Origin of the sequence: Proteus faecis (genome assembly GCF_030286765.1) — a bacterium.
GTDB lineage: Bacteria > Pseudomonadota > Gammaproteobacteria > Enterobacterales > Enterobacteriaceae > Proteus > Proteus faecis.
The window spans coordinates 230685-288355 of sequence record NZ_JASVWV010000001.1; the positions used below are offsets into that span (position 1 = coordinate 230685).

A 57671-nucleotide genomic window follows, 5' to 3' on the forward strand; every position below is an offset into this window, starting at 1 on the left:
TTTCAGCGCGACATTATGAGAATAAAGGCACTCAGCGAGAAGTTTTACATCGCATGGGTGGGTTTGGAAAAAATGAAAGTAACCAAGTAGAACGTAAATCTGAACAAAAAAATTATTCAATCACTTATCATTATGAGCCAGAAACACACAATTTGGTTAATTTAACCAGCCATTTGTATTATTCACAATTCAATATCAATCAAATATTTTTAACGGATACCTCCCTTTCTGATTATCAACGCCGAAAAAACCAACAAGGGAAAATAGGTAGAAATGAAGATCGGACACAATTTACTCATGGATTAAAAATTGAGAATAACTCTCAACTTTCTTATTCAGATAAATTAAACCAAACAATTACTTTAGGTTCAGAAGCTTATCAACAAAAAATGGTTTCTAACCAAGCAGCTAAAAACTTTCCTCTCGCAAAAATGTTTTATGCCGCTGGCTGGATAGAAAGTCAGTTATCAACACCACATTTACCTTTAGCATTAACAACAGGTTTACGTTATCACTATTATAAAAATAAACCTCAGAGTGAATTAAATTCACTTTTAGCGGAATTTAAACAGCATAAACCCGATTTTCATCAAACAAGTGAAAGCAATATCAGTAAAAATATTGCGCTAACCTTTACACCAACACAATGGTTACAACTCTATACCTCATATTCAACCAATATGAGAGTACCAACACTCAATGAAATGTTTAACGATTCACTTCATTTTGAAATACCGGCTATTTGGGGTCGTACTGCAAAAGGATTTTGGATCCCAAACCCTAATCTTAGCCCAGAGAAAAATCGAACTTGGGAATATGGTGGAAAACTGACTTTTTCACACTTATTAACCTCTGATGATGAGTTTTCTCTGAATGCAGTTTATTTTGATACAAAAGCAATAGACTATATTACATATGACATTTGGGACGCCCGAGTATTAACGAAAAAGCTTCATTTGCAAGCTATTAATATTCCTATGGCGCTTATTGAAGGCGTAGATCTTAGCTTACGCTATGCACACCCATTAATTTCTATTGGGTTAGGCTATAACCGTACTCAAACTCTTGAATTAACTACCCATGAAACTATTTCACCGGTTCGCCCCGAAGTGCTCACAACCTTTATTCAACTTCCTATTGTTAAAACGCCTTTCTCATTAGGGTGGTCAGGCAAATTTGCCAGCGCAACAGAAAATAAAGGTACACATAAAGGGCGAGCACCTCACGTAAAAGGCCAAACAACAAATCGAATGCAAGAGCTTATTACTCAATATCCAGGCTATGGCATTCATGATTTTTCAATCACTTATCAATCTAAAAACAATAAAGATATTCAAGCCGCATTAGTGCTCGCAAATGCCTTTAATCGAGAATATTTCTCAGCATTAGGTGTTCCACAAGAAGGCAGAAATATCAAAATGTCCGTCAGTTATCGCTGGTAGATAAGGAGCAATGATTTATATACCAAAGGGCTGTTTACCAGCCCATTAAATACCGGAGATCTATCTACATGTCTCAGTCATCTTTATTAATTAAGTTTAGTTTGCTGACTATTGCGGTCTCTTCTGCCTGTGCGTCAGCACAAGAGAAAACACAAGCTGATGAGAGAAGAAAAACAGAGGTACTTACGGTTTATTCAACAGGTAATGAACGCGATAGCTTCACATTACCGATGATATCAACGGTTATAAAAAACAACAATGCGTTGTCAGCAACCGCAGGAAGTGCTTCTGAATTACTTCGTCATATACCTGGGATTTCTATTTCGGGAGCAGGCCGTACTAATGGTGAAACCATCAGTATGCGTGGATACAGTAAAAATGGAATACTAACACTTGTAGATGGCGTGCGCCAAGGAACAGATACTGGCCATATAGACAGTGTATTTATTGACCCTCTACTTATAAAACAAGTTGAAGTTATTCGTGGTCCTTCTGCACTTTTATATGGTAGTGGTGCTCTTGGTGGTGTAATCGCTTACGATACTGTTAATGCAAACGATCTACTTTTAAAAAACGAACAAGGTGGCGTACGTATTACTGGACTGGGTAATACCGCTCAACATAGCCAAGGTTTCGGTGTTACGGCTTTTGGTAGACATGATAATCTTGATGGACTCGTCGCATTATCTGCCCGCGATAAAGGTGATACCCGTTATGGTGGCGGTTATCGCGCACAAAATGACGAAACCATTATTAATCTCCTTTCTAAAGGACGCTGGTTAATTGATGATAGCAACACGTTAAGTGGGCAGTTCCGCTATTACCATAACAATACAAATCAGCCCAAAAACCCTCAAGTTCCCTCAAATCCCACATCTGCTAATGTCGAAACTGATCGTACCACGACACAAAAAGATATTCAGTTAACCTATCAATTTGCACCTTCAGATCAGCAGTGGATTAATTTGAAAACACAGGCTTATTACAGTGAAGTTGATATTAATGCTAAAACGATACAAAAAGGATTTGAGGGTCGAGAGCAAAAAACCTATGGTGTAAAACTCGAAAACCGCTCACAAATGGGCACATACAGTTTTGCATCACATGGATTAACTTATGGTGGCGAGGTTTATAAACAAAAACAATCGCCAAGCCAAAATACAGAAAGCTTCCCACAAGCCGATATCCGGTTTATGTCAGGTTGGGTGCAAGATGAGATCACTTTACGTGATTTACCTGTCTCTTTAATTTTAGGAACGCGTTTTGACAAATATAAAAGCCAAAACGATCGTTATGATGACATTACTGCGGATAAATGGTCATCAAAAGGAGCTATCAGTATCACACCGACGGATTGGTCAATGCTTTACACCTCTTACTCACAGGCATTTAGAGCACCAACTTTAGGTGAGATGTATAACGATGCAAAACATTTTGATTCACCGCTCCCCGGCGCACCAACAAACTATTGGCGTCCAAATCCTAATTTAAAACCCGAAACCAATTCAACAACTGAATATGGATTTGGTTTCCAATTCGACGACTTATTATCTAATAATGATAATCTGAAAATTAAAGCTGCCCATTTCAATACTCGCACAAAAGATTATATTGATGCAGATGTTGCTATTTTTCAGGGATATACACAATCAACTAATATTTCAAGAGCAACTATTTGGGGATGGGATGTTTCTATGAATTACCAATCGAAATTCTTTAATTGGGATTTAGCCTACAACCATACCAAAGGGAAAGATAATGCGACTAATGCCTCAATTACCTCAATTGAGCCAGATACATTAACCAGTCGCTTTGATGTACCTGTACCAAGTACCGATTTTTCTGTCGGCTGGGTTGGTCAATTTACCAAAAAAACGGATTTTACCAAACATAACCGTTTTAATCGCCCAATCAATCAACAACAAGCAGGTTACGGCGTTAATGATTTTTATCTTCGCTATGAAGGTCATGCCTCATTAAAGGGGCTAACAACCTCATTTGTACTAAGTAACGCATTTGATAAAACTTATTATTCTTCTGCTGGTATTCCTCAAGAAGGCCGAAATGCAAAAGTACTTGTGAGTTATCAATGGTAATCAACAATAAAATCAACGATATAATAGGAGTTTCTGTGAATAAACCTCTTTATGAGAGCTACCTGCAGGCTAAAGCGGATAAAAAAGCATCATATGCGCGTGATCTCGCTGCTTACTTAAATGTCAGTGAAGCTGAACTCACTTATGCCCGTGTAGGACATGATGCAAAACGTCTACGCAATGATGTACAAGAATTATTAAAAGCATTAAGCAAAGTTGGTGAAGTCAAAGCGATTACTCGAAATGATATTGCTGTTCATGAACACCTTGGTGAATATACCAATGCACGTTTTAACGATCATGCAGGTTTAATCTTGAATCCACGTGCAATGGATTTACGTTTTTTCTTCGCTTATTGGTCAAGCATTTTTGCACTTGCCGAAGAGACATCAAAAGGAACACGTTATAGCATTCAATTCTTTGATATGCATGGTGATGCATTACATAAAGTCTATGCGACAGAGAACACAAATATGGATGAATGGAATACGCTTATTCAATCATTTATATTGGAAGAAAATCCTGCTCTGGATATCACCCCTGTTGAACCATACTCAAACACGCCTGTTAGTGATGAATTAGCGACACAACTTGAACAACAATGGCGTTCAATGACTGATGTTCACCAGTTCTTCAAATTACTAAAAGAAAATAACTTAAGTCGCCAACAAGCCTTTAAAGCTGTTCCTGACGACCTTGCTTATCAGGTCGATAACAGCGCGTTGAAAACCTTATTAGAGCTCGCAAAAGAAGCACAAAACGAGATCATGATATTTGTCGGTAGCCGTGGTTGTGTACAAATCTTCACAGGCCAAATTGATCGCCTAGTACCTCATCAATTTGAAAATAGTGAGCAAGTTTGGATCAACGTTTTCAATCCTGCTTTTACGCTTCATTTAATTGAAAGCGAAATTGCCGAAAGTTGGGTAACACGTAAACCAACTCAAGATGGGTTTGTGACTAGCCTTGAAATCTTTGATAGCAAGGGACAACAAATTGCTCAACTTTATGGACAACGCACTGAGGGTACCCCAGAGCAACAACAGTGGCGCGAACAAGTGAATACCCTCACTAAAATAGCCTAATCGGAGAATGAATTAATGAAAAAATGGCTTCTTTTGATCCTGTGTAGTGTCATGTCGTTCATCACTTTGGCCAATGAACGTATCGTTACTATTGGTGGTGATATTACAGAAATTGTTTTCGCATTAGGTGCAGGTGAGCAGGTTATTGCAAGAGACAGTACTAGCTTAGTTCCTGAACGCGTGAAAGCACTTCCTGATGTGGGGTATATGCGAATGCTAAACCCTGAAGGGATCTTATCTGTCAAACCAACGTTGATCATTACCAGCGAATTAGCTCGCCCTTCTTTAGCATTACGTCGTATTAAAGAGGCTGGAGTCGCAGTTAAAACGATTACAGGTACACATTCATTAGAAGCCATTAATGAAAAAATAGACACTATTGCGACCGTTTTAAATAAGGAACAAGAAGGAAACCAACTAAAAGAGAAACTAGCCCTCTCTTTCAAGCAAATTTCAACCACACCTATCGATAAAAAAATCATATATATCATGAGCCATGGTGGCGTTGTTCCTATGGCCGCAGGTCAAGATACAGCAGCCGATACCATTATTTCATTAGTTGGTGGTAAAAATGCCATGCAAGGGTTTACAAGTTATCGTCCACTTTCTCAAGAAGGTGTTATTGCAAGCCAACCTGATATTTTGTTAGTCACCAAAGAAGGTATTAAAGGCATTGGTGGAATTGAAAAACTGTGGAATTTACCTGGCATAAAATACACACCAGCGGGTAAAAACAAACATTATGTTGTTGTTGATGATATGGGATTATTAGGCTTTACACTCTCAACACCAGAAGTCATGCATCAAATTCGTCAAGCATTGGAGCAATAATGTCTCGTTTTCGTTCACCGTGGATGAGTATTTTTGTTTTACTCTTTTTACTCACCACTGTTACATTAATTTCTGTGAATAGCGGTGCATTAGCCCTTTCGTTTCATACATTATGGAATAGTTCTTTTGATGATATCGAATGGCAAGTTTGGTTAGATATCCGTCTACCTCGCGTTTTATTAGCGATTCTTGTTGGCGGTGCTTTAGCAATATCGGGTGCGATAATGCAGGGGTTATTTAGAAACTCATTAGCTGATCCTGGTTTACTTGGTATTAGTAGCGGTGCAGCACTAATGGTCGCTATTGTCATTATTCTACCCTTCTCTTTTTCACCCATCTTTGCATTCTACAGTCATATTGTTGCCGCCTTTATTGGCGGTTTAATTGTGGCTATGATTATTTTCTCATTACATCAATTGAGTGATGGTAATTTAGCACGGTTATTACTTGCTGGTATTGCTATCAATGCACTATGTATGTCTTTTATTGGTGTATTAAGTTACATCAGTACTGACCAACAATTACGGCAATTCTCACTATGGATGATGGGATCATTAAGCCAGATTGACTGGAAAACCCTATCTATTGCAACCCTAGTGATCATTCCTGTCAGTACCTTAGCATGTTGGCAAAGCCATAAATTAAACCTATTACAACTTGGTGATGAAGAAGCACATTATTTAGGACTAAATGTAAGAAGAACCAAATTTATCTTGTTACTTCTTAGCGCTACCTTAATTGGCTGTGCTGTCGCACTAAGTGGTGTTATTGGATTTATTGGACTTGTCGTTCCCCACCTTATTCGTATGCGTATTGGCAGTAATCATATATGGCTGTTACCTGCCACTATTTTAGGTGGTTCAACACTATTACTCGCTGCTGACACATTATCACGAACACTGGTATCTCCAGCAGAAATCCCTGTGGGGCTTATTACAGGATTAATTGGTGGCCCTTATTTCCTTTGGCTTATCTTACGACAACCCGCAGGAAGAATGTCATGATTGAAAAACAAAAAGCATCATTACTCAATGGAAAGAATTTAACTTACCGAATTGACAATAAGACCATTATTGATGATGTATCACTTTCACTTAATGCTGGAGAGTTAATTAGCATTATCGGCCCTAATGGTGCAGGAAAATCATCACTATTACGTTTATTAACTGGTTATACAACTCCAACACAAGGCCAGTGTTATTTTAAACAAAAAGACTATTCACAATGGAATAGTCAACAATTAGCGCAAAACCGCGCCGTTATGCGACAAAATAGTCAACTCTCATTCTCATTTTCAGTCGAGGAAGTGGTTGCCATGGGAAGAACACCTCATGGACAGCAACATAAAAAAATTGCAATCGAAACCGCACTACTCCAAACAGATTGTTTAAAGTTTAAGGATAGAGACTATCGTCAATTATCGGGTGGAGAACAACAACGGGTACAACTGGCTAGAGTATTAGCGCAATTATGGCACCCTACACCACAAGAAGCGCTATTGTTCCTTGATGAACCAACCTCCGCACTTGATCTTTACCACCAGCAACACAGCTTACGTTTATTAAAACAATTGGCAAAAACACAAAATCTTATGGTGTGTTGTGTTTTACATGATCTTAATTTAGCGTCTCTTTATGCTGATAGAATTTTATTACTGCATCAAGGAAAGTTAGTTTGTGAAGGTACACCACACAGCGTACTCACAACAGAGAATATTCAAAAATGGTATGGTGCAGATGTGAGTGTTAATACTCATCCAGAACATTTATATCCTCAAGTATTTCTACGCCCGTGACTGCTCCCCGCCCTGTCGGGCGAGGCTTCCCACTTCTTAGACCGCAACCGTCTGTGTGACGGATTTACGCTGGCCTCCATGGGCAGAAACGACGAGTCCCGCCGCTAAAAAGGACACTGTCTAAATTTTTGTTATCAAGCCACCTTTTAACATGATTTTCTAAAGGGTGGCTTAGTAAATATATTCTCAATAAGCTTATCTATTGAAAATAAAACAGCGAAGGTAACACTCCAAAATTAATTAATAAATCTTATTTTAATTTTTTTGGTACTTAGTCAAATAAATTGACTTCAAAATGCACCTTAATCAATGATTAGAGTGTATTTCGCACAAAAAAACATAACAGTGATAAAAATAAAAGGCATAACAGAACGATTAAGATAAAAAATAAATCAATAAATTCAATAAAATAAAAGTCATACAAAATAACATTTTTAATCAGAAAGATTCAGTAATCTAAACCTTATTTGAACTCTATAAATCAAACCTATCACTATGATAATGATTATCAATCACGAAAAGCACTTTTTGCCTACCAGTTATTCTCCCCATGCTTAAAATAGATTACAAATAACATACGTTACTATTCTATTTACTTGGGCATTGTGTCCCCACCATTTTTGTGGGAGGTTTTATGGCTGAAAATGTCGTTAATGATATTCTGAAATGGTTAGAAACCCAGTTACAACGTAACGAAGGTATAAAAATCGATACGATTGCAAATAAAAGCGGCTACTCAAAGTGGCACTTGCAACGTATTTTTAAAGATTTCAAAGGTTGTACATTAGGCGAATATGTTCGCAAACGTCGCTTATTAGAAGCTGCTAAATCATTACAAGAAAAAGACATGTCTATTTTAGACATTGCTTTAATGTATGGTTTTAGCTCTCAAGCAACATTTACACGTATATTTAAAAAGCATTTCAATACTACACCCGCTAAATTTAGAGAGAATGGCAAAATGCCAGACACTCATTGCTTTATGTCATGTGAAAATCACTAATCAATTTCGCATCACATTATTCTTGATGAAAAAACCAGCCTTTGAGCTGGTTTTTTGTTTTTTATTATTTTCTAACATTGCTAAAAATTACGCTATCGCTGTTACAAGCCATTCTTGCAGCTCATTAAGCTCTATTTTATTATTAGGATAACGCTGAATAAGTTGCCCAATAAGCCCTTTCAGAGACTCAGGTGTATAACGTTGCCCTACCAACATCTCGGATAATGTTTCTAATGGTGCAGGATCTAAACTGTCTGTATATATTTGACTTATAATAACATTGCCACGCTCAATATCAAAATGTAGCTCAACCCCACCCCATTTAAAACGATTGTCTAAAAGATGTGAAAATGCAGGTGCTTGCCCAAAATTCCATTCCCAACTACTTTGTTTAGTGAATGTTTCTTCAAAGCCGGGTAAATCAGGTAATTTTTGCGGTGAAATAATCTCAGCCTCTACTCGCTCGCCATAATATTCAAAAAAGCTTTCAGTAATTGCTTCACAAAGTTTTTCATGAGTGATATCAGGCTTGAGTTCAACCAAGTTAGCCACTCGAGAGCGTACAGATGTGATACCTTTGGCTTGAAGTTTTTTCGGATCTGGATTGAGGTAATTAGCTAATCTAGATAAATTAGCATTTATTAATAATGTACCATGATGAAAACCGCGATCTTTAGTCTCTTTATAGGCTGATCCAGAAACCTTTCTTTCACCATCATCTTGAGGAACCACTAAATCGTTACGTCCTGATGCCGTCGCATTAATACCCGCTTTTAATAATCCATCAAGAATAATTTGAGTTGAAATCGTTTTATTATATTCTGGCTTTCCTGCCATAAAGGTAAAACAAGTATTGCCAAGATCATGGAAAACAGCACCACCACCACTCGAACGACGAGCTAATTTCACACCATCTTCATCCATTTTACGAGTATTACACTCTTTCCATGGATTTTGTGCTCGACCAATAACGACCGTATTATCGTTACGCCAAAGAAAAAGTACGCGTTGATCTGCAGGCATTTGTCTAAAAATACACTCTTCAACAGCAAGGTTAAACCAAGGATCATAAGACTCAGAAATTAACAGACGCAATCTGCCAGACATAAGGAATACCTATATGAAGAAAATAAGGTATAAGATACCATAACTCTCAATATATTAGGCTGTTAAATGGCACGAAACTACAATCGACGAGCTTGCCAGAATGTCTTTTTCCAATAGACATTATCAAGAGATGAACGAGTTACCCCTTTGCTAGTTGATGCATGGATAAATGTATTATCAGTATCATAAATACCGACATGAAGCCCATTCTCACCACCACCAGTTTTGAAAAAAACCAAATCCCCAGGCATTAAATCACTTTTACTGATTTGTGTACCATATTTGGTTTGATCAATAGTCATTCGAGGAAGTTTTATATCAAAACGATCACTATAAGTTTTGTACACAAAGCCTGAACAATCAATACCAGAAGGTGTCATTCCACCATAGCTATATGGCGTACCATACCATTGCTCAAGTTGCGATTTTAATTGCACTATCACCATGATAGGGTCGGAAAGTTGTGTTTTTAAAGGAGGCGCAGGTGGAATACGCTTAGACGGACTAGATGAACACCCAGCCAGCAGAATAATACAGAGCAAGAAAGGATAAAAAATAGACTTTCTCATTGCATCCACCATTATTGTTACCATAGATGTTAAAATCTATCTGCTTTTTTAAGCAAAAACAAGTTATTGAAGATGCCTGAGTGATAATTGGTAGTATAAATCGCACAATTAACAACAATGATCAGAAAATAAATTCTACAATCACTCAGTTAGTGTGATTCCACTTCTTTCGTTTTTTGGCTTATTAACCACACTCCAACCATGATAAATGCTACACCCAATGTTTTTGTCCATGATGGGGTTTCTTGAAACCAAGGTAATATCACTGCAAGAATATAAACAAACACATAACTTAAGCTGATCAGCGGATAGGCTTTATTTAAAGGAATAGTACGCAAAGTAAATAGCCAGCAAACCATAGAAAGGACATAACCGACAAGGCCAGCAAACACAATAGCGAGTGGCGTTACATTAGCCCATAACCATGAGAAATCTAGCCACTGTTTTTCCAGCTGTAAATCTGGTAGTTCAGACATACCAAACTTTAACAACAATTGAGCTATCGTCACTAATAGCGCGCTTCCAATTGCCCATAGATAGCCTTTCATGCTTGCATACTCATCAATACAATACCAATCATAATTGACGCGATGCCAATCCAATGTTTTATATTAACTGGCTCTTTATAAATAAACTGGCCAATTAATGTCACCACTATAAAATTAATACTTAACATCGGATAAGCAATACTTAGAGGAAGGATTTGTAATAACCGTAACCAAAATAACATCCCCAAACCAAGCATTGCAATGGCAATAAAAAGCCAGAAAATCGTTTTTCTGGCTTTTGTTAATGAGTCACTTTGCCAGCTAACCACCGCTTGTTTTTGACATACTTGTCCTATGCAGGTCAAAAAGCTCACGATTAGCAATAAAACAAATGACATTAATCACGCTTCTCATAAGTTAAAATTGCAACTCGATGGTTGGTCACCAACTCTTCAGGTCTTGGCAATTGTGCTAACTTCTTAGGATCTTTAAAAGCAATAACAACTGAAACATTCCCTTCTTTTCTTGCTTCTTCTAACCATTGAGCAAAATCATCAGGTTTAATTAATTTATGATAAGAATCTGGATACTCTTCAATACCATAAGTCAATTCGCCTGTTCTTTCATAAAGATAGATATCACTACGCTGTAATTCCCACGCTAATCCCGCACCAACACCAACACTATTACTCACAATGTATTTGCTAGCGTTTAATGTCTCTATATTTTGGCGAATAAATTCTTGAGGTAATTTTCCATCCACGCTGCTATTGGGTATAGCCTGACCGATACATAAGCTTACACCTAATGAACAAGACGCCGCCCACAACCAGTGTTTGCCATTAAGCGTAGAACAAAGGTAGCCAATAATGCCCCATAATGAAAATGCCACTATAGCTAATACCCATTTAGACCATTCATATGGCATATAAATAGGTTTTGAAGAGACAAGTTGGATAACTAAAATAGCGATAACAGCAGCAACACCAATAAAAATATTGATATAGCCGTTAATACGTAGCGCTTTCATTCTAAATTTGCGTGCACAATCTACGCCATATTTCGCCATTAGCATTGCTAGTGGTGCCATAAATGGCAACATATAAGTCGGTAACTTACCTTTTGCAATACTAAAAAATAAGAATGGAATAACAAACCAACAGAATAAAAAGAATAATTCAGGACGTTTACGTCTTTTTTTCCAAGCGCCAATTAATGCGCCAGGAAGTAATCCAAGCCAAGGGATCACACCTAATAAGACAATTGGGATATAGTACCAAAATGGAGAACTATGTTGAGCATCTTCACCCGAAAAACGTTGGATATGTTCAACCCAAAAGAAGTAGTGCCAATAATCAGGTTCTGCTTTTGCAATAGCCAATGCCCACGGCAAACTAATTAATGCAGCACTAAATACAGCAAGTAAGCCATAGAGCAACATTTGCGTAAATTGTTTTTGATGCAACGTTATAGGTATCATAACAATGACCGGAATAGCTAACGCTAAAAATCCTTTGGTCATAAATGCCATACCACATGCAAGCCCTAAAGTTATCCACGCTAATATTCGTGTTTTTACTGTGGTAGCTTTAAGCGCCCAAAAACAGCAAACCATACTCGCGGTAATCCAAAGCGCCAACATAGGATCTAATACACTGTAAGTGCCTACGCTAAACACTAAGAACATAGATAAATAGATTAAACTAGAGACAAAAGCGACTTGACGATTACGCCACATCATTCTTGCCAATAAATAGACAAGTAATGTGCTTAAAAGAATGGAAATAACTGAGCCAAAACGCACAGCAAAATTGGTGTGACCAAAAATTAATTGGCTAACATTATTGATCCAATAACCGGCTATGGGCTTCTCAAAATAGCGAATGTCGAGCATATGAGGAACAATCCAGTTCCCGCTCACTACCATTTCTCGGCTAATTTCCGCATAACGAGTTTCATCTGGTTGCCATAATAACCGGCTGTTCAATGGAAATAAGTAGGTAAGAACAAAAAAAAGAGCCAAGAGGATGGCCCCGATTTTACTCGCCCGGTTATTCAACATAGTTTCGTTAAACCTCTTGTTGGCACCCTAACCAGCCTTCTCGACCTGGAAAGTCAGATCGAACAACTTTACCCATCGGAAGCGTTTCTTTATCTTGTGGTAATAAATCGCTTAACGGACAGAATTCGATGCCTTCATTTGCAATCATTGCCAGTAGCTGCTCAAATTGAGCGGCTTTTGACATTCCTTCAACTTCAGTGTGGATAGTATAAACAGGTATTCCACTATCTTTTTTGATTTCATCAATAATAAATCGATTAAAATCTTCATCCTTTACTTTTGTACCAACAACTTCATCATAAGTTGGTAATGTTACTGGAATTTGCACCGTACCGATAGAACCATTTTCTAAAATAGGCCTAAAAGGATGCGTTCCTCGACAATCGCTATTGTAATCGAATTGAAAATTTTCTTTAACTGTTAATACGCGTTCATCTGCGCGCCACCCAGCAACTGCCGAACATTTTACAGGGTTTTCAAGTACTTTTTCCAGTGCTTCAACACCTAAACGAACTTGTTGCATTAATTCTTCTGTTGACCAGCGCCCGACTTTTGCTTGCCAACTTTGATGATCCCATGAGTGCAAGCCAACTTCATGCCCCGCATCTTGGGTTTCTTTCATCAAATAACCTAAATTTTTAGCTATTTTTTTGCCCGGCCATGCAGTTCCTGCTAATAAAATATCTAAGCCATACAGCGATGCAGCATTAGATCTCAGCATTTTCCATAAAAATTTAGGCTTTAAAAGGCGCCATAAATGGCGCCCCATATTATCTGGTCCTACACTAAAGAAGAAGCTGGCATGAATGTTATGTCTGGCAAATACATCCAGCAGTTGTGGAATACCTTGTTTCGTTCCTTGATAAGTATCCACATCAACTCTCAAACCAACTTTCTTCATTATTTATTCCTATTTAGTGCCTAATTCTTCAACTGCGCCACGTAAGAAGAAATCTAATGTTTCTTCTACTGTTTGGCGAGTCTCAATACTTGGTTTCCAATCCAATAAACGCTCTGCGTTTTTGATACTTGGCTTACGGTGTTCAACATCTTGGTAGCCTTTACCATAATAACTGCTACTTTCGATCTTTTTGAAGCCTGCAAATGGAGGGAAATGACCACGCAACTCATGTTTTTCAAAGCAATCTAACAGCATTTCTGCTAATTCACGAATACTTGCTTCGTTAGTTGGGTTACCAATATTGATAATTTGACCATCACATTTGTTATCACGGTTTTCAATAATACGGAATAAAGCCTCAATACCGTCATTAATATCAGTGAAACAACGTTTTTGCTCGCCACCATCAACCAGTTTAATTGGTGAACCTTCAACTAAATTCAGAATTAATTGTGTGATTGCACGAGAACTACCGATACGCGCTGAGTTTAAGTTATCTAAACGAGGTCCCATCCAGTTAAATGGACGGAATAACGTAAATTTCAGACCTTCTTTGGCGCCATAAGCCCATATAACGCGGTCTAATAACTGTTTAGATACAGAATAAATCCAACGTTGTTTATTGATTGGACCAACAATCAAACGAGAGTTGTCTTCGTCAAATTCTTTATCATCACACATACCATAAACTTCTGATGTGGATGGGAAAATAATACGTTTATTATACTTAACGCAATAACGTACAATTTTTAAGTTTTCTTCAAAGTCTAATTCAAATACACGTAATGGATTACGGGTATATTCAATTGGTGTTGCAATAGCCACTAATGGCAGAATAACGTCACATTTTTTAATGTGGTATTCAATCCATTCAGTATGAATGCTCACGTCACCTTCAATAAAGTGGAAACGTGGATTACCGATAAAGCGTTCAATTGCAGAAGAACCAATATCCATACCATAGATATCATAGTTATCATCTTTCAATAGACGCTCGGTCAAATGGTTACCAATAAAACCATTTACACCTAAAATAAGAACACGTTTACGACGTTTAACTTGTGCCGTTGCTTTTGGTCCAACACGAACATCCGTCACGATGCCCATTTCAGTCGCTAAACGACTTCCTTGAACATAAAGGCCATTTTCACTTTGACCAGTAACGACTTCGATTGCACCTTTCGCACACGCAATGACTAAAGGTTCTGTTGAGATAACAGTACCAGGACGTTTGCCTTGATTATCAGCAACAGCGCGTGAACGCCAGATAATCATTTTACGTTCACCTAAGAAAGTGAATGCACCTGGGTATGGTTCTGTAACAGCACGCACTAAGTTGTGAACTGTTTTAGCATCTGCATTCCAGTCGATTAAACCATCATCAGCACAACGGCGACCAAAATAAGTTGCTTGGCTTTCATCTTGTGCAGTTGTTGAATAATTGCCTGAAGCAATATGTGGTAATGCACCAGAAAGTAACTTATTAGCGGCTTCTCTTACTTTTTCATGTAAAATCAGAGAAGTATCATTATCTGCAATGGTGACTTTTTCTTGAGCAACGATATCACCCGCATCAGCTTTCGCGGTCATTTTATGCAGAGTAACACCCGTTTCTGTTTCACCATTCACAATCGCCCAGTTAATTGGTGCACGACCACGATATTTTGGTAATAAAGAACCATGTAAATTAAATGCGCCTTTAGGTGCCAAATTCAGGATTTCATCACTTAACATGTGACGATAATAGAAAGAAAAAATGACATCAGGTTTCATTTCACGAATGCGTTCAATCCACAATGGGTGATTGACATTTTCTGGTGCAAATACAGTCAATCCCATTTCTGCACTCACACGAGCAACAGATGAGAAGAAATGATTTTCATTAGGATCGTCAGTGTGGGTAAATACAGCCTGAATATCATAACCAGCTTTTTCAAGTGCTTTTAAACCGACACAGCCAATATCGTGATAGGCAAATACTATTGCTTTCATTAGTCTTTTTCCTGATCTTCGTTGGGTTTATTAACGCCAACCACTTTTTGGATAAAATACCGAGGACGCGCTCTTACATCATTATAAATTCGGCCTATATATTCACCTAATAAGCCCATTGCAACGAACTGCGCTCCGATAAACATAAATAAGATTGCGAAAAGTGTAAATACACCTTCAGCGGCCCACATTGCACCGAAAATGATACGTAAAATAATCAACAGTAAGGCTAAAACAAAACCTGATACAGCGATCACACTGCCGACGATGCTTAATAAACGTAATGGTGCCGTAGTAAGACAAGTTAATAGGTCGTACATTAAATTAATAAGCTTTAAAAAGCTGTATTTTGAATCGCCATATTCACGCTCCGCGTGTGCGACATCAATTTCAATAGTACGACGAGCGAATGTGTTCGCAAGAATAGGGATAAATGTACTTCTTTCGTGACACTGTAACATTGCGTCAACAATGTGGCGACGATAAGCACGCAACATACAGCCATAGTCTCCCATAGAGCGGCCTGTTGCTTTAGTGATCATTGAGTTGATCATTTTTGAAGCGGTTTTGCGAAACCATGAATCCTGACGGTTACGACGACGAGTTCCAACAACGTCATAACCCTCTTCAGCCGTCGTAACAAGTCTTGGGATCTCTTCTGGTGGGTTTTGTAAATCAGCATCCAATGTAATAACTAAATCACCATCAGCCTGATTAAAACCAGCCATAATTGCGGAATGTTGACCGTAATTACGGTTTAAAATAATTGCAATAACGTGATTTTCTTCAATTGCAGCCGCTTCTTCTAACATCTTAGCTGAATTGTCACTACTACCATCATCAACAAGGATCAGTTCATATTCTTGTTCTAATTGTTTACAGCTTTTAATTGTACGTTCTAAAAGCTGAGGAAGGCTCTCTTCCTCGTTATAAACGGGAATGACAACCGATACTTTCTTGATTTCATCAAATGTTGACACTTAAATATGCTCCGAAAGAATTTCATTGATCGCATCTACAACACGAATAACATCTTCATTACTCATATCAGGAAACAGCGGCAGCGAGCATAACGTTGCAGAGTTCCATTCTGATTGAGGAAGGGATAAAGAGGGATAGCGCTCACGATAATATTTTTGTGTGTGCGCTGCACGGAAATGTAACCCTGTACCGATATCTTTCTGCTTTAATTTCTCCATAAAAGCATCACGATCAATACCACAGGTATTTTTATCAACTCTCACCATAAATAGGTGATTTGCATGTAAATGTGAATATTCAGGGACACTCAACATTTTTAATGGAGAATCTTTAAGTTTTTCACGATACAGAGCAACTAACTCGGCTCGTTTAGCATTCATTTCATCTAAACGTCTTAATTGCACCACCGCAATTGCCGCATGAATATCAGATAAATTGTATTTGTAGCCAGGTTCAACAACTTCGGCTTGAGGTTTACGACCTTGAATTTGTCTATCAAAGGCATCTACTCCTAAACCGTGGAATTTTAAGCAACGCACTCTATTGGCCAACTCGTCATTATCAGTGACAACCAATCCACCTTCTGCACAAGTTACATTCTTAATTGCGTGAAAAGAAAAAATGGCAGTGCCTTTTTCACCAATCCATTCATTTTTATAGCGAGTCCCTATAGCATGCGCGGCATCTTCAATAAGAGGAATTCCTGCATCTTGTGCAACTTTTCTTAATGCATCAAGATCACAAGGTGCACCAGCATAATGAACCGGAATAATCGCTTTCGTTCTAGGCGTGATTGCTTTTTTGACATCTTCTGCACTTACCATCAAGGTATCACGATCAACATCAATCATCACTGGCTCCGCACCAAGTAACGTAATGATATTCATCGTTGAAACCCAAGTTTGTGATGGTGTGATAACTTCATCACCAGCGCCAATTCCCATCGCCATTAAAACAACATGCATACCTGCAGTGGCAGAGCAAATTGCAATAGCATGTTTGCTACCAAATTTTTCACAAAAATCTTGCTCTAATTGGTGATTTTGAGGGCCTGTTGTAATCCAACCTGAACGCAGTACATCTTCAACGGCTTTGATTTCTTCATCGCCAATCGCAGGGCGAGAGAAAGGAAGGAAGTGACTCATAAAAAATGTAGCCTAATTAATGAATGAATAAAAAACAATTATATACAAACTATTGTTCACCGGCATCAGTCTTATTAAGAAAACATTAAAAAAACCTTAATAATTACTCAGGGATAAGCTTAACAATAGCCATATTATTGTAAAACTAGCCAATCAATATGATCAACATCATTGATGCACTTGATATTTGTATTAAATGTAGTTGATAATAAAATTTCGTCCAATAAAAGTGCAGATGCGCCAGAATTAACCAAGTATCCATTTTTTATAAGCAAAACTCGGTCTGCTTTTTGATAGGAATGATTCAAATTATGTGTACTCATAATAACAGCACCGCCTTGTTGGCAAAATTTATCAACCCACTTATCCAAAATAGCCAACTGTACGACATCTAAATTATTCGTTGGTTCATCAAGTAACATTAATTTTCCTTTTAAATCATCACTCGACCATAATTGGATAAATGCGCCAACAATTCTAACCCTCTGCCATTCACCTCCAGATAAATGATGAATGTTTTTTGACAATAATTTGTCAATTTTAAAATCATTTAACAGCATATTTAATTGCTGAGCATCCATTTTCGACAATTGATGGTATAACGAGAGATAATGAAAAACGGGCATAAATGACAAAGCTTCCAATTGTTGTATAACAATGCTCTGCATTCTAGAAAGATCATCATATTTATAATGTCTTATTGAAGTTTCGTTTAGAATAATTTCTCCACTAAACGGAAGCTCTCCCGCGATCGCCATTAAAAGTGTGCTTTTTCCCGCACCATTAGCGCCAATTAAGTGGACACGCTCGCCATAGTTTACTTGCTCTGTAAATGAGCGAAGTCGGTCATTTACACTTAAATTATTAAGTTTAAGTAACGCCATATTACAAACGCCCCATCTCTTTTGTTGCCAATAACCAAATAAATAAAGGCGCACCAAGAGTTGCTGTAATCACCCCTATCGGAACTTCTGCACCATTTAAAATCAATCGAGATAGTGAATCAGCAAGCAATAGCAATCCGCCTCCAGCAAGCGCACACGCTGGTAGTAAGGTTTTATAATGCGTTAATCCACATAGTCTCAATAAATGTGGTACAACAAGCCCTACAAAGCTTATAGCGCCCGCTAAAGCAACACTGAGCCCTATCAATAACCCAACGGCTAAAATAAACCAATTTCGCCATTGATTAACGGATATACCTAATTGCTTTGCTCTAAATGAACCTAGAGATAAATAATTAAGAATATCGGCTTGTAGAATAAGAATTAAAACAATGGGTATAAGAGCCCAAAATAAGATTTGATGACGCCAATCAATACCGCTAAAACTTCCCATCAACCAATACATTAATTGTCTTAAATCTAAAGCTGAACTGAAATAAACCAACCAAGTCATTATCGCGCTTGCCATAACGCCTAATGCCACACCAATTAATAGTAACTGAGCATTAGATAACTTTTTTATTCGAGTAAAAAACATTAATAAGAGAGTAATACCTAATGCACCGAATATCGCTACACTACTTATTAACCAAGGACTTAAATTAATTTGCAAAACAATAAGCAATACAACACACACACCAGCACCACTGCTTACGCCTAATAGTCCCGGCTCTGCAAGTGGATTTTGGAATAAAGCCTGCATAATAGCACCTGCAATGGCTAAGCTGGCTCCAACTGTCACTACTGCAAGTATTCTGGGTAACCGGATCTGCCAAACAAATAAATGGGCTTCATCCGTTAACCATTGATCTGGAAATAACGAAATCTCACCAACAGAAAGGGAAAAAATAAACAAGAAACATAATACTAACACCATTAGAAACAGCTTTTTTCTGTCGTCAATGCGTTGTTTTTTAGTAAATTTAATCAAAGGATTAATGTCTTTATTCATTTTATTTCCTATCCATGCAGCAATGGCTCTTACTGTTTTTTATTTATAATATAATTTTTTAGCAACATAACATGTTCTCATTCAATGATGAAAAACTAAATTTAGAACATGTAAGATGGTCTCTAACAATGAAGAAAAAAATTAGGATTAACTATCACAATGTTGATACAGATAAGTGATAAAAAGAAAGAGTCAAAATAAGAATAGAAAGAAAATAAAAAGATCCCATCCAAATAGAAATATCCATTCAGACTATATTGATAAATATAAACATCCACGTGCGTTTATTATCAATATTAAATACAGATAATCACGATAAAAAAACGGCTTTCAAAGAAAGCCGTTTTGGATGTTTTTTAAAACTTATTCTTTTGGTGTTGCGCTCTCAACCCGGCTTTTTAACTTTTGTCCTGGGCGGAAAGTAACAACACGGCGAGCTGTAATAGGAATGTCTTCCCCAGTTTTCGGATTACGACCTGGGCGCTGATTTTTATCACGTAGGTCAAAGTTTCCGAATCCAGACAGCTTCACCTGTTCCCCGTTTTCAAGAGAACGACGCACTTCCTCAAAAAAGGATTCTACAAGGTCTTTTGCATCGCGTTTGCTAACACCAAGTTTTTCAAACAGATTTTCTGCCATTTCAGCTTTTGTAAGCGCCATAGGTCTAGTCCCTCAAGGATGCTTGGAATCGCTGTTTCAATGCTGCTACACAGTTACTCACTGTTGCAGCAATCTCATCTTCTTCCAGTGTATGCTCGATATCCTGCAAGATTATGCTAATAGCGAGGCTTTTATAGCCCTCTGCTACTCCCTTACCACAATACACGTCAAATAAGTTTATGCCAACTATTTGATTTCCGCCAACTTTCTTACATTCAGCTAAAATATCTTCTGCAGCAACATCATTCGGAACAACTACAGCGATATCTCTACGATTCGAAGGGTAACGAGAAATTGCTTTTGCTTGTGGTAAACTGCGATTTGCAATTGCATTCCAACGTATTTCGAATACTACCGTACGGCCGTTTAAGTCAAGTTTACGTTCAAGCTCTGGATGAACAACGCCAATACAGCCAATATATTCATTTCTCAGATAAATCCCAGCACTTTGTCCCGGATGAAGTGCTGAATGATTAGCTGGTTTAAATGTAATTTCATCTAGCTGGCCTGTCAATTCCAGAATTGATTCAATATTACCTTTCAAATCAAAGAAATCAACAGTTTGCTTCTCTAAACTCCAATGTTCTTCATAACGGTTGCCCGCGATCACACCAGCTAACATAAGTTCTTGGCGTATTCCATATTCTGCTTGATTATCAGGAACAAAACGCAGACCTGCTTCAAATAACCTAACTCTAGACTGTTGACGGTTCTGATTATAAACAGTAGTCGTCAATAATCCGGTTAATAGAGACAGTCTCATTGCTGACATATCTGCTGAAATCGGATTAGGCAGAATTAATGCCTCTTCATTTGGATGTAATAAAGATTGGATCTTAGGATCAACAAAACTATAAGTAATTGCTTCTTGGAAGCCATTATCTACTAGCATTGTTTTAACGCGTTTTAATGATAAGTTCGCTTCACGATGATTGGTCATCACCAAATCAGCTCGTAATGGGACATCTGGAATATTGTTGTAACCATAAATACGAGCAACCTCTTCAATCAGGTCTTCTTCGATTCGAACATCGAAACGCCATGAAGGAACTATTGCTAACCAGCCATCGCTTTCAACAGAAACTTTGAACCCTAAACGAGTCAACGAATCCAGAACTTGTGCATCATCAATCACATGACCTAATAAACGGTCTAATTTTTTACGTGTTAATTTGACCGGTGCAATATTTGGTAAATGTGCTTTATTGGTGACATCAATTACTTCACCAACTTCACCACCGCAAATTTTTAATAGTAACTTAGTTGCACGCTCAATTGCGTTATATTGCAGCTCAGAATCAACGCCACGTTCAAAGCGATGAGAAGCATCGGTATGCAAGCCATAACGACGTGCACGGCCTGTAATAGATAATGGAGAGAAAAATGCACACTCTAAGAAGACATTTTTCGTTTCTTCATTAACACCTGATGATTCACCACCGAAAATGCCAGCCATACCTAATGCCTGTTTTTCGTCAGCAATAACTAATACATCTTCTTTTAATGTAATTTCATTGCCATCAAGTAAAGTCAGTTTTTCACCTTCTTTACCCATACGAACAACAACAGCACCTTCAACGCGATCAAGATCGAACGCATGTAGTGGTTGCCCCATTTCAAGTAGAATTAAGTTGGTAATATCAACAATTGGGTCAATAGAACGAATGCCACCACGGCGTAACTTTTCTTGTATCCATAAAGGTGTTTTTGCTTTCACATTCATATTAGTGAAAACACGGCCTAAATAACGGGGACACGCTTCTGGCGCTTCAACACGTACAGGGAATGTTGCTGAAGATGTTGCCACAACAGGCGACATATCAGGGACTTGGCATTCCATTTTATTGATAACCGCGATATCACGAGCAACACCTAAAATACCTAAACAATCTGCACGATTTGGTGTAACACTAATTTCGATCGTATTATCATTTAATTTTAAGTATTCACGAATATCCATACCAATAGGTGCATCGGCAGGTAATTCAATAATACCTTCATGGTTTTCTGAAATAGCTAATTCAGAAAATGAGCACAGCATACCTTCAGAGGGTTCACCACGTAGTTTTGCCGCTTTAATTTTAAAATCGCCTGGTAATACAGCCCCGACTGTTGCAACCGCAACTTTTAGGCCTTGACGGCAGTTAGGTGCACCACAAACGATATCGAGTAATCTGTCACCACCTACGTTAACTTTTGTTACACGTAATTTATCGGCATTAGGGTGTTGTCCACATTCAACAACTTCACCTACAAACACACCATGAAAATCACCGGCAACTGCTTCAACGCCATCAACTTCAAGCCCAGCCATTGTTAATTGTTCAGAAAGTGCTTCGCTACTAATCGCTGGGTTTACCCACTCACGTAACCAAAGTTCACTGAATTTCATGAGATAATCCCACCTTATTTAAACTGTTTGAGGAAACGAAGATCGTTTTCGAAGAATGAACGCAGATCGGTGACACCGTAACGTAACATAGTTAAGCGTTCCATACCCATACCGAACGCAAAACCTGAATACACTTCAGGATCGATACCTACATTACGTAATACATTTGGGTGAACCATACCGCAACCCAACACTTCTAACCATTTTCCATTCTTACCCATTACATCGACTTCTGCAGAAGGCTCTGTGAATGGGAAATAAGAAGGACGGAAACGAATTTCCATATCTTCTTCAAAAAAGTTTTTAAGGAAATCGTGTAGTGTTCCTTTTAAATTGGTAAAGCTAATGTCTTTATCAACAATTAAGCCTTCAATTTGGTGAAACATTGGTGTGTGAGTCTGATCGTAATCATTACGATATACGCGACCTGGTGCGATGATACGAATAGGTGGCTGTTTATCTTGCATAGTACGAATTTGTACACCTGACGTTTGTGTACGTAGTAAACGTTTTGCATCAAACCAGAAAGTGTCGTGGTCAGCTCTTGCTGGGTGATGTGCAGGAATATTCAACGCATCAAAGTTATGATAATCATCTTCGATTTCAGGGCCAGATTCTACAGAAAACCCTAATTCGCCAAAGAAAGTTTCAATACGTTCAATTGTACGAGTTACTGGGTGTAGACCACCGTTTTCAATACGGCGACCAGGCAAAGATACATCGATTTTCTCAGCAGACAAGCGTTCGTTTAATAATGCTGATTCAAGATAATCTTTACGACTATTCAGCGCTTGCTGAACATCTTGTTTAGCCTGATTAATGACAGCCCCTGCAGCTGGACGATCTTCCGCGGGTAAGTCGCGCAGCGTGGACATCTGAAGCGTTAAATGACCTTTTTTCCCCAAGTATTCAACACGAACCGAATCCAGCGCAGCAACATCCTGTGCCTCTTCGATAGCTGCTTTAGCTTGAGCAACGAGTTCAGCGAGATGTGGCATCGTTTCCTCTTCCTTTGACCTGTGAGGTCTATTAGTTGTTATCAATGATGACGAATAAAATTGCCCTTTTTGGTTTCTAACCCAGTATAGGGATCTGAAAACAAAAAAGCCTCCATATTGGAGGCTCAGGCGCTACTTTTCGTTTCTTTTCTTACGCGCAAAAGCCCCCTTGAATTAGGCGCTAAAGTAAAAAAAGAAACGGAAAAAAGCGATATTTAACATTGGTAATGTCTCTTAAAATATTAACTTATTGAATTTATATCATTAAGCCACAAATTTAGACAAAATAAAAGAGGGAGAAAACTCCCTCTTCCATTGCTTAATAAATAATTAAGCCAGAGCACCTTTCGCTTTTTCAACTAAAGCAGCGAATGCTACTTTGTCGAATACAGCGATGTCAGCCAGAATCTTACGGTCGATTTCAATGGATGCTTTTTTCAGACCATTGATGAAACGGCTATAAGACATACCGTTCTGACGAGCTGCTGCGTTGATACGCGCGATCCACAGCTGACGGAACTGACGTTTTTTCTGACGACGGTCACGGTACGCATATTGACCAGCTTTGATTACAGCCTGGAAAGCTACACGATATACACGTGAACGTGCACCGTAATAACCTTTAGCTTGCTTTAAAATTTTCTTGTGACGAGCACGGGCGATAACACCACGTTTAGCACGAGCCATATTAAACTCCTAAATGTCTATATTCTGTTAAAAAAGTGATACTTATGCGTATGGTAAGCAAGCTACGACCAGACCTAAATCTCCTTTAGAGACCATGCCTTTTGGACGTAAATGACGTTTACGCTTAGTTGATTTTTTAGTCAGAATGTGACGGAGGTTAGCATGTTTGCGCTTGAAGCCACCACCAGCAGTTTTTTTAAAGCGCTTAGCTGCGCCGCGTACTGTTTTAATCTTTGGCATTTCTATAATCCACTTCGCATTGTTAATAACATAAAATAATAAGGCGAATAGCAATCAGCCTTTAAAGGCTGACGCTATTACTTGAATTGCCCGACTATTTCTTCTTCGGCGCTAACACCATGATCATCTGACGCCCTTCAATCTTATTAGGGAAAGATTCAACAGCAGCCAGTTCATCTAAATCTTCACGGATGCGGTTAAGCATCTCCATGCCGATTTGTTGGTGTGCCATTTCACGACCACGGAAACGCAGTGTGACTTTAGCTTTATCGCCATCTTCAAGAAAACGAATCAGGTTGCGTAGTTTGACCTGATAGTCGCCTTCATCTGTACCAGGACGGAATTTAACTTCCTTAACCTGAATAACTTTTTGTTTCTTTTTCTGTTCTTTGAGAGTCTTACTTTTCTCATAGAGGAATTTGCCGTAGTCCATAATACGACAAACTGGCGGCTCGGCATTAGGACTAATTTCAACTAAATCAGCACCTGCTTCCTCGGCTTTCTCAAGAGCCTCTTTCAGACTAACAACTCCAATCTGTTCGCCATCTAAACCTGTTAAACGAACTTCATGAGCGCGAATCTCACCATTGATGCGATTCTGACGCGTTGATTGAATTCTTTTTCCGCCTTTAATACCTTATTCCTCCAACTGATGAAGACTTCTGCTTCTAATTTCTTGCAGAAGCTTTTCTTTAAATTCGTTAACGTCGATACTGCCAAGGTCTTTTCCTCGACGAGTACGAACCGCCACTTTGCCTGATTCAACTTCTTTATCTCCACAGACAAGCATGTACGGAACACGACGTAAAGTATGTTCACGAATTTTAAAGCCAATCTTCTCATTTCTCAAGTCTGCTTTTGCACGAATTCCGGCATCTTGCAATTCTTTGACGAGTTTTTGTACATAATCAGCCTGTCCATCCGTGATATTCATCACGACAACCTGCTGTGGTGCTAACCAAGTTGGGAAGAATCCTGCGTATTCTTCTGTCAGAATACCAATAAAACGTTCTAAGGATCCTAGCACTGCTCGGTGTAACATAACAGGTACTTTACGCTCGTTGTTTTCAGCAACATAAGATGCGCCTAAACGACCTGGTAGTGAGAAGTCTAACTGTACTGTACCACACTGCCATGCACGATCTAAACAATCGTAAAGTGTAAATTCAATTTTAGGGCCATAAAACGCCCCTTCGCCTGGCTGATATTCAAATTCAATATTGTTATCAGTTAAGGCTTTGGCTAAGTCTGCTTCAGCAACATCCCATAATGCATCTTCACCGATACGTTTTTCTGGGCGAGTAGACAGCTTAACAACGATTTTTTCAAATCCGAAAGTAGAATATACATCATAAATCAATTTGATGCAGTCATTTACTTCACTTAAAATTTGTTCTTCTGTACAGAAGATATGCGCATCGTCTTGTGTAAAGCCACGAACACGCATTAAACCATGTAATGCACCTGATGGCTCATTACGATGGCAACTACCAAATTCAGCCATACGTAATGGCAAATCACGGTAAGAACGTAGACCTTGTTTGAAGATCTGTACGTGACCTGGGCAGTTCATTGGTTTAATACAATATTCACGATTCTCTGATGATGTTGTGAACATGTTTTCTTTGTAGTTTTCCCAGTGACCTGTTTTTTCCCAAAGAACACGATCCATCATAAATGGACCTTTTACCTCTTGGTAATCATATTCTTTTAATTTACAACGTACAAATGTTTCTAACTCACGGAAAATAGTCCAGCCATCATTATGCCAGAAAGCCATACCTGGCGCTTCTTCTTGCATATGATATAAGTCAAGCTGTTTACCAATTTTGCGGTGGTCACGTTTAGCGGCTTCTTCTAAGCGATCTAAGTAAGCTTTTAACTGTTTCTTATCAGCCCAAGCTGTACCATAAATACGCTGTAACATTTTATTATCGCTGTTACCACGCCAATATGCACCTGCGATTTTCTGCAATTTAAAATTATGACAGAAACGCATATTTGGAACATGTGGCCCACGGCACATATCAATATATTCTTGATGATGATAAAGACCTGGTTGAGAATCTTGGCTAATATTTTCGTCAAGAATAGCTACTTTATAGTCTTCACCACGAGAAACAAAAGTTTCACGAGCTTCAGCCCAGCTTACGCGTTTTTTAATAACGTCATAATCTGTTTTCGCCAACTCTAGCATACGCTTTTCTAGAGTATCTAAATCTTCCTGTGTTAGAGAATGGTCTAAATCCACATCGTAGTAGAATCCATTTTCAATAACAGGACCAATCGCCATTTTGGTGTGTGGCCATAATTGTTTAATAGCATGTCCCAATAAGTGGGCACAAGAGTGACGAATAATTTCAAGACCTTCATCATCTTTTGCGGTGATAATCGCTAGATTTGCATCATGTTCGATTAATTCACAAGCATCCACCAGCTCACCATTAACACGGCCTGCAATACATGCTTTCGCAAGTCCAGGCCCGATATCTGCAGCGACATCCATGACAGAAACTGCATTTTCAAATTGACGTTGGCTTCCGTCAGGAAGAGTAATAATTGGCATTTAAAATCCTTATTTACAGTGGTGACCCATACGCAAGATCACTTGTAAGCTTTTTATTTCGTATATATTCAGTACGTTACGACAATTTTCTCACTTTACCTCGCGAGGTTTGCACACAGAGATGAACACTTACTTATCAAGTAATTATCTATAATATCGCTGAGCCTTATCGTAACTCGGAGGGAATTTTATCACAGACAGCAAAGATTTATAGCTTTATCTCATAGGTAATTTTAACGTTTATTTTTAATACACAGAGAGATAGAAATTTTTATTTAATTTGTCTACCATAATAAACAAGCGGAAACCGTGGCTTTAAAAAACTTATTCTGGGGCGGTCCAGATTTTTATTATAAAAGGTATATACATGTTTTATCTAAAACCCCGCCCTCGTAAATTAGTTTATGCTATTACTTTTGAAACTCTCGCTATTTTATTAAGCACTGTTTTACTTGCAATATTAAGTCAAAGCCAATCACATAATTCACTACCTGTTGCAATCGCTGTCTCTGTTATTGCCTTGATTTGGAATTATATTTTTAATTCTTTCTTTGAATTAATTGAGTCAAAACTAACAATAAAAAAACGGACTGTCATAGTACGACTAACTCATGCAATAAGTTTTGAATTAGGTCTGTTTTTCTTTACCATTCCACTTTATATGTGGTGGTATAACGTAGGTTTTATCAAAGCTATAAGTATGGAAATAACTATATTAGTCTTCTTCTTTATCTATACTTATTTATTCACGCTTGCCTTCGATAAATTATGTCCCCGAGTTTATTCAGCAGAAATAAAGTAGTGTAGTGACTTAATCCTGCCGATACTCAGTAGGACTTTTATTAAAGCATTGGCGAAATGCCTGACTAAATGCAGAATGAGAGTCATATCCCACTGCTAAAGCAATATTTTCAATATTTAGTGGTGTGTATTTTAATAATTCAGCCGCTTTGCTAAGTCGTTGTTGAGTAACATATTGCATCACAGACATCCCCACCTCTGCTTTCATTTTTCGTTGTAACGTACTCGCTGATGTATTAAAGGCGAAAGCAATATCATGTGTTGTTAATGGCGTATGTAATTTATTCGCTAACCAAACATCCAAACTATCGCGCCAACCTTTTTGTATTTTCATTTGAGCAAGTAATAGGCGTGTTATCGTTGAATATTGATCTGGGAGTTGGGGATATTGATGCAACCACTCTAATAAACCAATAACTGCTGGTGATAATGCAAATTGCCCACCTTTCTCACTTATTTGCCACTGTGAGGTTGCAGGGAGTTCTAGAATAAGATTTTTATTATCTATATTTCCTGAAAAGGCATGATGAATAGTTGGAGGAATGATCAAGCAGTTTTGATTAGAAATCAAAAAATCTTCTCGATTGAAATTAACTTCCATTGACCCCGAAAGCCCGAAAATAATCTGCCATAAATTATCATGCTGATGAGATACCGTCTCTTGTGTATAACATCGAAAATGCAATTGAGGTAATAACAAAAGACACTCCTTTATCCCCATCCTGCTATTAAATAATAACTATATCAAAATTTAGCAGAACATCACTATTTAAGAGTGTCTTATCAAGATACTTATTTATGCTAAACGTGAACCATTTGGTAAAGGCAAGTTAAATTCAGCCAATACAATTGCTCCCGTTTCATCTGGTGCCCCCGTAATTAAGACTTCAGATTTTATACCTGCAATGCGCTTAACTGGGAAATTACATACACATAAGATACGGCGTCCAACAAGCTCTTCATGCGTATAGTTTACCGTAATTTGAGCACTTGAACGTTTTATGCCTAATTCGCCCAAATCAACTTCCATAACATAAGCAGGTTTATTAGCTTTCTTATTTACTTCTGCACTAATAATCGTTCCCACTCTCATTTCTACACGTAAAAAATCATCCCATTCAATTAAATCTGTCATCTTTTTACCAATCTATTGTGTTTACAGTTTATTACTGAATGTTAGATTAACATGCATTATTCTGGCTCACCTATGGTGAGGCAGTCATTCTCTGTTGAGAAAGAATCACTCACACTCTTTTTTCTCTGATCCTCATTATTCTGAATTTTGCCTATTTTTAATAACATTTAAAATAATCATATCAATTCATAATTTTGTTATGTATAAAAAAAATTCCTATTGATAACCCCAGAGAATATTTATTATGAAAAAAATAACAGAATGGGCAACTTTGGAAGGAAAACTTGTGCGTTTAGTTCCTCTCAGTATGGAGCACTATTCAGAACTTCATGAACTCATTGAAAAAGATAAACTTGATGAGCTTTGGTATACCAGCGTTCCTTCTGTAACAGAGTTACAACGTGATATTGAGCATAAACTTCAATTGCAACAAAAAGGGTTAATGTTGCCTTTTTCCATTATTTCTAAAGCTAATAACCGTGTCGTTGGCATAACAACCTTTATGAATATTGATAGCCAAACACCAAGATTAGAAATTGGTTCAACCTGGTATACAAAAGAAGTACAAAGAACAGGAATAAACACAGAAACTAAATATCTCTTACTTAAATATGCCTTAGAAGACTTGCAATGTATTGCTGTTGAATTTCGTACTCACATATTAAATCAAACTAGCCGTAGAGCAATTGAACGACTGGGTGCAAAACTAGATGGCATTTTGCGTAATCATAGATTAACAACGACGGGGCAAAAAAGGGATACTTGCGTTTATAGCATTACTGATTATGACTGGGGATCGGTGAAACTACATTTAGAATGGCTTATGAAAAAATACTAATACACTTTAAGATTATTATGATGAAAATGACTTTTTATCTCGTTTAATTTGTTATCATAATTACTCCTTAATTACCTGTTATCGGGAGCCGTTATATTCCATGCATTCTGTTTACCAGTTTTTTCAGGCTATCGGTCTTGGTCTTATTTTGCTTTTACCTTTAACCAATCCATTAACGACTGTTGCTCTTTGGCTTGGCCTTTCAGGCAATATGACCAAAGAACAACGTAATCAACAATCCTTAATGGCGTGTGTGTATATTTTCCTCATTATGACCATCGCGTTCTATGCGGGACGGATCATAATGACAACCTTTGGTATTTCTATCCCCGGTCTTCGTATTGCAGGTGGAATGATAGTTGCCTTTATTGGCTTTAGCATGTTGTTTCCAAACACACCTAATGTCGATGATCCTATTTCAGACGATAACAACCCACACCATAATCCCAAAGAGCCTAATATTGCTTTTGTTCCTTTAGCAATGCCAAGTACAGCAGGCCCCGGGACGATCGCAATGATAATCAGTACAGCCGCTTCAATCCCCTCACGCACTGATATCGCACAATGGGTATTGTATGTTGCTCCTGTAACAAGTTTCTTTTTAATTAGCGTTATTGTTTGGGTTTCACTTCGCGGTTCTACCCGCATTATGAAATATTTAGGCCACAGTGGTATTGATGCTATTTCTCGCGTAATGGGATTTTTATTAATCTGTATGGGCGTTCAATTTATGATCAATGGCGTTCTTGAAATTATTGCTGATTTGCCTGCTTTATTAAAACAGGCTCAAGCAGCCGCTAATTTGCCTGATTAATTATCTGCTGCGTGGTAAGCAGCTCTCACTTTTGCCAAATAACGTGGCGCTTGAGAAGCCGGATGATTTTTTTCGACATAACGATAAAAATCATCCGCACTCATTGAATTAATTTTAGCAATAGCATTATCTCTATTTTTATCAAATGTTCTTAAAAGAGCGCCAGCGCCATTCACATAAGCAAGAATAGTCGCGTAATAAAGAGTTTCAGGATCGGCAATACCCACAAGGTGGCGCTCTCTTAATAATTGAATATAAGCTGTGCCCAAATCAATATTAATGGCAGGATCTTTTAGTTGAGCCGTCGTTGGCTGTCCTGCCTTACCTCTATTTTGGTAGACATCTCTTCCCGCAGTTGACGCTTTAATTTGCATTAATCCAACTGCATTTGATTTACTAATAACTTCAGGTCTAAAGTTTGATTCAACTTGGATAATCGCTTTAATTAATGTTTCATCAACATCGTAACGGCTTGATGCTTGCTGTATATGGGTATCAAAAGGTGTTGATTTCCATTGTGCCGTTGAAATTGAAGCATTATTAATTCGATTCTCTACTGGTTTTTGACTTAAGAAGCGCGATGTTTCTTTTTGAACAGGTTGACGAGCATTATCAGCACAACCAGCAAGAAGCAAAATTGCCAAAGAAAAGATGATTTTTACTTTCACGTTTTATCCTTCTGCATACAGGGTTGTACAAAGACATATTTATACATCAATAAGTTATAGATGGTTATTCTATTTTCACTCAAAAATGCATGCTAAAATATGGCAAAACGTGAAAAATAAATCAATCTATTACTACTTCTAGTGTGTGTTTTATCTCAAATCTATCCCATTCACTATGATTGCCCCCCCCAAATGTATTAATCAGAATAGAATCTGCCATAACAAGTTTATATCGTGTTATTACTTATTTTTGAATAAATGGTATGCATTAGTGCAATGTAAAAAAGAGATTGAGAGATCGCGATAAAATCGTAGCGGCATAACCGACGTTGAATTAATAAGGGAGAAAGTGCATTTTTATGCGTAATAAAAATCATCTCTTACACAAATAGTTACGAACTATTGTTAATTTTTGTGACAAAACTCGACAATCTACTTAACATTTATTGGAATACATGTTGTTATCTTATTTATGGCAGTTATCAAATGAAGCTTTTACACAGAGATAACTTGACTTTTTTGAAATGATATTGATAATCATTATCAGTTAAGAAAACAACTCTGCAACTATAAGGCAATAATAATATGGATATATTTCGCTCTGCAAACAAACTTTCACTTACAGCTTTATGCCTTATGGCATCTGTATTTTTAACAGCACCTACACAAGCAAAAGATAAACTAAAAGTCGTCACTACGTTTACTATTATTCAAGATATCGCTCAAAATGTAGCTGGAGATGCTGCAATTGTTGAATCAATCACAAAACCCGGTGCTGAAATTCACGATTATCAACCTACACCTAAAGATATTGTAAAAGCTCAAAAAGCTGATCTTATATTATGGAATGGCTTAAACCTTGAACGTTGGTTTGAACGCTTTTTTAATGAATTGCGTAACGTACCCGCTGTTGTTGTCACTGAAGGCATCACACCAATGCCAATTAGTGAAGGTGCTTACAAAAACAACCCTAACCCACATGCATGGATGTCACCGAATAATGCATTAATTTATATTGAAAATATTCGCAAGGCACTTGTTGAACATGATCCAGATAATGCCGCTATTTATAATCAAAATGCAGCACGCTACGCAGAAAAAATTAAACAACTTGATGCCCCATTAAGAGAAAGATTATCTCGTATCCCACAAGAAGAGCGTTGGTTAGTGACCAGTGAAGGTGCATTCAGCTATTTAACTCATGACTATGGGTTTAAAGAAGTTTATCTATGGCCAATTAATGCAGAAGAGCAAGGTACACCGCAACAGGTTAAATATGTGATTGATACCGTTAGAGAACATAAGATCCCTGTTGTCTTTAGTGAAAGTACCATTTCAGATAAACCCGCTAAACAAGTCAGCAAAGAAACTGGCGCAAAATACGGTGGTGTTCTTTATGTTGACTCACTTTCTACCGAAGGTGGCGAAGTTCCTACTTATATTGATTTAATTACGATTACAGTAGATACAATTGCGAAAGGATTTGGGCAATGAGCAATATAAAAGCGAATCCTACATTGACCGTTGATAATGCTACAGTTACTTACAATAACGGTCATACGGCTATTTTCGATGCAAGTTTCTCTATCACTGGTGGCACTATTTGTGCCCTAGTGGGGATCAATGGCAGTGGCAAATCCACACTATTTAAGACCATTATGGGGCTTGTAAAACCCTCTAAAGGTAAAGTTACATTAAACGACAACCCTATCCAATTGGCGTTAAAACAAAATATGATCGCCTATGTTCCACAAACAGAAGAGGTTGACTGGAACTTTCCCGTTCTCGTTTCTGATGTGGTGATGATGGGGCGTTATGGAAAAATGGGCTTTTTTCGTATTCCTTCAAAACGCGATCATGAAGTAGTTGAAGCATCATTAGAACGCGTTGGCTTATCAGGTTTAGGACACCGCCAAATTGGTGAGCTATCTGGTGGTCAGAAAAAACGTGTTTTCTTAGCACGAGCAATGGCTCAAGAAGGTACTGTTTTATTACTTGATGAACCTTTTACAGGTGTCGATGTTAAAACAGAAAATGCCATTATTGAACTTTTACGCAATTTACGTGAAGAAGGCCATTTAGTTTTAGTTTCAACGCATAACTTAGGAAGTGTACCTGAATTTTGTGACCACGTTATTTTAATCAATAGAACAGTGTTAGACAGTGGTCCAACCGAAACAACATTTACACAAAAGAATTTAGAACACGCATTTGGTGGCGTGTTACGTCACATAAGCTTATCAGGTTCTGATCTCCATGATGATGACGATCCACGTTCACTCACTGTTATTACTGATGATGAACGTGCCGCCGTCTTCTATGGTCATCAAAAAGAACACACTCCAGCGCACCAAAGCCAGCGCAAACAAGGAGAGTAGCAATGCTAGATTTACTCCTACAACCTTTTGAATATAACTATATGGTGAAAGCAATTTGGGTCAGTGCCTTAGTCGGTGCTGTCTGCGCTTTTCTTTCATCCTATCTTATTTTAAAAGGCTGGTCGTTAATGGGAGATGCCCTTTCCCACTCAGTTGTTCCCGGTGTTGCTGGGGCTTATATATTAGGTTTACCTTATGCAGTCGGTGCTTTTTTTACGGGTTTGCTCGCTGCATTATCAATGACATTTATTCGTCATATCACACGCCTTCGTGAAGATGCTGTGATTGGTTTTATTTTTTCCACCTTTTTTGCCTTTGGCCTGTTGCTGGTTTCTCTTAAACCAACAGCCGTCAACGTTCAAACCATCATTCTGGGAAATATTTTAGGTATTGCTGATGAAGATGTATGGCAAGTAGTTATTATTACTGCTGTTTCTTTCTTAGTCTTATTTTGTATTTGGAAAGACTTGCTGGTGGTTTTCTTTGATGAAGTTCACGCAAAATCAATCGGCTTATCACCACTAAAATTAAAAATTATCTTCTTTACTCTTTTGAGCGCATGTACTGTTGCGGCTCTTCAAACTGTTGGGGCCATTCTTGTCATTGCAATGGTAGTGACCCCTGGCGCAACTGCCTATTTACTGACAGACCAATTTAAACGACTGGCAATTATCGCTATCTGTATCGGCACAATCACAAGTGCTGTAGGCGCTTATCTTAGCTACTTCTTTAATGGTGCAACGGGTGGCGTAATTGTCACAATGCAAACATCACTCTTTCTGTTGGCTTTCTTATTTGCCCCTAAACACGGTATGTTAGCCGCTCGTCGCCGTGCTCGTTACAGTTCACAGCAGTTGATCACGCAATCTCATCAGCATAAAGGATCAACAAAATCAGAAGAGGTGAAACTATGAATGAGTTGATGGAATTTTTCATTGAGCCTTTTCAATATCCGTTTATGCAACGCGCTATTGTTGCAGCCATTATTATAGGTATCGCCTGTGCTATTTTATCTTGTTATATGGTATTAAAAGGGTGGTCTTTAATGGGAGATGCAATCTCTCACGCCGTTTTACCTGGCGTTGTTCTTGCTTATGTCACCGCAATCCCGTTAACGGTAGGCGCCTTTCTTTCTGGACTATTTTGTTCTTTTGCCACAGGTTATTTAAAAGATCACAGTCGCATTAAAGAAGATACCGTGATGGGGATTGTATTCTCAGGTATGTTTGCGGTGGGTTTGGTTATTTTTGCCAGTGTCGATACAGATCAACATTTAATGCATATTTTATTTGGTAATATTTTAGGTATTACTCCTGATGTATTAACTCAAATTAGTATTATCTGTGTCATCACCATCACGATTATGCTTATTAAGCAAAAAGATTTTATGCTTTATTGCTTCGACCCTAACCAAGCCAGAATTGTTGGTTTACCCGTCACATTATTGCACTATGGCTTACTGTCTATTTTGGCATTAACCATTGTTGCCTCAATGCAGGCTGTTGGGATTATTTTAGTTGTTGCCATGCTTATTTCACCGGGGATAACTGCATATTTATTAACACGCAGTTTTTCACGCATGATTATGTTAGCAATTGTATTTTCTGTCGTATCTAGCGTTATAGGAACATTTATTAGTTTCCATATTGATGGAGCAACAGGCCCATGTATTGTGCTAACGCAAGCGGTGTTCTTTATTATTGCGCTACTCTGTAATCAGATTAAATTGGCAAAAATAAAGCGACAAACAAAACCCGCTAACGCCTGATAATATTCTTTATCTTAGCAAAAACGGGATAATCATCCCGTTTTTTAGTTTTATACTTTATTGATTTAATGAAAGTGTTATTGTCATAGTATAAACATCGCTCGTTATTATTTTATTTGGGTCTACTAAGTAAACAACTTTGCGAGGTGTAAGTATGTGGCAGAATATAGGTCGTTTACTGGAATCAAACTTAGGATTTTCAGCAAAGATAAACGAAAAAATTCACCTTTCTAGCGGTGATATTCATCATACATGGAAAATTTATTATGGTGATACGCCTATTTTTGTGAAATCTAACTTGCGCGAATTTCTGCCTAATTTTAAAAATGAGGCAGAACAACTCGAAATGTTAGCAAAAAGCCAAACAATTCGAACTCCTCGAATTCTTGGTATCGGTAATAGTAAAGATGCCAGCTTTCTACTCCTTGAATTTTTGCCTGTTCAACCATTTACACCTCATAGCGCCTACTGTTTTGGACAACAATTAGCAAGACTACATCAGTGGGAAGAACAACCTAGTTATGGCTTTGATTTCGATACCCAAATCGATACAACACCTCAACTCAATAGCTGGGAAAAACGCTGGAATCACTTTTATTCTGAAAAACGTATTGGTTTTCAGCTACAACTAGCTTCTGAAAAGGGTATGGTTTTTGGAGATATCGACGAGATCACTCAAATTATCACTCATCGCCTCGCTGATCATAATCCACAACCCTCTTTGCTTCACGGCAATCTATGGCCTAAAAACTGTGCTGCGATTGGTCAATCAGAAGGTACCGTGTTTGATCCTGCTTGTTATTGGGGGGATCGAGAGTGTGATATCGCGATGTTACCGCTTTGCACTGCAGTACCTGCAAATATTTTCGATGGCTATCAAAGTGTTTGGCCACTATCAGATAAGTTTTTATCTCGTCAACCGATTTACCAACTCTATTTCTTCCTTAACCGTTGTAATTTATTTGGGGGTGAAGAAAATTATTTAGAAGTCAGAAAAATCATTGATGATCTATTAGCAACCCCTTAATAGGAATAAAGCGAAATAGTATAGAGATAATAAAAAACTTAAAAATATAACCTCGCCAGATTCAGTGATGCGAGGTTTATTTTTCCTTTCAGTTAATATAAATAAGTAAACACTCCTCGTTCACTTTAAAGCAGTGTTACCACCCTAAAAATTTCATTAAGAAATAGCCTATTGCAATGACAATCAGAGGTGATAAATAAAGCACCATAATTTGAGTAAAGATAGTATGTCGCGGTAATTTGATATTTTGTTGCAATTCTTCAGCCGTTACACCACTTTTCATTGCTCGTTCGATAATAAGCTGATCTTGTATATTTTCTTTCAAATATTTCACTTGACGATAAATTCGTAATCCTGATGCGCTGAATGCTAAGCCTATAAACATAAAAAGAAAGATAACAAAAAAAGTGATATTTTCTTGGCTAAATCCCATTTGTGTATTGGGAATAGGTGAATTTCGCCAGAAAAAATCTAAAAAAGGTGTGTTAAATTGCACCATTTCCGCTAATACACGAAAAAAATCATTAATTACGGCATTTACACCATCACCACTTGGACGTTGAATTGCAGCCAATCCTATCAATGATACAGCTGTCGAAATAAAGGCAGGAATAAAAATAAGCCAGCCAAGTACACGCTTTAAAATGGCATATAATCCTGCATATTGATAACTCATCACATCCTCACTAGTTGAATTCGTCAATATTTATCTGTTTATCGTAGTCTAATTAACGGCGAATACGACAATAAATTAATAGTAGCTATTCTCTCTATTTATTTTACAAAATAAATAAGAAACTGATTAAAAAGATTTTCCCTGTAACTCTTGCTACAATCGCCACTCGACAACATAGACCTTATTTATGGAGAGTAACATGTCTTTTAAATTCCCTATTGAAGCTGCAATATTTGATATGGATGGTTTATTAATCGACTCTGAACCATTTTGGCAGCAAGCAGAACATGAGGTCTTTGCTGAATTAGGCGTCGATTTATCTCTAGCATCGGCAATGCCCGATATGGTTGGATTAAGAATAAACGAAGTTATTGATTTATGGTATAGAGCATCACCTTGGCAAGGCGTTTCAAAACAAGAAGCAAAACAAAAAATGGTTTCTCGTGTTGTCAAATTAGTTGAAGAAACAAAGCCTCTATTACCAGGTGTTGAACATGCCTTAGAGCTTTGCAAATCATCAGGGTTAAAAATTGCACTAGCATCAGCATCTCCTGATTTTATGCTTGAGCGTGTCCTTGAATTGTTTAATATTCGTCATTACTTCTCAGCTGTTGTGTCTGCAGATGAACTACCACACAGTAAACCACACCCTGAAGTTTATCTAAATGCAGCTAAAGCGCTTAATCTTGACCCTATCCACTGTGTTTCATTAGAAGATTCTCGCAATGGTATGATTGCTTGTAAAGGCGCAAGAATGCGATCTATCGTTGTCCCTGCAATAGAACAATTTAATGATAAACAATGGGGATTAGCTGATGTAAAAATTGCGTCACTCAATGAACTAACTCAACTACATTTATTAGGCTAATTTCCATAAATAAAAAGGATATCCTACTGTGTAAGATATCCTTTTTGTTCGGTTTTTAATGAGCATAACCCCACCGACCTCTTTTCTATTTTTAAGTATTCCTCTTGTATATTCCTTTTATTTCCTCTCGCCGTGATCTTACTTTTTGGTTTCTTATCCTAAATTCGATCATTTTTAAATCAATCAAATAAAATATTCCTGTTATTCCTTAATATTTAAGACAATTTTTATCTTTTTTGTCTGTTAGTTATCATCAAAACCTTTTATACTTTATTACTGTATAAATGAACAGCAAATAAACAGACATGGAATGACAGCAGAAGGACATCTACTTTTTTCTGTAGCAACACTTGTATTAGCGCAGAAACTTGAAATAACGCCAGCTCTTGCTCATGGTGATTGGTTTCACATGATCCCTGCTGTCTTATTAGGCTCACTCCTACCTGACTTAGACCACCCTGGCTCTATTCTCGGGCGGTTATTCCGTATTATCTCTCTGCCTCTATCAAAACTCTGTGGTCATAGAGGTTTTACGCATAGTCTACTTGCGTTTTGTGGTTTAGCTATTTTATGGGAAACCCAAGTTTCACCACGGTGGGATATTTCTGCCGATATCTTTCATGCCCTTTTGTTAGGTTATCTTAGTCACCTTATTGCAGATATGTTAACTCCCGCTGGCGTTCCTTTCCTATGGCCTTTAAAAATGCGTTTTGCATTACCTATTTTAGGCAAAAAGAATAATAAAAAAGGTGAAAGATTTATCTCTGTTTTGATCCTTGTTGGCGCACTTTTTTTACCCCCACACCTTACCCTTACGCTACCTTTACAAGTTAACGACTGGCTACAGATGTACCACAACAAACGTACTAATTTTTAACACACTCAGACAAAACTCTACTCTTCTCTATTTATTTATAAATTCTTACTTCTTTTTATGCCAACTTTCCTTGTTTTTATAACCAAATGATTATATAAAATAATAATTAATTATAAAAAGTTATTAACAATTCTGTTACCCTATATCGAATTGGTGCTGTTATATCCTTTCTTATTGCCTAAGAACTCATATCGCATACAATCGTCGAAATGATATAAATAAAGATCTCGTTGGAGAGTTAAGATGAATTTTCCGTTAATCATTAACGTACTCGTCTTTGTTGTGCTATTACTCATCTTGGCTAAATTAAGTCAACGTCAGTGGAGCCTTTCAAAGAAAGTTCTTGTTGGTTTAGTTTTTGGTGTTGCTTTTGGACTAGCATTACACGCATTCTATGACTCACACGATCCTATTATTAAAGAATCTATTCTTTGGTTTAATATCGTGGGTAATGGCTATGTACAACTGTTACAAATGATTATTATGCCATTAGTATTTGCCTCTATTCTTAGTGCTGTAGCTCGTTTGCATCAAGCTTCATCCCTAGGAAAAATTAGTGGTCTCACTATTGGCACACTATTATTCACCACTGCCATTTCTGCCTTAATAGGTATTGTTATTGCTAATTTATTTGGCTTAACAGCAGAAGGCCTAGTACAAGGTGAACAAGAAGCACAGCGCTTAATTGCACTTGAACAAAATTACATGGGCAAAGTTTCTGATTTAACGATGCCACAACTTATTTTGTCATTTATTCCTAAAAATCCATTTGCTGATTTAACAGGTGCAAGCTCAACATCAATTATTAGCGTAGTAATTTTTGCTACTTTCTTAGGTATGGCTGCACTGAAGCTACTTAAAGAAGACCAACCCCGAGGCGAGAAAGTTTTAGTTGCGATTGATTGCTTGCAATCATGGATCATGAAACTGGTTCGCATCGTTATGATGTTAACGCCTTATGGTGTAATGGCTCTGATGACTAAGGTTGTTGCAAGCTCAAATATGCACGACATTATTCAATTAGGAAGCTTTGTTGTCGCCTCTTATGTTGCTATTGGCTTAATGTTTGTGGTTCATGGATTACTGGTCAGCTTTACGGGGTTAAATCCTATTAAATTCTTCAAAAAAGCGGGACCTTTATTAGCATTTGCATTTACAAGTCGTTCAAGCGCTGCAAGTATTCCGTTAAATATTGAAACACAAATTAAGCGTGTGGGTGTACCAGAATCTATCGCAAGCTTCTCATCATCTTTTGGTACAACGATTGGTCAAAATGGTTGTGCGGGTATTTACCCTGCGATGTTAGCCGTTATGGTTGCACCTACAGTGGGTATTAACCCATTAGATCCAATGTGGATTGCAACTTTAGTTGCTATCGTGACTATTAGCTCGGCCGGTGTTGCTGGTGTTGGTGGCGGTGCAACATTTGCAGCCCTTATCGTTTTACCTGCAATGGGCTTACCCGTAACATTAGTTGCTCTGTTAATCTCAGTAGAGCCATTAATTGATATGGGACGTACGGCATTAAACGTGAGTGGCTCAATGACAGCGGGTACGATCACCAGCCAAATTATGGGACAAACGGACAAAGCTGTATTCAATCAAGATGAAGAAACTGAACTTACAGTAAAATAAACTTTATCTACGTCTATTGATAAAGCCAGTTCAATTTGAGCTGGCTTTTTTTTGTATCTATATTAAGTTACCTATTTTCTATTTATGTTATCCCCAAAATTAATTAAAACCCTATAAAACTAACAAGGTAAAACCGTGCAAAAAATTATGCGAGTTTTGCGTAAACTCTATAAATATGAAAACAGTCAATATGATCCAGAACGGCAAGTGTCACTATATCATCTTGATATTCTTTCAGAAAAAGAACGGGGCTTGTTATCCGAAGTCAATTGGCAACCTAATGTTATTGAAAAATTTGCTGATCACTCTGATGTTATTTCGAAATTAAATAGCTTAAAAAACAATCCATTACTCACACAAAAGCGTTGCTTAGATGCATTTATTGCTGGTATTGGAGGCAGTTATCTTAGAGGTCGATCTGTTTTAGGTGCTTTTCATAAATTACAAAATTTGCCATTACATAATTATAAAGAAAAGCCTCAATATGCCTGTTGTTGGATTTGTAGTGATGGGGATCAGCAAAAACATATTAATGACAGCTATTTTCAATATTGCCTCTATTACGGTAATTCTTATACAAGCAATCCCACTTATGCTTACTTGAATTTAAAACATCTACTGACTGTTGCACCTGTCAGTCCAACCCCCGCAGATAAAGAGAGCTTTAAGCAACTACTCCACTTATTACGCCATGCTCCTGAAGATGAAACTCCAGGTAAATTTGAAAAACGATTAAATGAGGCTAAGTTAATTTCAGGTGATAGATATACCAAACGCGGTATTTTACATTCACTTGCCTTAGTGGGTGTTATTCCTAATGCCTATATTCCATTATCTTTAGATCATTGGGCTAATTTCGGCGATATTACCATTGCAGAAAATCAACTTAATAACACCAAAGGTCGCTCTGATATGGAAATGCCATGGGCAGGCTGGAAAGGCAATCTTAAAATTGATGAGGAAAAAGTGGCAATATACTTTGGCGAATATTTAGATTAAACACCCTATTCTTCATACATAGAAAGCGCTCAATACTTTCATATTGAGTGCTTTTATTTGAGTATTCGCGATTAGACTCTCAACTTTATTTCAGATACTCACCATTGCGCAGTGCTTCAATACGCTTATCTAATGGCGGGTGAGATAAAAATAACTCGCTGAATGACTTATTACGACCATTAATACAAAAAGCCATCATGCTACTTTCTTCTTGTGGCTCATAACTCGTTTTCAAACGTTGTAATGCAGCTATCATTTTCTCTCGACCAACAAGCTTTGCAGAACCTGCATCCGCATGGAATTCACGATAACGTGAAAACCACATTGTTATAATGCTGGCAAGAATACCGAATAAAATTTCCAGAACCATTGAGACCCCCATATAGACCCATGGGTTTCCATTACTATTTTCACTCTCTTCATCATTAGAGACAAAATTAGCAACAAATTGAGCGATGATACGAGAAATAAAGATAACAAAGGTATTCACAACACCTTGCAGTAAAGTCATGGTTACCATATCACCATTAGCAACATGGCTAATCTCATGGGCAATAACTGCTTCTGCTTCATCACGGCTCATACTCGCTAACAAACCAGTACTTACAGCCACCAGCGAAGCATCACGACGAGCACCTGTTGCAAACGCATTAATATCAGGCGCATCATAAATTGCGACTTGTGGCATTTTAATACCGACTTGTTCAGACTGGCGTCTTACCGTATCTAATAACCAACGCTCTACTTCTGAAGTTGGGTTTTCAATAACTTGGCCACCCACTGAGCGTAATGCCATCCATTTGGACATTAATAGTGAAATAAATGCACCACCAAAGCCAAATAAGCCCGCCATGATCATCAAGCCTTGAACACTACGACCTTGAATGCCTGTTAAAGATAAGATGATCCCAAAAACAAACATGACGGCTAAGTTTGTTAACAGGAATAAAGCAATTCTCATCATATTGATACTGTTCCTATTTTATCTAATTATCACATTGCTAAAACTGTCTTATAAATAAGGCTTTTTTAGATTTTATCAAGCCTTTTAACTTATTTAATATTAAAAACGATATAACTTTACATTTTGATAGAAAATAGTTAGTCAACGCCTAATATTAGGTATCATTTAGAACTTAAGTATAAAGTAAGATTGATAATAGATGATATGAATTTTCTATTTTTTCAAACGGAAGGAAATTATTTAGGAAAGACTGGTATCGTTTAATATTGCAACAACAAGTTTATCATAAAAAGCACCGTAACATGTAGACACCACCATCTACCATGCTCGATAGAGCAACTATCTCTAGTTTTATGCACGACTCACAACATATGTAAGCCGTGCATTTTATACCAGCAATAATGGACTCAATTACCGCTATAAATTACATCTTGAAGCGATATGTTGTTGTCATCGAGCCAGATAATGAATGAGCTCGTTGTGAGTGACCATCATAAAGTTTTGGTGTGGTATAGTCGTTTTCTTGCTGGTGGTGCCAGCCGATACCACCGCTTAAAGAGACAGAAAGATTTGCGGTTGGTTTCCAGTAGCTAAATAAACCAAACTGTCCTTGTTTTAATCTTTCACCAGAATAGCTGAATTCACTATAGTTGGTACGCGCACCAACAGACAGTTCTTTACTAACTTTGTATTCAGCTTCCAATGCTCCCATGACCTCACCATCACGAACATAGTCGATATCTGCGTAAGCTGGTGAGTTAAAGCGCCCACGGGTATTACCAATTGGGTTACGAGCAAATTGCCCAACACCATTGGCTTTTTCAGCATCGGTATACGTCACACCTGTGCGTATTGTCCATGGTGACTCTGGAATACGCCATTCCAGGGTACCTGCAACGTGCCATGCGTCATGATCAAAGTTACGCTTACCCTTATTGGCATCACTTAACGTACGTTTGCCATCACTACCATAATCATGATAATAAACAACACCACCCACAGTCACATCTGAAGTTAATTTATATTTTGCTTCTAAGCCATGCTGACGAAATACATCATCCGCTTGACCATAGAAATAAAATACTTTTAACGGTTTAGTGTTGTAGTTAATACCGCCGGTAAGAACATGATCGATATTATGTCTAACGCCATTACCATCGCTGAAATACATTCTGTCGATATTTGGGCTATCACGACGCATCACTTTACCGTCAAGGAACAATAAATCTAAGCTCCAATCACCCATCGCTGTATTAGTTGCATAACCATTATAACTGTTTAATGATAAGCGCTGTGAGTTCGTAAAAATACCGGTATTTTTTAATGTAAACCAACCTGCCTTACCATTAATTAACACAGGATCTAAATCAAATTTCACTTTTGCGAAACGTTGACCAATTTTGTTATAGCCTTTTGCTTCACCATCATCATTGTATAAAATTGCACGAGAAGCGAAGTCTTTACTTGCGCCTAATTTGATACCACCATAATAAGAAACATCAAACCCTAGAATGCCACCTAAATAACCTGATTTGAAATCAGCTTGGAAGTTTTGCCCCCAAGCATTAGCAACTTGCTTTCTGTAACGTTGCTCTTCTTTATCAAAACGGTTTTCAGTTTTCAAATACTTCCACATATTAATTGTAGAAAGCTCAAGTTCTGAATCTGAAATAAATGCACTTTCTTTAATTGAATTTTCCCAATTCGCAGCATTAGCAGCGCTTACAGCTAAGAAACAAGGAGACAGCATAAACAATACTAATTTTGTTACTTTCATCTTAATGCAACCTGGTTAATAAATATTTAAATTATGCTGATTTATACTCAGCAAGTTTAATAAAGTACCCTTTCTTTATTTAGCTAAAAAATAACCTTTGATTAAATTTATAGTTGCACTAACTTCAAGCAACAGAGTCATTTTTTGGCGCAAAAAATCGAATATGAATATCTCATCATATTTATATTTACTTATTTTTCGTAATAAAATCCGATAAGCAAATTATAAATTATTTGCCTTTAACCATTATCCCTTACGTAGAGAACCCTAATCTAAAAATATAATATTTTAGCTATGATTATTTTTCTAAAAATACATTTGGGACCCATAGAGTAAAAATGATTCATTATTTAGGTAATGATTTTAGCTAATCTGTCAATATTCCAAAATTACGCAAGAATTTCATGAACTGTATACTATAGTAATCTTATGTCAATTTAAGAGATCGTTGTCACAATATGTTACATTTATTACAATTCACATGCCATTAAAAGAGATCTTAATCACAATTAGCAACTGCTTTATCTTTTTATTCAACTTATCAAATAAAAAACTCACTTCGTATCTAAAAATTAGACAAATATTCTCTTTTATAGCTAACAAAACTTACTCAAGATATATTTCGAATTAAAAACAAAGTAACATAAGTTAAATTCAAATATCCTTATTATTAATAAAAATTTATATTACTGGTAACTTAATATAGCGAATAACTAAAAATATGAATACTCCTATCCCAAAAGATACTATTGGTTTTCTTAAACAATTTTTAATAGAAAACCTAATAAATATTGATTGGCAATAATAATTTTATATTTTGATTCAGATAAATATAAAAAACCCCAATAATTGGTTATCCAACTATTGGGGTGACTTTAAGTACCTGTTGTTATAACTGATAACTTAATTTAATAATTTTTTAGGCTTAAGCACTTTTGAAAGATCAACTGCAATTTTAGCCGTCTCATCTAAATAAGGATCCGGACCTTCATAATCCTTAGGTAAATCATCGAGTGACTTCAATGCTGGTTTGCCTTCTAATTTAAAACGCTCATTAATACGATTTAATTTTATGGCTTCTAGCTCTTTGTTTTCTTTCTCTCTTTCAGCGAAGTTTAAAACAACAAATTTATCTTCACCTTTTGCTTTAGCATCGTTATAACGTTGAATATCAGCAAAGATGTATGAAAATTCTCTGTCATTTGCAATACGCTTAGTATGTTGTTCAGTTAATGGTACTAACGCCGCTTTCAATTTGTCTGAATATTCAGATAATTGATAGTTTGCTGGAGAGATACTATCCCAAGGCAACGCGTTATCTTCAAAACTCTCCCCCATTTCAGCACTATCAAAGCTTGGTAACAACAAATCAGGTGTTACACCTTTAAGCTGAGTACTACCACCATTAATTCGATAGAATTTTTGAATAGTGTATTGCACTGAACCTAAACCCGGCCAATCAGGGCTTAGCATTTGATCGTAAACTCGGGTTAATGGGCGATATTGTTGTACCGTTCCTTTACCGAACGTTTGCTCACCAACAATTAACGCTCGCCCGTAGTCTTGCATTGCGGCCGCAAAAATTTCAGAAGCAGAAGCACTAAAGCGATTTACGATAACAACTAGTGGCCCTTTATAATACACGACATCATCTTTATCAAAATCTTGTCGAACACGACCATTGTTATCTCTGACTTGCACAACGGGACCACTTGGAATAAATAATCCCGATAGTGAAATCGCCTCTGTTAAAGCACCACCACCATTACCGCGCAAATCAATGACTAAAGATGAAACATTATCTTTCGCCACTTTTTGTAACTGTGTTTTTACGTCATTGGTTAAACCCACATAGAAGCTTGGAATATCCAAAATGGCGACTTTATCACCGTTAATTACTTTTTCAGTTAACTTAACAGCTCTGTCTTCTAAACGGATTTGCTCTCTGACTAAAGTGATTGTTCTTGGTTTGGCACCTTTCTCATCAGAAATAACTTCTAATCTTACTTGACTACCTTTCGGCCCTTTAATCAAAGCAACGATATCATCAAGTCGCCAACCGACAACATCAACCATCGGTTTATTTTGTTGTCCTACTGCAATTATTTTATCACCAACTTTCAACTCTTTACTTTTTGCAGCTGGACCACCAGTTACCATAGAGTTGATCATAGGATAATCATCATCCATCTGTAATACAGCACCAATTCCTTCTAAGGATAGGCTCATTTCAGAATCAAAGGCTTCAGTATTTCTTGGTGATAGATAGCTTGTATGAGGGTCAATTTCGCGGGCGAATGCCGACATAATGATTTGGAAAACATCTTCACTTTGGCTTTGCGTTTGACGACGTAGCGCTGCTTTATAACGCTTAGTTAAAGTCTCTTTAACTTCGCTATCTGTTTTGTCAGATAATTTCAGTGTTAACCAATCATATTTTACTTTTTCATCCCAAAGTTTATCTAGCTCAGCTTGAGTTTGTGGCCATGGTGCTTTTGTTCTATCTAACTCAAACTTATCTTGGCCAGTTAAATCTATGGGTTTATCTAGGCGGTTTAAGGCGTATTGAAAACGTTCAAAACGCCTTTTTTGCGCTAAATTAAAGAGATCATAAAGGGGCTGAAGCTCACCTTTTTTCAGATATTCACCTACTTTGGTTTTTTCTTTATCAAATTGGGCAATATCTGATGCTAACAACACATTGTGGCTATAATCTAATAAATTAAGATAGCGATTAAAAATCTTTTCAGAAAAGTTCGCATCTAGCGAAAACTGACGGTAATGAGAGCGTTCAAAACGAGAGGTTACTCGCTCGCTCACAGTAGAATGCTGCGGCTCTTGCTTCAATTTAGGTAACTGATCAATAGTTACCATTGCTGGAGTGGCTGGTTTCTCAGCCATTACAACAGAAGTGCCTATTAACGTTAATCCGATTGCAAAAGCCACATTTAGAAGTTTGTTCATGCTCTGGTTGGCCTCCGTATCAGAACTTTAAATGTTCCGTGCGTACATTCATTGCCAAACCGTTAGGCAATTGTACACGTACACCCTCTTTTGCTATCTCTAGCACTGTCGCGTCCATCACGCTACTACCAACGTTAACTTTCAACGATTGACCAACAGTAAGAACTGACGTGTCTTTCACTGGAATTAACTTTTCAGTATTTTGGCGTGGTGGTGCTTTGCGAGGTGCTTGAGTCGCTTTTTGAGGACGAGGCTGTCGTTTTTCACCTTCTTTAGGTGGTTGACGACGCGTATTATTTGGCTTTTTCGCTGCCGGACGTTTACTGGTCTCCTTATCACCCTCAGCTTCGCGCTTCTTAGCACGTTGCTCTGCTCTTTGAGCTTGAACGCGCGCCTTAGCTTCTGCTAATTGTGTACGAGCATGTTCAATATGCTCAGCTTCCAGTTCGCCGCAGTCATTACCATTCAAATCGACACGTTTTGCCCCTTCTTTAACTCCATAAAGGTAGCGCCAACTTGAGGTATACAAGCGTAATGCTGAACGTAACTGTGTTTTGCTCAGTTGAGTTTCATCTTTTAGATCTTCAACAAGATCTTGAAAAATGCCAACTTTCAAAGGGCGAGCTTCACCCTCAGCAATAAAACACTTAGGGAAACGTTCAGCTAAAAAAGCGATGATTTCTTTACTACTATTCAACTTAGGTTGATTTTCCATGAAATTTCCTGATTACAACGGTTTTGCCAACCAGCGCAGGCATGAACAAGCGACATTATAATAGTGTTGCCAACAATTTCTATGGCAAACGCCTGTTAACTTACACAAAATTCACAATATTTTGCTGTATGACAAGTTTTTAAATGCTCGCAGAGCACGTCACACAACGCTTTAAGCCCATTTTCATCTTTTTTATCAAAACGATCAAAAATAGGACTATCAATATCGAGAACGCCGATAATTTGTCCATTTACTTTTAAAGGTAGAACAATTTCAGACTGACTTGCGCTGTCACAAGCAATATGACCACTAAATTGATGAACGTCACTTACTCTTAAAATTCTATTTTCAGAGTATGCGGTTCCACAAACTCCTTTCCCAAAACCTATTCTGACACAAGCAATTTTGCCTTGAAATGGGCCAAGAACTAATGAGTCACCATCATTAAGATAAAATCCAACCCAATTTATCGTATCTAACTTCTCGTAAAGAAGCGCGCTGGTATTAGCAAGTGATGCGATAAGATCATTTTCACCAGACAACAAGGCTGACAAATTATCAGTGAGTTCCTGATAAAAAAGCGATTTTGGCATCATTAAACCTTATTTACGTAACTAAAATAGATAACATACTCATAATTTAGCCTATTTTATCTTGGGGTTGAATACTCCATTTTCAAGAATTGGGCAAAAAAACGATAATATTCCCTTAACACCCACAAAAAAAATCAGACACTTTGTATTGTAAAATGAAAGGCATAAATATAATAAAAATGATAACTTGTGAACCATTGAGTATAGGTACTTTTTTTTAGCTTAATCAAACGATAACTCTTCAGAAAACCAACTTAGGCGAATTAACGAGCGACACAGTGAACAATATTGCAACAAAGGAAAAGAAATCAATACGCTGTCAAGAGTGTGACCACCTCGTGACACTACCTCTTGCATTAAAGCGTGGAGAGGATGCTTATTGCCCGCGTTGCCAAGCCAAACTTGCATCTTATCGACATTGGTCATTAACTCGCCTACTTATTCTCTCTATTACAATGCTTATTTTGGCATCCATAGCATTTACTCAGCCATTAATTAAGATCCACCTATTAGGCACAATGATAACTGCAAATGTGGTTGATGGTATTCGCATGATGTCAGAGCAAGGTTCTCCTCTTACGGCAACAATGGTCGCCTTTTGTGCTATCGCAGCCCCCCTTAGCCTCCCTATCGCTATTTTATATCTCCATTTAGGAGCGCGCTTACGCCTTAATCTTCGCCCGGTCTTATTAATGTTAGGAAAATTAAAAGAATGGGTAATGCTAGATGTCTATTTAATTGGGCTTGGTGTTGCAACAATAAAATTAGGCGATTATGCAACCGTCTATATTGGCAATGGTCTAATTGCCTTTGTTTCTTTAATGATACTTAGTTTATTAATGCTAATTAACATTAATATGGACCAACTTTGGCAACGTTTTTATCCGCAAAAAGAAATAGAAAACAGTCCTGCAACTTGCCATTATTGTCATTATCATTTTAAAAGAACACCATCAACACACTGCCCACGTTGTAAATCTTGCTATACCCCAAGACAGCCAATGAGTTTACAAAAAACATGGGCAGCATTAATTTCAGCAATAATTCTGCTAATACCAGCAAATTTATTACCTATTTCTATTTTCTATTTAAATGGTCAACGTAGTGAAGATACTATCTTTTCAGGTGTACTTTCCTTAGTGAATTCAGGCAATACCCCGATTGCGATTATTGTTTTTATTGCCAGTATTTTTGTACCTTTTTTCAAGATTATAATTATGCTGGGCTTATTATTAAGCATTCATTTTAATTCTAGTATTGACCCTTTACTTCGAATGAAACTATACCGTTTCGTCTCTTGGATAGGACGATGGTCAATGCTTGATCTTTTTGTGATTGGGCTGATGATGTCATTGATTAATCGAGATCAATTGATGACTTTTACAATGGGGCCAGCGGCTTTTTATTTTGGTACTGCGGTTATTCTTACTATCCTTGCCGTTGAATGGTTGGATAGTCGTTTATTATGGGATACTTATGCAACAAGAAGAAAACGACGTTCAGGACACACAAGCCCAAATACGCCGCAAGCGTAAAATTTCGACATTTTGGCTTCTCCCTGTTATCGCCATGTTTATTGCTAGTTGGTTGCTTTTCCAACATTGGCAAGATAAAGGTATACAAATCACGATTGATTTTCAAACCGCATCAGGAATTGTCTCTGGCAGGACACCTATTCGCTATCAAGGCGTTGATGTGGGTCTTGTTAAAGATGTCACTTTAAGTGATGACTTACGCCAAGTGATTGTTACGGCTGATATCCGCAAAGATCTTGCGACAGCACTACGCCAAAACACACAGTTTTGGTTGGTTACACCTAAAGCTAGTCTTTCCGGTGTATCTGGACTAGATGCTTTAGTTGGTGGTAACTATATCAGCATGTTACCCGGGGACGGTGAAAAGCAGTTTAAATTTATTGCTCAGGATGTTCGTCCTCAAGCTAATATAGATAAAAATCAGCAATTAATAACGTTAACAGCAGATAAATTGGGTTCACTCAATGTTGACTCTCAAGTTTATTATCGTCAAGTTCCTGTTGGTAAAGTATATAGCTATGCAATTCGTCCTGATAATCAGGGTGTTTTTATTGAACTTAGTATTGATAAACAATATGCCCACTTAATTCGTCAAGATAGCCATTTCTGGAACGTCTCTGGCTTTCAAGGTGATTTCAATTTAAAAAGTGGTGTATCAGTAAAAATGGAAAGTGTTTCTGCTTTAATCAATGGTGCAATCGCTTTTGATTCCCCGGAAAATAGTCCTCCAGCACAAGAGAACCAGCAATTCGTTTTACAATCAGCAACCTCTGTAGATGCGGGTAAAGCGATATATGGCGAAGATGGATTAATTATTTCTCTAACCAGTGAAGAAAGTTGGGGCGTTGATGCAGGGCAACCTATTCTTTTTAGAGGAATAACTATTGGACAAATCATTCAGCGTAATATAAGTGATGACGGGGTTATTTTTGATGCAATTATTGCCCCTGAATATAAGCATTATATTTATGAAAATAGCAAATTTGTTGCCAATAGCCGAATTAACGTCAACATGGGCCTAAATGGCATTGAAGTTCAAGGTGCGACACCTCAAGAATGGCTTGAAGGAGGCATTCATCTTATTCAAGGTACTAAAGGCTCACCTAAAGAACAGTATCGTCTTTATCGTAACGACTTTTTTGCTAAAGCCAGTGTGAATGGCAATGAATTACCTGTAACACTCACTTTAAAAGCATCAAGCCTTCCCGGGATACAAAAAGGTTCTGTGGTTCTTTATCATCAATTTCAAGTCGGTGAAATTACTGATGTTCGACCTTTAATAGATGAATTTGATATTGATGTATATATCTCTAAACAATATCGTCATCTACTCACAGAAAAAAGTGTCTTCTGGACTGAAGGGGCTGCTAAAGTATCTGTTAATGGCTCAGGATTAACTGTCGAAGCAACGCCATTAAATCGCGCATTAAAAGGCGCAATCAGTTTTGATAATTTCGAAAATATCAATAGTAACGTTTCACGTTACAAACTCTATCCATCAGAAACTAGCGCACGAGCTATCGGTGCACAGATTACTTTAAAAACCTATGATGCCAGTAAACTCTCTGAAGGAATGCCAATTCGTTATTTAGGAATTGATATTGGGCAAGTCGAATCCTTGATCCTTTCACCTGATAGAAAAGCAGTGACTGTATCTGCTGTACTCTATCCTGATTATGTCAAAACCTTTGCGAGATCAGGCAGTCGCTTCGCTGTTGTTACTCCTGAATTAACAGCATCGGGATTAGATAACTTAGATTCACTTATACAACCATATATTAAAGCAGAGCCCGGCAATGGGGGTGTATATCGTAAATTTGAATTACAAACATCCAACATTACAGACTCACGCTATCTTGATGGATTAAACCTTGTGTTAAATGCCACTGAAGCGGGCTCGGTACAAATTGGTACACCAATTTACTACCGTGGTTTGGAAGTCGGCGCCGTAACAGGCCTTGAACTAGGTAACATGTCTGACAGAGTATTAATTCACATCCGTATTAGTAAAAAATACCAATACCTTGTTCGAAATAATACAGAGTTTTGGCTCTCATCTGGATATAACTTCTCGTTTGGCTTAACTGGTGGTGTTATCCGTAGTGGAACATTTAAGCAATTTATACGTGGTGGGATCACTTTTGCAACCCCCCCGTCCACACCATTACAAGCAAAAGCAAAACAGGAACAGAATTTCATTTTAAATGATAAAGAACCTAAAGATTGGAATGAATGGGGAACGGCAATACCTAAACCTTAAAAATTAGATAATTCAGCCCTATTTCAGAAGATTTATTTAAAGCGGATCACAAAAAATGATCCGCTTTTTTTATTTTCAAAAAACATTTTGGAAATCGATTCCATTTATACTATGCTTAATTCTGTTTGGTCAAAAAGCATTCTTTGAAATAAATGCCTCTAACAAAACATAACGGAACACAACATCGCTTAAACCGGAGTTTTATTATGAAAAAGATAACGTTGAAAATTGCTTGCTATGAAATTGAAGATATTACTTTAAAACACTCTTCCGATAATCAATTAGCTTATATTCATATACCATGTGATTATGACAAAGAATTTTGCATGCAATTAGATGGATGGGATGAAAACACCAGCATTCCAGCCCAACTGAAAGATCAAAATATTCTGCTTTATCGCCATGCTTATGATAAAGATAATCACCACTGGATTTTAAAAGTGGCATAACGAGGATGCTAAAGCGAAATAAAAAAAGCCAGATAAATCATTTATCTGGCTTAGGGAAATGGCTCATTTTGAGCCGTGCGCTAAAAAGTAAAATGTTGCTTACGGCATAAACAAAAATCGAGAACTCACTCAGACTTTCTCAGACTTTTCTATCTCACAACCTACTGTTAAATATTAGCTAACAATATGTAAAGATCCAGTAAACAACCTAGTAGCACACTATTTTCTACTCAAAAAATCGTTGTTATTTATTTTTATTATTTAAATCAACATGATAAAAATAAAAAATTCTTATCTATATTATCAATCAATTGATTAATTGTTCTCACAAAGCGACTTAATCGCGCTCTGTATCACTTCTACTGATTTTTTCTTTTCAGGTGAATGAGGATCTGGTAGCAAAATAACATCAATTAGCTGCGCTTTTACTTTGCCACTTTCCATTTGTTTCATTGCAATTTCATTAAGAGGATACTGCATCAGTGTTGCTGGATTAATCACAAACCAAGCACCATCAGCACGACAATTAAGCATCACTTCTTCACGTGTAAATGGCCAATCGTCACCAAATTGAAGCTTACTGACCGTTGAAATAGGTGCCGCCGAGAATGCTTGAAAAGTAAAGAGCATTAACATTCCCGCGAATAAGAAACGTTTCATGTAGATATCTCACTTAAGAAATTAGGTTTTTTAAATTATATCGCAATCTATACAGGTGAGTTAATCGCAAAGATGGCTACGGTAAAAATAACCATTGTTCCAAATAATAGTTCAAGCCAACTATTTACTAGCAGCCATTGAAAGTTATTTTTCTTACGAATATGAGGAACTAAGACATAACGATTGATTACAGCTAAACCAAGCATTAACAACACTAAACTAATTTTAAGCCATAACATGCTTTGGTATTCAGATGATAATTGTACTGCTGGCCATCCAGGAATTAACATAATGGCACTGATAATACCGGTAATCGTCACCAATAAAACAGCAAGATGACCAAAAAGTGAAAACTGCTTCATTGTACCAATGATAGGCCTGATCATCCCATCTGCAAGCTCATCTTTATTCCGTAAAAACTGCAAACAAGTGACAAATGGCCATAAACCACCAAACCAATACGCTGCGCTAATAAGATGAATACTTTGATTAACTTTATAGAATATCGCTTCTGATCCTGTAAACATAGCACCATGACCAATTGATGCATGTAAAATCAACATAATTGAAGAAATAATTAATAAAGAAAAGTTGCGAATATAGCGTTGGTGTATAAATAAAATAGCCAATGCAGCGGTTGCTAATACCAATTGCCATTGCCAAATTTGACCAAACGAAGTACCTAAGACGGCTCGCCATATTTCAAATGACCAAGCATCTTCCCAACCATCCCCCATAATACCAGATTGCACAATCATCCATAAATAAGTCGTAATAAAGACGATAACAGTGCTAATAGCTAATGCGGGGCGCAAACGAACCTGAATAAGAGGAATGAACTTATCTTTAGCAAGAATGGCAGCCGAGAAGCTCAGTCCGAACATAAACATGACTGCCACGAAATGGAAAAAACGGCATAAAATATAAACGTCTTCAGGTGTCATTATTTTACACTAAATTGATAAGAACCTTTTGTCTTGTGTCCATCAACAGAAACAACATTCCAATTAACTAAATAATCACCTTCTGATAAATCACTTTCTAAAGGCAATAATAATTTAGTATTGTTAACGGGATCTAAAGTCAGTTTTCCTACGGTGATTTCTTTGCCATCACTATTAGTGACTTTGATTTTGCTAAAAGCTAATTCAATACCTTCAGAAAAGTCTAGCGTGATAACTTTAGGCGCTTGTGCTTGTTCAATAGCAGCACCTTCAGCAGGTAACTGTGATTTTAAGTGTGCATGTGCTAATGCTTGTTGGTATGACATACCAAGGAATAAAACAGCAATAGCCGATAATTTACCCCAAGATGTCTTAAGTGTATTTAATGACATAATAACCTCTTAAATTACAGGTGATTTTTTTATTTATGAAAATATTTTATAGCAATTTTACGTCAAGATCTTTGCTTCTTGATATTAGAAATAAAAGGTTGTGAACTAGCACTCAAAATATATGTTATTTAGAGCAGTTTCTGTTTCAAATATCACCCATTTTTACACTTCGAAAAAATATAATACCCTTATTGACAGTCTAAACAGTTCAATACATAGCCAAATACAACTAAAAGTAAAATAATCCCCCTGTATAAATAGCATTCAATAAGTATTTTTAAGAGCAAAAAAACAATATTAGTAAGAGAAAAAATAAAAGATAAGAATAGTAAGGAAGGCGATGCAGAAGAATAAAAAACGCCCTGCTATTCGTTCACAGCAGAGCGTAATAAGTCATTTATTAGCTTAGGCCTAAAAATTAAACATGTGCAGATGCTGATAATGTGTTCAGATCTTTATCTAATAAGAATAAAGCTTTGCCACTGTCACCAACCATTGCTAATTTATCTAGGATTGATTTGAATAATTTTTCTTCTTCATGTTGCTCTGCAACATACCATTGTAAGAAGTTAAATGTCGAATAATCCTGAGTTGTCATTGCAACATGTGCTAATTTATTAATCTCAGATGTAATATGCTTTTCATGTTTGTAAGTTTTATCGAACAACTCAGCTAATGATGAAAACTCAGCAGGTGGAGCTTCAATCGCTCCAAGTAAAGGCATTGCACCTGTATCACTTAAGTAATCAAATAAACGGTGCATATGTTCCATTTCTTCACGAGAGTGAGCTTTTAAAAATTTAGCAGCACCATCAAATCCTTTATCGTCGCACCAAGCACTCATTTGCAAATACAGATTTGCCGAGTAAAACTCTAAATTTAACTGTTCATTCAATTTATTGATCATATCTTGATGTAACATATTTTACGTCCTTTGCGATGAAAATTAACATTATGGGTATTATGCACAGTTAAAAATAAAAATATAGCGATTTAGGTGTGGTTTATTTATTTTTTCAATTAATTACCTGTAATAAAAATAAAAACCAATCTCATTTGTAATATGTTTTTAATACTCTTAGAAAGCTAAATAGCACTTATTATCATTAAGAGTAAATATGCATTTATCCATTAAAGAAAAAAATCATAACAAGTTGAAATATATGAATATTATTTTTTAGTTTCAATTTTTCATATTTATTAAACTTTTCTTTATAACCCAAGATATACAAATTAATATTAAATAAAGATCATATCTTACCTATGAAAAATATAAAAAATAATCTTTGTCATATATCAACAAAATAATATCTATAACTATCAATACTAGAAAAATAAAACATCCATCCATTAGCTATTATTATTCGCTATTTTTTATAATTTCCATTTGATATTGCTACATATTCGTTTGCTCAGACATCCATTCTTTTTCACTTTTTTTCATATAAAAAAATACATAACTCTCAAAAAATAAAAATAATTTCAATTTTTGTGCAGTTTTTCATTTTGACTGATAAGATTAGTAGGTAACTCATATTTGTATGCACAAAAAATTAATATTAAAGCCCTAATCATAATAAAAGGTTAATTAGGAGCCACTATGACAAAAACAGTGTTAGTACCCGTTGATTTTACAGAGCTTGGTTTATTGGACAAGGTTGTGTCTCATCTAAAAGCATTGTCTGTCGCTGACAAATTGAATATTCATTTTTTATCAGTCATTCCAAGTTATGAGTCTTTTGTCGGATTTGCATTTGCAGGACAAGACAGACTAGCAAGTGACAAACAACGGATTGAAATTGCATTATCCACACTAAAAGAAAACTTATCGCATATTGACATTCCCAATAGTACAACTCAATTTTATGTATCTATAGGTAATCCTCGCGATAAAATTTTAGAAACCGCAAAAAAAATTCAAGCAGAGCTAATTGTCATTGGTTCTCGTAATCCAGGTATGAAAACTTATCTTCTAGGTTCTACCGCATCTTCTGTGGTCAGTTATGCAGAATCATCTGTATTAGTCGTGCGCTAATCGCCCACCTCATCTTCCATAAGAAATCTGGTATTTGTCATAAGCCAGATTTCTTATTCTTTTCACTATAAAATCCATTCAAAATGATATTTTATTTTATCGTTCTTATCTTTAAGAGTAATGATTAAAAACATATTCTGAAACAATAAGATAATTATTAAAAAACACCACAAACATATTCACTTTAATGCTTTTTATATAAACAAATATATTTATTCATCTCATAATAAATTTATATTGTTCATAATGTTAAATTATGTAAAGATACTTTTTCTATTAAGACTAACTTTAATCAATAGGGTAAAAAGAATTAAAATGAATAAAGAACTTTCTGAAAAGTGGCAAGAGCGTTTTTCATTTTTTGACAAATATGGTTCACCTAAAACACCAGAATTTAAAGCAGCTTATAAAGAGCTAGCCTTTGGAAAACGAATTCTTATTGGAATGAATATCTGGGCATTTTTCTTTGGTTTTATTTACTTTCTTATTTTAGGTTTATGGCGTAAAGCATTAACATTATTTGCTATTAATATTGCTATTTTTACAATTATTGGTTTTTTACCTGTAAATAATGGTGTTATCAATGTGGTGGGTATTGCAGTTAACATTTTATGGGCTATAACAGCCAACTATGCCTATTACTTAAAAGAAACTAAAAATGATCAAAGTTGGAACCCATTTGAAGGTGTTCTGTAATAATAAAGGGGGTAATGCCCCTTTATTTTTTCTAACTCTTTTCTTTATTAATAACATTATATCCCCTGCCTTTATTTCATAATAACGTTATCTATTGTTGTATTTAAACACTTTTATCTAATTTAAATAAAATAATTAAATAGCATTAAAAGTTTTTTATCCCAAAAGGACTCATTGTTAATGCTATAATTCATTAACGCTAATTGGGGGAAAACGTATGTCTGAACATTTTCAAGGCAAATTTGAAGCTGAACTAAAATATCACCT

General features: G+C 36.9%; 57 protein-coding genes, 1 pseudogene and 1 other annotated feature (2 of these 59 cut by a window edge). Of the genes and pseudogenes, 25 read left to right on the plus strand and 33 right to left on the minus strand.

Annotation, left to right across the window (positions count from 1 at the left end):
* The 6 genes from QSH13_RS01055 to QSH13_RS01080 form a co-directional block, all read left to right on the plus strand.
* Window positions 1–1442 carry the 3' portion of a TonB-dependent receptor domain-containing protein gene (locus QSH13_RS01055; RefSeq protein WP_286038699.1) on the plus strand. Its footprint begins 745 nt before the window's first position, so 1442 of the gene's 2187 nt are visible here — the last part of the coding sequence; its start codon lies beyond the left edge, outside the window; the stop codon is at window positions 1440–1442.
* Between the two features lie 68 nt (window positions 1443–1510).
* Window positions 1511–3538 carry a TonB-dependent hemoglobin/transferrin/lactoferrin family receptor gene (locus QSH13_RS01060; protein ID WP_286038700.1) on the plus strand — a complete coding sequence of 676 codons (2028 nt, stop codon included), beginning with the start codon at window positions 1511–1513 and terminating at the stop codon, window positions 3536–3538.
* 35 nt (window positions 3539–3573) lie between these two features.
* Window positions 3574–4623, plus strand: coding sequence for a hemin-degrading factor (locus tag QSH13_RS01065; protein WP_196543961.1), 1050 nt, complete (start codon window positions 3574–3576; stop codon window positions 4621–4623).
* 15 nt (window positions 4624–4638) lie between these two features.
* On the plus strand, window positions 4639–5454 hold the full coding sequence (locus QSH13_RS01070; protein WP_196543962.1) for a heme/hemin ABC transporter substrate-binding protein: 816 nt from the start codon (window positions 4639–4641) through the stop codon (window positions 5452–5454).
* Window positions 5454–6458: a FecCD family ABC transporter permease gene (locus tag QSH13_RS01075; RefSeq protein ID WP_286038701.1), complete on the plus strand. Its 1005-nt coding sequence runs from the start codon at window positions 5454–5456 to the stop codon at window positions 6456–6458. The genes QSH13_RS01070 and QSH13_RS01075 overlap by 1 nt, the downstream gene beginning before the upstream one ends.
* Window positions 6455–7249, plus strand: coding sequence for a heme ABC transporter ATP-binding protein (locus QSH13_RS01080; RefSeq protein WP_196543963.1), 795 nt, complete (start codon window positions 6455–6457; stop codon window positions 7247–7249). Before QSH13_RS01075 ends, QSH13_RS01080 begins: the two co-directional genes overlap by 4 nt.
* A gap of 36 nt (window positions 7250–7285) precedes the next feature.
* Here QSH13_RS01080 and QSH13_RS01085 read toward each other — a convergent pair.
* Window positions 7286–7354, minus strand: a pseudogene (locus tag QSH13_RS01085) (RNA-guided endonuclease InsQ/TnpB family protein); the annotation flags it as partial.
* Between the two features lie 529 nt (window positions 7355–7883).
* On the opposite strand from QSH13_RS01085, the gene QSH13_RS01090 reads away from it, so the two are divergent.
* Window positions 7884–8252 (plus strand): helix-turn-helix domain-containing protein, encoded by a 369-nt coding sequence (locus QSH13_RS01090; protein WP_069369334.1) that lies wholly within the window; start codon window positions 7884–7886, stop codon window positions 8250–8252.
* A gap of 87 nt (window positions 8253–8339) precedes the next feature.
* On the opposite strand, the gene lplA is transcribed toward QSH13_RS01090, so the two are convergent.
* From lplA to thrS, 19 genes are all read right to left on the minus strand, one after another.
* Window positions 8340–9359: a lipoate--protein ligase gene (lplA, locus tag QSH13_RS01095; RefSeq protein ID WP_286038702.1), complete on the minus strand. Its 1020-nt coding sequence runs from the start codon at window positions 9357–9359 to the stop codon at window positions 8340–8342.
* Window positions 9360–9436: 77 nt separating this feature from the next.
* Window positions 9437–9928: a C40 family peptidase gene (locus QSH13_RS01100; protein WP_109397694.1), complete on the minus strand. Its 492-nt coding sequence runs from the start codon at window positions 9926–9928 to the stop codon at window positions 9437–9439.
* A 149-nt stretch (window positions 9929–10077) separates the two neighbouring features.
* Window positions 10078–10476 carry a 4-amino-4-deoxy-L-arabinose-phosphoundecaprenol flippase subunit ArnF gene (gene arnF / locus QSH13_RS01105; RefSeq protein WP_196543965.1) on the minus strand — a complete coding sequence of 133 codons (399 nt, stop codon included), beginning with the start codon at window positions 10474–10476 and terminating at the stop codon, window positions 10078–10080.
* Window positions 10473–10814 (minus strand): 4-amino-4-deoxy-L-arabinose-phosphoundecaprenol flippase subunit ArnE, encoded by a 342-nt coding sequence (gene arnE / locus QSH13_RS01110; protein ID WP_109397275.1) that lies wholly within the window; start codon window positions 10812–10814, stop codon window positions 10473–10475. The genes arnF and arnE overlap by 4 nt, the downstream gene beginning before the upstream one ends.
* Window positions 10814–12478 carry a lipid IV(A) 4-amino-4-deoxy-L-arabinosyltransferase gene (arnT, locus tag QSH13_RS01115; protein WP_109406361.1) on the minus strand — a complete coding sequence of 555 codons (1665 nt, stop codon included), beginning with the start codon at window positions 12476–12478 and terminating at the stop codon, window positions 10814–10816. Before arnT ends, arnE begins: the two co-directional genes overlap by 1 nt.
* Before the next feature lie 7 nt (window positions 12479–12485).
* Window positions 12486–13379 (minus strand): 4-deoxy-4-formamido-L-arabinose-phosphoundecaprenol deformylase, encoded by an 894-nt coding sequence (gene arnD / locus QSH13_RS01120; RefSeq protein WP_109397273.1) that lies wholly within the window; start codon window positions 13377–13379, stop codon window positions 12486–12488.
* A 9-nt stretch (window positions 13380–13388) separates the two neighbouring features.
* The gene (gene arnA / locus QSH13_RS01125) at window positions 13389–15371 is read right to left on the minus strand and encodes a bifunctional UDP-4-amino-4-deoxy-L-arabinose formyltransferase/UDP-glucuronic acid oxidase ArnA (RefSeq protein WP_109397272.1); all 1983 of its coding nucleotides are present in this window, start codon (window positions 15369–15371) and stop codon (window positions 13389–13391) included.
* Complete coding sequence (arnC, locus tag QSH13_RS01130) at window positions 15371–16351, minus strand: undecaprenyl-phosphate 4-deoxy-4-formamido-L-arabinose transferase (RefSeq protein ID WP_109406362.1); 981 nt, start codon at window positions 16349–16351, stop codon at window positions 15371–15373. Before arnC ends, arnA begins: the two co-directional genes overlap by 1 nt.
* Complete coding sequence (gene arnB / locus QSH13_RS01135) at window positions 16352–17497, minus strand: UDP-4-amino-4-deoxy-L-arabinose aminotransferase (RefSeq protein WP_109397271.1); 1146 nt, start codon at window positions 17495–17497, stop codon at window positions 16352–16354.
* A 134-nt stretch (window positions 17498–17631) separates the two neighbouring features.
* Window positions 17632–18381, minus strand: coding sequence for a vitamin B12 ABC transporter ATP-binding protein BtuD (locus QSH13_RS01140; RefSeq protein ID WP_196543966.1), 750 nt, complete (start codon window positions 18379–18381; stop codon window positions 17632–17634).
* Window position 18382: 1 nt separating this feature from the next.
* Window positions 18383–19393 carry a vitamin B12 ABC transporter permease BtuC gene (gene btuC / locus QSH13_RS01145; RefSeq protein WP_109406365.1) on the minus strand — a complete coding sequence of 337 codons (1011 nt, stop codon included), beginning with the start codon at window positions 19391–19393 and terminating at the stop codon, window positions 18383–18385.
* Window positions 19394–19756: 363 nt separating this feature from the next.
* Entirely contained in the window at window positions 19757–20053 is a 297-nt protein-coding gene (gene ihfA, locus QSH13_RS01150; protein ID WP_023582381.1) for an integration host factor subunit alpha, read from the minus strand.
* A gap of 4 nt (window positions 20054–20057) precedes the next feature.
* Window positions 20058–22445 carry a phenylalanine--tRNA ligase subunit beta gene (gene pheT / locus QSH13_RS01155; RefSeq protein WP_286038703.1) on the minus strand — a complete coding sequence of 796 codons (2388 nt, stop codon included), beginning with the start codon at window positions 22443–22445 and terminating at the stop codon, window positions 20058–20060.
* 14 nt (window positions 22446–22459) lie between these two features.
* Complete coding sequence (gene pheS, locus QSH13_RS01160) at window positions 22460–23443, minus strand: phenylalanine--tRNA ligase subunit alpha (RefSeq protein WP_109397267.1); 984 nt, start codon at window positions 23441–23443, stop codon at window positions 22460–22462.
* A gap of 99 nt (window positions 23444–23542) precedes the next feature.
* Window positions 23543–23666, minus strand: a sequence feature (Phe leader region).
* Complete coding sequence (gene pheM, locus QSH13_RS18515; RefSeq protein WP_120655563.1) at window positions 23618–23665, minus strand: pheST operon leader peptide PheM; 48 nt, start codon at window positions 23663–23665, stop codon at window positions 23618–23620. It overlaps the preceding feature by 48 nt.
* A 107-nt stretch (window positions 23667–23773) precedes the next feature.
* A complete protein-coding gene (rplT, locus tag QSH13_RS01165) occupies window positions 23774–24130 on the minus strand; it encodes a 50S ribosomal protein L20 (protein ID WP_006537111.1) in 357 nt (118 codons plus the stop codon).
* Between the two features lie 42 nt (window positions 24131–24172).
* Window positions 24173–24370, minus strand: a complete 198-nt coding sequence (gene rpmI, locus QSH13_RS01170) for a 50S ribosomal protein L35 (RefSeq protein ID WP_004263702.1) — start codon at window positions 24368–24370, stop codon at window positions 24173–24175.
* Window positions 24371–24464: 94 nt separating this feature from the next.
* Window positions 24465–25004, minus strand: a complete 540-nt coding sequence (gene infC, locus QSH13_RS01175; RefSeq protein WP_036937410.1) for a translation initiation factor IF-3 — start codon at window positions 25002–25004, stop codon at window positions 24465–24467.
* Window positions 25005–25007: 3 nt separating this feature from the next.
* Complete coding sequence (thrS, locus tag QSH13_RS01180; protein ID WP_109397266.1) at window positions 25008–26936, minus strand: threonine--tRNA ligase; 1929 nt, start codon at window positions 26934–26936, stop codon at window positions 25008–25010.
* Window positions 26937–27303: 367 nt separating this feature from the next.
* Here thrS and QSH13_RS01185 point away from each other — a divergent pair, with 367 nt between their 5' ends.
* Window positions 27304–27738 (plus strand): PACE efflux transporter, encoded by a 435-nt coding sequence (locus QSH13_RS01185; RefSeq protein WP_196543971.1) that lies wholly within the window; start codon window positions 27304–27306, stop codon window positions 27736–27738.
* Window positions 27739–27747: 9 nt separating this feature from the next.
* On the opposite strand, the gene QSH13_RS01190 is transcribed toward QSH13_RS01185, so the two are convergent.
* Window positions 27748–28437, minus strand: a complete 690-nt coding sequence (locus tag QSH13_RS01190) for an AraC family transcriptional regulator (protein ID WP_109406368.1) — start codon at window positions 28435–28437, stop codon at window positions 27748–27750.
* 96 nt (window positions 28438–28533) lie between these two features.
* Entirely contained in the window at window positions 28534–28872 is a 339-nt protein-coding gene (locus QSH13_RS01195; RefSeq protein WP_109397259.1) for a tRNA-binding protein, read from the minus strand.
* A gap of 244 nt (window positions 28873–29116) precedes the next feature.
* On the opposite strand from QSH13_RS01195, the gene QSH13_RS01200 reads away from it, so the two are divergent.
* A complete protein-coding gene (locus tag QSH13_RS01200; RefSeq protein ID WP_109397258.1) occupies window positions 29117–29710 on the plus strand; it encodes a GNAT family N-acetyltransferase in 594 nt (197 codons plus the stop codon).
* Window positions 29711–29810: 100 nt separating this feature from the next.
* Window positions 29811–30524: a MarC family NAAT transporter gene (locus QSH13_RS01205; protein ID WP_109397257.1), complete on the plus strand. Its 714-nt coding sequence runs from the start codon at window positions 29811–29813 to the stop codon at window positions 30522–30524.
* On the opposite strand, the gene QSH13_RS01210 is transcribed toward QSH13_RS01205, so the two are convergent.
* Window positions 30521–31192 carry a transglycosylase SLT domain-containing protein gene (locus tag QSH13_RS01210; RefSeq protein ID WP_109406369.1) on the minus strand — a complete coding sequence of 224 codons (672 nt, stop codon included), beginning with the start codon at window positions 31190–31192 and terminating at the stop codon, window positions 30521–30523. The two genes, QSH13_RS01205 and QSH13_RS01210, sit on opposite strands and share 4 nt — an antisense overlap.
* Before the next feature lie 636 nt (window positions 31193–31828).
* On the opposite strand from QSH13_RS01210, the gene QSH13_RS01215 reads away from it, so the two are divergent.
* The 5 genes from QSH13_RS01215 (at window position 31829) to QSH13_RS01235 (ending at window position 36365) form a co-directional block, all read left to right on the plus strand.
* Window positions 31829–32686 (plus strand): metal ABC transporter substrate-binding protein, encoded by an 858-nt coding sequence (locus QSH13_RS01215; protein WP_228407306.1) that lies wholly within the window; start codon window positions 31829–31831, stop codon window positions 32684–32686.
* A complete protein-coding gene (locus QSH13_RS01220; RefSeq protein WP_109397254.1) occupies window positions 32683–33570 on the plus strand; it encodes a manganese/iron ABC transporter ATP-binding protein in 888 nt (295 codons plus the stop codon). The genes QSH13_RS01215 and QSH13_RS01220 overlap by 4 nt, the downstream gene beginning before the upstream one ends.
* 2 nt (window positions 33571–33572) lie before the next feature.
* On the plus strand, window positions 33573–34484 hold the full coding sequence (locus QSH13_RS01225) for a metal ABC transporter permease (protein WP_109397253.1): 912 nt from the start codon (window positions 33573–33575) through the stop codon (window positions 34482–34484).
* Entirely contained in the window at window positions 34481–35338 is an 858-nt protein-coding gene (locus tag QSH13_RS01230) for a metal ABC transporter permease (RefSeq protein WP_109397252.1), read from the plus strand. Before QSH13_RS01225 ends, QSH13_RS01230 begins: the two co-directional genes overlap by 4 nt.
* A 154-nt stretch (window positions 35339–35492) precedes the next feature.
* Window positions 35493–36365, plus strand: a complete 873-nt coding sequence (locus tag QSH13_RS01235) for a fructosamine kinase family protein (protein WP_109397251.1) — start codon at window positions 35493–35495, stop codon at window positions 36363–36365.
* A 136-nt stretch (window positions 36366–36501) separates the two neighbouring features.
* Here QSH13_RS01235 and QSH13_RS01240 read toward each other — a convergent pair whose 3' ends face one another.
* The gene (locus QSH13_RS01240; RefSeq protein WP_109397250.1) at window positions 36502–37041 is read right to left on the minus strand and encodes a YniB family protein; all 540 of its coding nucleotides are present in this window, start codon (window positions 37039–37041) and stop codon (window positions 36502–36504) included.
* Window positions 37042–37240: 199 nt separating this feature from the next.
* Between QSH13_RS01240 and hxpB the strand changes: the two genes are divergently transcribed.
* From hxpB to QSH13_RS01260, 4 genes are all read left to right on the plus strand, one after another.
* The gene (gene hxpB, locus QSH13_RS01245; protein WP_072062592.1) at window positions 37241–37909 is read left to right on the plus strand and encodes a hexitol phosphatase HxpB; all 669 of its coding nucleotides are present in this window, start codon (window positions 37241–37243) and stop codon (window positions 37907–37909) included.
* A 310-nt stretch (window positions 37910–38219) separates the two neighbouring features.
* Entirely contained in the window at window positions 38220–38786 is a 567-nt protein-coding gene (locus QSH13_RS01250) for a metal-dependent hydrolase (protein WP_109397249.1), read from the plus strand.
* 243 nt (window positions 38787–39029) lie between these two features.
* The gene (locus tag QSH13_RS01255; protein ID WP_286038704.1) at window positions 39030–40421 is read left to right on the plus strand and encodes an L-cystine transporter; all 1392 of its coding nucleotides are present in this window, start codon (window positions 39030–39032) and stop codon (window positions 40419–40421) included.
* A gap of 135 nt (window positions 40422–40556) precedes the next feature.
* Window positions 40557–41420 (plus strand): hypothetical protein, encoded by an 864-nt coding sequence (locus QSH13_RS01260; RefSeq protein WP_286038705.1) that lies wholly within the window; start codon window positions 40557–40559, stop codon window positions 41418–41420.
* 85 nt (window positions 41421–41505) lie between these two features.
* Here QSH13_RS01260 and htpX read toward each other — a convergent pair whose 3' ends face one another.
* The 5 genes from htpX to QSH13_RS01285 form a co-directional block, all read right to left on the minus strand.
* Window positions 41506–42384 carry a protease HtpX gene (htpX, locus tag QSH13_RS01265; RefSeq protein WP_109397248.1) on the minus strand — a complete coding sequence of 293 codons (879 nt, stop codon included), beginning with the start codon at window positions 42382–42384 and terminating at the stop codon, window positions 41506–41508.
* A 424-nt stretch (window positions 42385–42808) separates the two neighbouring features.
* The gene (locus QSH13_RS01270) at window positions 42809–44161 is read right to left on the minus strand and encodes an OprD family outer membrane porin (protein ID WP_249716814.1); all 1353 of its coding nucleotides are present in this window, start codon (window positions 44159–44161) and stop codon (window positions 42809–42811) included.
* A 903-nt stretch (window positions 44162–45064) separates the two neighbouring features.
* Window positions 45065–47125, minus strand: a complete 2061-nt coding sequence (prc, locus tag QSH13_RS01275) for a carboxy terminal-processing peptidase (RefSeq protein WP_185900837.1) — start codon at window positions 47123–47125, stop codon at window positions 45065–45067.
* Between the two features lie 19 nt (window positions 47126–47144).
* Window positions 47145–47840, minus strand: coding sequence for an RNA chaperone ProQ (gene proQ, locus QSH13_RS01280; RefSeq protein ID WP_023582406.1), 696 nt, complete (start codon window positions 47838–47840; stop codon window positions 47145–47147).
* Window positions 47841–47935: 95 nt separating this feature from the next.
* The gene (locus QSH13_RS01285) at window positions 47936–48433 is read right to left on the minus strand and encodes a GAF domain-containing protein (RefSeq protein WP_109397245.1); all 498 of its coding nucleotides are present in this window, start codon (window positions 48431–48433) and stop codon (window positions 47936–47938) included.
* 278 nt (window positions 48434–48711) lie between these two features.
* Between QSH13_RS01285 and yebS the strand changes: the two genes are divergently transcribed.
* The 3 genes from yebS to QSH13_RS01300 all read left to right on the plus strand — a co-directional run bounded on the left by yebS (window position 48712) and on the right by QSH13_RS01300 (window position 52677).
* On the plus strand, window positions 48712–49968 hold the full coding sequence (gene yebS / locus QSH13_RS01290) for a membrane integrity lipid transport subunit YebS (protein WP_185900838.1): 1257 nt from the start codon (window positions 48712–48714) through the stop codon (window positions 49966–49968).
* On the plus strand, window positions 49910–52228 hold the full coding sequence (locus QSH13_RS01295) for a PqiB family protein (protein ID WP_109397243.1): 2319 nt from the start codon (window positions 49910–49912) through the stop codon (window positions 52226–52228). The genes yebS and QSH13_RS01295 overlap by 59 nt, the downstream gene beginning before the upstream one ends.
* Window positions 52229–52434: 206 nt before the next feature.
* Window positions 52435–52677, plus strand: a complete 243-nt coding sequence (locus QSH13_RS01300; RefSeq protein WP_109397242.1) for a DUF1480 family protein — start codon at window positions 52435–52437, stop codon at window positions 52675–52677.
* Between the two features lie 315 nt (window positions 52678–52992).
* On the opposite strand, the gene QSH13_RS01305 is transcribed toward QSH13_RS01300, so the two are convergent.
* The 4 genes from QSH13_RS01305 to ftnA all read right to left on the minus strand — a co-directional run bounded on the left by QSH13_RS01305 (window position 52993) and on the right by ftnA (window position 55595).
* A complete protein-coding gene (locus tag QSH13_RS01305; protein WP_109397241.1) occupies window positions 52993–53337 on the minus strand; it encodes a YebY family protein in 345 nt (114 codons plus the stop codon).
* A gap of 47 nt (window positions 53338–53384) precedes the next feature.
* Window positions 53385–54281, minus strand: a complete 897-nt coding sequence (copD, locus tag QSH13_RS01310) for a copper homeostasis membrane protein CopD (RefSeq protein WP_109406373.1) — start codon at window positions 54279–54281, stop codon at window positions 53385–53387.
* Entirely contained in the window at window positions 54281–54673 is a 393-nt protein-coding gene (copC, locus tag QSH13_RS01315) for a copper homeostasis periplasmic binding protein CopC (protein ID WP_196543973.1), read from the minus strand. Before copC ends, copD begins: the two co-directional genes overlap by 1 nt.
* A gap of 418 nt (window positions 54674–55091) precedes the next feature.
* Window positions 55092–55595 carry a non-heme ferritin gene (gene ftnA / locus QSH13_RS01320; RefSeq protein ID WP_006537159.1) on the minus strand — a complete coding sequence of 168 codons (504 nt, stop codon included), beginning with the start codon at window positions 55593–55595 and terminating at the stop codon, window positions 55092–55094.
* Window positions 55596–56273: 678 nt separating this feature from the next.
* Between ftnA and QSH13_RS01325 the strand changes: the two genes are divergently transcribed.
* The 3 genes from QSH13_RS01325 to cyaB form a co-directional block, all read left to right on the plus strand.
* Window positions 56274–56708 (plus strand): universal stress protein, encoded by a 435-nt coding sequence (locus QSH13_RS01325; RefSeq protein WP_072062602.1) that lies wholly within the window; start codon window positions 56274–56276, stop codon window positions 56706–56708.
* A gap of 315 nt (window positions 56709–57023) precedes the next feature.
* On the plus strand, window positions 57024–57404 hold the full coding sequence (locus QSH13_RS01330; RefSeq protein ID WP_109397239.1) for a DUF2628 domain-containing protein: 381 nt from the start codon (window positions 57024–57026) through the stop codon (window positions 57402–57404).
* A 217-nt stretch (window positions 57405–57621) separates the two neighbouring features.
* Window positions 57622–57671, plus strand: the start of a protein-coding gene (gene cyaB, locus QSH13_RS01335) for a class IV adenylate cyclase (protein WP_196544866.1). Its footprint extends 502 nt past the window's final position; the window shows 50 of its 552 coding nt (coding positions 1–50); its start codon is at window positions 57622–57624; the stop codon falls past the right edge of the window.

Coding starts and splice junctions, on each gene's coding strand:
- QSH13_RS01060 (WP_286038700.1), top strand. CDS start 1,511: ATGTCTCAGTCATCTTTATTAATTAAGTTTAGTTTGCTGACTATTGCG.
- QSH13_RS01070 (WP_196543962.1), top strand. CDS start 4,639: ATGAAAAAATGGCTTCTTTTGATCCTGTGTAGTGTCATGTCGTTCATC.
- QSH13_RS01075 (WP_286038701.1), top strand. CDS start 5,454: ATGTCTCGTTTTCGTTCACCGTGGATGAGTATTTTTGTTTTACTCTTT.
- QSH13_RS01080 (WP_196543963.1), top strand. CDS start 6,455: ATGATTGAAAAACAAAAAGCATCATTACTCAATGGAAAGAATTTAACT.
- QSH13_RS01090 (WP_069369334.1), top strand. CDS start 7,884: ATGGCTGAAAATGTCGTTAATGATATTCTGAAATGGTTAGAAACCCAG.
- lplA (WP_286038702.1), bottom strand. CDS start 9,359: ATGTCTGGCAGATTGCGTCTGTTAATTTCTGAGTCTTATGATCCTTGG.
- QSH13_RS01100 (WP_109397694.1), bottom strand. CDS start 9,928: ATGAGAAAGTCTATTTTTTATCCTTTCTTGCTCTGTATTATTCTGCTG.
- arnF (WP_196543965.1), bottom strand. CDS start 10,476: ATGAAAGGCTATCTATGGGCAATTGGAAGCGCGCTATTAGTGACGATA.
- arnE (WP_109397275.1), bottom strand. CDS start 10,814: ATGTCATTTGTTTTATTGCTAATCGTGAGCTTTTTGACCTGCATAGGA.
- arnT (WP_109406361.1), bottom strand. CDS start 12,478: ATGTTGAATAACCGGGCGAGTAAAATCGGGGCCATCCTCTTGGCTCTT.
- arnD (WP_109397273.1), bottom strand. CDS start 13,379: ATGAAGAAAGTTGGTTTGAGAGTTGATGTGGATACTTATCAAGGAACG.
- arnA (WP_109397272.1), bottom strand. CDS start 15,371: ATGAAAGCAATAGTATTTGCCTATCACGATATTGGCTGTGTCGGTTTA.
- arnB (WP_109397271.1), bottom strand. CDS start 17,497: ATGAGTCACTTCCTTCCTTTCTCTCGCCCTGCGATTGGCGATGAAGAA.
- QSH13_RS01140 (WP_196543966.1), bottom strand. CDS start 18,381: ATGGCGTTACTTAAACTTAATAATTTAAGTGTAAATGACCGACTTCGC.
- btuC (WP_109406365.1), bottom strand. CDS start 19,393: ATGAATAAAGACATTAATCCTTTGATTAAATTTACTAAAAAACAACGC.
- ihfA (WP_023582381.1), bottom strand. CDS start 20,053: ATGGCGCTTACAAAAGCTGAAATGGCAGAAAATCTGTTTGAAAAACTT.
- pheT (WP_286038703.1), bottom strand. CDS start 22,445: ATGAAATTCAGTGAACTTTGGTTACGTGAGTGGGTAAACCCAGCGATT.
- pheS (WP_109397267.1), bottom strand. CDS start 23,443: ATGCCACATCTCGCTGAACTCGTTGCTCAAGCTAAAGCAGCTATCGAA.
- rplT (WP_006537111.1), bottom strand. CDS start 24,130: ATGGCTCGTGCTAAACGTGGTGTTATCGCCCGTGCTCGTCACAAGAAA.
- rpmI (WP_004263702.1), bottom strand. CDS start 24,370: ATGCCAAAGATTAAAACAGTACGCGGCGCAGCTAAGCGCTTTAAAAAA.
- thrS (WP_109397266.1), bottom strand. CDS start 26,936: ATGCCAATTATTACTCTTCCTGACGGAAGCCAACGTCAATTTGAAAAT.
- QSH13_RS01185 (WP_196543971.1), top strand. CDS start 27,304: ATGTTTTATCTAAAACCCCGCCCTCGTAAATTAGTTTATGCTATTACT.
- QSH13_RS01195 (WP_109397259.1), bottom strand. CDS start 28,872: ATGACAGATTTAATTGAATGGGATGATTTTTTACGTGTAGAAATGAGA.
- QSH13_RS01200 (WP_109397258.1), top strand. CDS start 29,117: ATGAAAAAAATAACAGAATGGGCAACTTTGGAAGGAAAACTTGTGCGT.
- QSH13_RS01205 (WP_109397257.1), top strand. CDS start 29,811: ATGCATTCTGTTTACCAGTTTTTTCAGGCTATCGGTCTTGGTCTTATT.
- QSH13_RS01215 (WP_228407306.1), top strand. CDS start 31,829: ATGGCATCTGTATTTTTAACAGCACCTACACAAGCAAAAGATAAACTA.
- QSH13_RS01220 (WP_109397254.1), top strand. CDS start 32,683: ATGAGCAATATAAAAGCGAATCCTACATTGACCGTTGATAATGCTACA.
- QSH13_RS01225 (WP_109397253.1), top strand. CDS start 33,573: ATGCTAGATTTACTCCTACAACCTTTTGAATATAACTATATGGTGAAA.
- QSH13_RS01230 (WP_109397252.1), top strand. CDS start 34,481: ATGAATGAGTTGATGGAATTTTTCATTGAGCCTTTTCAATATCCGTTT.
- QSH13_RS01235 (WP_109397251.1), top strand. CDS start 35,493: ATGTGGCAGAATATAGGTCGTTTACTGGAATCAAACTTAGGATTTTCA.
- QSH13_RS01240 (WP_109397250.1), bottom strand. CDS start 37,041: ATGAGTTATCAATATGCAGGATTATATGCCATTTTAAAGCGTGTACTT.
- hxpB (WP_072062592.1), top strand. CDS start 37,241: ATGTCTTTTAAATTCCCTATTGAAGCTGCAATATTTGATATGGATGGT.
- QSH13_RS01250 (WP_109397249.1), top strand. CDS start 38,220: ATGACAGCAGAAGGACATCTACTTTTTTCTGTAGCAACACTTGTATTA.
- QSH13_RS01255 (WP_286038704.1), top strand. CDS start 39,030: ATGAATTTTCCGTTAATCATTAACGTACTCGTCTTTGTTGTGCTATTA.
- htpX (WP_109397248.1), bottom strand. CDS start 42,384: ATGATGAGAATTGCTTTATTCCTGTTAACAAACTTAGCCGTCATGTTT.
- QSH13_RS01270 (WP_249716814.1), bottom strand. CDS start 44,161: ATGAAAGTAACAAAATTAGTATTGTTTATGCTGTCTCCTTGTTTCTTA.
- prc (WP_185900837.1), bottom strand. CDS start 47,125: ATGAACAAACTTCTAAATGTGGCTTTTGCAATCGGATTAACGTTAATA.
- proQ (WP_023582406.1), bottom strand. CDS start 47,840: ATGGAAAATCAACCTAAGTTGAATAGTAGTAAAGAAATCATCGCTTTT.
- QSH13_RS01285 (WP_109397245.1), bottom strand. CDS start 48,433: ATGCCAAAATCGCTTTTTTATCAGGAACTCACTGATAATTTGTCAGCC.
- QSH13_RS01295 (WP_109397243.1), top strand. CDS start 49,910: ATGCAACAAGAAGAAAACGACGTTCAGGACACACAAGCCCAAATACGC.
- QSH13_RS01300 (WP_109397242.1), top strand. CDS start 52,435: ATGAAAAAGATAACGTTGAAAATTGCTTGCTATGAAATTGAAGATATT.
- QSH13_RS01305 (WP_109397241.1), bottom strand. CDS start 53,337: ATGAAACGTTTCTTATTCGCGGGAATGTTAATGCTCTTTACTTTTCAA.
- copD (WP_109406373.1), bottom strand. CDS start 54,281: ATGACACCTGAAGACGTTTATATTTTATGCCGTTTTTTCCATTTCGTG.
- copC (WP_196543973.1), bottom strand. CDS start 54,673: ATGTCATTAAATACACTTAAGACATCTTGGGGTAAATTATCGGCTATT.
- ftnA (WP_006537159.1), bottom strand. CDS start 55,595: ATGTTACATCAAGATATGATCAATAAATTGAATGAACAGTTAAATTTA.
- QSH13_RS01325 (WP_072062602.1), top strand. CDS start 56,274: ATGACAAAAACAGTGTTAGTACCCGTTGATTTTACAGAGCTTGGTTTA.
- QSH13_RS01330 (WP_109397239.1), top strand. CDS start 57,024: ATGAATAAAGAACTTTCTGAAAAGTGGCAAGAGCGTTTTTCATTTTTT.